Source organism: Pelatocladus sp., assembly GCF_059505505.1.
The window spans coordinates 1-47455 of sequence record NZ_JCACKS010000215.1; the positions used below are offsets into that span (position 1 = coordinate 1).

Genomic DNA, 47455 nt, shown 5'->3' on the forward strand with positions numbered 1-47455 from the left:
TGGTTCGCAAATAATTTACGCGAACCATCCTTCTTGTCCAAAGTCCAATTATAAGCCAAAATCCTGAAATAATGCTTATTTGAACCGTATTCAAAGCTAGGGTGAAAGGAATGGAACTTTTCTTTCACCCCAATATGGTTAGGTTAAGAATTTTTCGTGATGATTTTGGGTATGTAGAGACGCAAGATTTCGCGTCTCTACTTTTGCAACATGTTTAATCTCTCACCTACACAACACCTGTGGCTGTATCCTTTCCTGGAATTTGGATACCATTCATATTAATCAGCAAATCATTATTTGCGTCAAAGGGTTTATTTTGGTTATTGATTGCCAAGTAGGTACTACCTTGCCATTGGAATAATACACCCTCGTTTTCGTTTAATATCTGATCACCCTGGGTTTGTGGATCTTTATCGTTATAAGCTGCTTCAATCGCAACAGACAGATTGTTCCCTTTCACTAGACCTGCATCGTATAGATATATTGTTTGGGTTCCTTCTTTTGTGGATGTGGATAATGTGCCATCATTGTTGAACCAGATGCGATCGCCTTCATTTGGGTTAAAGTTGGTGATGGGATCAACCGCATTCACCTGTGATTGGGAAAATCCCTGTTGTTGATTATTACTGACATAGATAGAGCCATCTTTGCTAGGTTCACCAGTGAGAATATCGGTTTCCAAATCGCCAGAAACCTGATTATCTGATCCTTGAGGGAGGATTTGATCGCTATTTGCATCTGAAGTAGTAACAACAGTGTTATTACCTGTCTCCTCAATGATGGGAGTATTGCTATTAGTGACACCCATAACCTCGCTACTTTGAGGAGAAGCTGAATTTGTCCCTACTTCTAAAGCACCAATATCGGCGATCGCACTACCGTTACCATCGCCATCCTGTGGACGGTTATTACCGCGTTGATCTGTTTTGAGAATGCTGACCTCATTAAAGATGTCAGAACCAATATCAATCGCTGGACTTGTAGATTTGAGTGTAAAATCACCCCTGCCAGGATCTACAAATTGTGGATCATAATCTAAAATATTTTGCAGATCTCCTGCATTTGGATCATTTGAACTCACGAATTCAGAAGAGTTATAAGCGAGATTGTGATCAAATGTCACATTTTCGGAATTATGGATGTGATTGGCACGACGATCAGACCTCGCGTACATGATATTGTTGTAGCCACCCACATTTTTTGAATTTATTACCGCAATCTCTCCACTCATGTCAGGATTGCGAGAATTTTGGTAAGTAGTGTTATTGATGATATCTGCATTTAAGTAGTGGTAAGCTTGAATACCAAAACCACCGTTGTCGTAGACAGTATTATTAGCAACTAATGTCTTTCCTTGATAGGCTTCATGACCCTGATCTTTCCCGTCTCCTGTGTCCAGCATGATACCATGCCCTTCAGTTATTTCCCCTGCCACATTCCACGGAATCAGACTTTGGTTATCAAAGACGATGTTGTCTTTAATAACCATCTTATAATCACTAGTGTTATTGTCTGAATTTCTGTTCCAAATCACACCAATTCCACTTACACCTTTGGGTGTATACCAAGCATTTCCGGAGACGACGTTTTTCTCAATCGTGATGTAGTCCGCATCGTGAGCTCCAATACCTCCACCCGTAAAATTACGGACTTTGTTACCTTTAATGACAATGTGGTCAGAATAGCCCATGTCAGAGCGACCATGAATTACAACACCAAAACTATTAGTAATAGGGTTGTTTGGATTGTATTGCTCTTGTTGGGCATAATCTAATGTAACTTCATCCTTGCTACCTTCTATGTCGAGTCCTTCAATTTGCAAATAAGATGAGCCAGCGATGTTAATCCCAAAAGCTCCTTTTACTTTCAACTTAGGCGTGTGTCCTGGGTAGGCTTTGATAGTTGTCCACTTGTCTTCTGAACCATTTTTATTCCAAACTGACAGTAAGTCTTTACTGGGATCACTCTGGGTGTAAGTCCCATTCATTATGTAGAGTGTATCACCTGCTTCTAACTGATCTGCTCCTGTTTGTAGGCTTTTAAACGCAGCTTTTTCACTTAAGCCATCGTTACTATCATTACCTGTCTCAGCAGAAACATAGTACGTTTTACCCATTTTTTAATACTCCTAAGCTGTGTAAGAGGATATGGTAGTGTCCCTTCTGTAAAAACCCTGAAGTTAAGTTTTATCCGTCACGTCCATAAATTGAGTTCAGGTTCAGTGTAAATTTTTGTCAAGTATTCTTAATTGGATAAAATAGTTACATTTTTCCAGACAAAAACTATTCATTTCGCTAGGTTTATAGCCGATTACATCGTACCTGCATCTGTGTGCAGTAGCGATCGCAACCTTATTACACCCCTAAACCACTATCTTCTGTGGTTATCGAAATGAATTTTTGTCGAAACTTGGTAGACTTTACACCTTTAACTTCAGGTAACTGTAACTAAAGCTGAAAATTTAATTGAGGTAACTCAAACTGATGTAACAGAGCATAAAATATTACATTTGCAATTAAGCAACTCAACCTGGTAGATGCTCAAATTCCAGCTGAGATTGCAAATAATATTCAAATATTTGAATCTCTAGAGAATATTACACTGACATTTGACTTATTTTCAAGCTATTTGTTAATTTCTTAAGCTGCATAGTGAATCCATAAAGTCAGGAACACAAACTAAATAAAACACACAACCTAACTTTCTTGCCTTTTTGAACTCGTACAGAAGTGAGAAGCTTAGGTTATATAAATTAACTGCATGTTATTGCATTCCATAATCCTAAATGTTTATGTCTTAGGTCTTGATTGATTTAACAACCCCTATAAGCTATCTTGCTTAAGATAGAATATAAGTAAGTTCGTATATGTATTTAGGTATAAATTCTTCTCAGAGGTTACATGTATTAAAAAAAACTCAAATGATGTCAATATATTTGAGATAGAAATTTAGCTAAACATCTTGTTCATATCAAGATTGAAATACATTCTTGCTTATTTCATTTTACACATCATAATTATTTGACTTATTCATGTCAAAACATACTCTAATCTAATTCGATTTGAGCAGGAGCTTGTCGTAAGAGAGCATATATCATATCTACTGTTAGTTTAAGTTATCGCTTACTAGGATGTTCGTCATAATTTCCATCCGCGATCTTATAGGCATGAATATATCTAGAGACATAAATGATACTGTTTTTAAATCATATAGTTATAATTTAAGTCCGCGATTTTGTAAGCATGAATATACCTAGAGGCATAAATTGTACTGGTTTTAAATAATTCTGTACAAAGTCTTTATTTTTTGGTATACATATGCTGTATACTCCAATATGGAAAACAACAACCATAGAAATTAATGAATTATGGGATCACTAGATGCTTAAAAAGTAATGTAAATTACATTTGCTAATGTAATTATAAAAACTTAAGGAAGTGAAATAGAAATTATATTGCTTTGTAAATATTTGGATAGCATTGAGAAATAATTCTAGTAAACCTGTTTGATGAGGACTGCAATATTACATATATAATAACTGAATCTAAGTATCAATTGCTACCTAAGATTTTTACTTATTGAGGATCACAAGTCATGCCTAACTAAAAAATTTATTGGTTGAGCAACGTACCGACAAAAGTATGTTCATTATAATTTCTGACTATTGAAATTGATTGTGAGATTTTTAGTTGGATAATCTTCTGGAATTATTACGATTGTCATTCCTAGAAGGAAGAGTAAGAAGAATATAGAATAAATGATTTTGAATTCATGGAGTAGGGCTTCGATGGTCAAGCAAGATCTCAGTCCTTCCAAGACAGCCATCTTTCTAGATTTAGATGTTGATAAATCGAAGGATGGTCGAATTGCCAGAGAAGTTGTAACTAAAATTTAATTACCCTGCATAAGCTTCCTGTTGTCTAGCGATCGCGTATATTTTTTGATGGAATTTGAGGGCTGAAGAAATAATTATTATGTGTCTATCTTGTGTAATTGAAAATCATCCTTTGCAGAATCTTTATAAAAAAATGAATAAAAAATTGGTTAACTAAAGTAAATTTAAACTAAATAATTAACTTCAAAGTAGAGATGAACTTAGATGGTCTAATTTAGATCTCAGTTCATCTAGCGCAAACTTCTTGCTCTACTGTACATTTACCCAACAAGGGAGGTCAAAGTGCAAAGAAGATGTGATCGAAATCGCAAACGCTCAAAACGACGGGCTATCTATTGTCCAATTCATGGATGCTATCTAGATAGTGTAAGTCAGAAGTATCCATTGTTTGCTGATCGCCCAGGACAACTCCAGCAGAGGGGAATAGGACGACAAACAGCACTGTTTTTAGTAGCAAAGAAAACCGCAGTACCTTTGGAAGGAGAATGGTTAGAAGCATTCTGGTGTGATCAATGTCAAGAAAAAAGGTGGTATCACGTCAAAAAGCGCGATCGCATCTATGAAGTATCTATTGCAGCTCCAGAACTTTGGCAGCAAGCAATGGGAGTAATTTACCCTGAAGGAAATCCTTCTGTAGGAGAATTCACTCGCAGACATGCAAGAATGGTTGGTTGTAAAAGCAGCAAGGATTTCGGATTCATTAGTTAGTACCAATTATTTTGAACCTGTACAGAATTGAATTTTAATAATATATGCAGCTTTTTTATAGATAATTGGTATTGACTAGCAGATTTTTAATTGTAATTTATGATTAATAAGGCCAATATCTGCCATGAAAGAATCTGAATATCAACTTGAAGAGATAGATGTTCAAAAATACTTGCTTGTTCTACAACGACGTTGGATGACCGCAGTAGGAGTATTTGGAGCAGTTGTCACCCTTGCATTGTTGTACGCATTTTCATTAAAACCTACATATACAGCACAAGCGAGTCTGTTAATTAAGACAAATCGAGCATCTTCACTAACAGGATTGGGAGAAGACATAGGAAGACTAGAATCCTTAGTGCGTGAGAACAGTCCTGTAGACACGCAGGCGAAAATTGTTATATCTGTTCCTGTAATTCAGGAAACCATCACATCCCTTAGCCTCAAAAATGATGAAGGTGAACCTCTAACAGTTGAGGAACTTTTGGAAAATTTGAAGGTAGAGGGTGTCAAAGGCACAGATGTCCTAGAAATATCTTATACAAATGAAAATCCTCAATTAGCTGCAAAAGTAATCAACAAGGTAGTTGATACTTATATTAAGCAAAACATACAAGCCAATAGAGAAGAAGCAACCTCAGCAGGCAGATTTATATTGCAGCAATTACCTAAAACTGAGGAAGCTGTCCAAAAAGCAGAGTTAGCCTTACGTAGATTCAAAGAGAAAAATAAGGTAATCGTTCTGCAAGAAGAAGCAACAGCAGCCGTTAACACCATTTCAAAATTAGAAGATGAAATTGCCCAAGCGCAAGCTCAACTTGTTGATGCTAATGCTCGTCTGGAAAAATTACAAAATCAGGCTAGGGTGAACTCACAAGAAGCTGTATCAGCAGTTGATTTAAGTCAAGTAGCTGGAACTCAGCAAGTACTAAAAGAACTCCAAGAAGCACAAACCGAGTTGACGGTAGCGCGAACCCGTTATCTACCTGGACATCCCACAGTCTCTAATTTAGAAGAAAAAGTTTCTGCTCTCAAGAACTTACTACAACAGCGAGTCGAGCAAGTAGGTGGTAATAACCCACAAATTTCCACAGCAAATTTACAGATGGGAGAGGTACGACAAAAGCTAATTGAAGATTTAGCAAACACAGATAAAGAACGTGCAGGTTTGGAGAAAAGACTTGCTGATCTAAGAAATACATGGTCGCTGTATAAACAGCGAGCCAATATTATGCCTCGATTAGAACAAACCCAACGGGAACTAGAGCGAAAGCTAAAAGCCGCGCAAACAACTTACGAAACACTTTTGACGAGATTACAAGAAATTAACGTAGCCGAAAACCAAAATATTGGTAATGCTCGAATCATTTCCCCTGCATTAGTACCAGATGAGCCAAGTGGTACGAGAAAAGCTCTAATTGTTTTGGGTGGAGGAGTTTTAGGTATACTGCTGGGAATAATTGCTGCTCTGACTTCTGATTTAATAGACCGATCTATTAAGACTGTTAGAGAAGCTAGAGAACTTTTCCAGTATACATTGCTAGGAGTCATTCCTAGTGTCAGTAGAAGTGATAAAAGCAGCTATTCGGTAGAAGGATTAGATAGACCAGTTCCCAGAGTAGTTGGTAGAGATATCCCCCATTTCCCTGTTGGTGATGCATACCAAATGCTGCAAGCAAACTTGAAATTTCTTTCAGATAAGCAGCTAAAAGCAATTACAGTTACTAGTTCCATACCTAAAGAAGGAAAATCAGAGGTTTCTGCAAACTTAGCTGTAGCAATGGCTGAAGTTGAGCGTCGAGTGCTGTTAGTAGATGCTGATATGCGTCATCCCATCCAGCATCATATTTGGCAACTAAGCAATAAGAAGGGCTTAAGTAATATCATTGTTGATCAAGTTCCCCTAGAGAGTGTAGTCCACGAAGTAATGCCTAATTTACACGTTCTCACCTCTGGGGTCATACCTCCTAATCCAGTAGCTCTACTAGATTCTGATCGTATGGCAACCTTAGTTGCTAACTTTACCAAAGATTATGATTGTGTAATTTTTGATGCTCCACCTTTAGCGGGAACAGCAGATGCAGCAGTTCTGGGTAAATTAGCTGACGGTATTTTGTTAGTTGTGCGTCCAGAAGTGGTTGACTTTGCAAGTGCTAGTGCAGCTAAAGAGTTTTTAACTCAATCGGGTCAAAAAGTACTAGGTATGGTAATTAACGCTGTCAGTGTAAAACGCGAACGTGACAGCTATTTCTACTATGGCAAAAATTCAGTGGAGTCAACTAGTGTGTCTAAAAAATCTATTTTGGTGAAAAATCGTTGAGCAAAAATTTGATGAGAAGTGCGATCGCTTTTGAGGTAGTTGCTTACGGTATTAGAAAAGCATAATAATGCTCAAAAAAATAAAAAGAATTACTCATAAACTCAGTCCTAACCTACAAAAGATTATTAGTAATACAGGTTGGCTGTTAGCTGATAGAGTTTTGCGAATGGGTACAGGACTATTAGTAGGAGTTTGGGTAGCTCGCTACCTTGGACCAGAAAATTTTGGTATTTTCAATTATGCGATCGCTTTTACTGCCATATTCAACACAGTTGCGAATCTGGGACTTGATAGCATTGTTGTTCGTAACATTGTCCGTCAACCCAACAATAAAGATGAAATCTTAGGTACAGCCTTCTTGATGAAGGTCTTAGCCCAAGTTGTGATCATAGTTCTCTCAGTTGCAGCAATTATCATTATCCGTCCCGGTGAGATTCTTACCCACCAGTTGGTTGGAATCTTGACTGTGGGAATGTTTTTTGAATCTTATTACGTAATTGATTATTGGTTCCAATCCCAAGTTCAGTCCAAATATACAGTTTGGTTTAAAAATATAGGTTTGGTCTTAGCTAGTTGTATGCGGGTTGTATTAATCCAAATACAAGCTCCATTAATTCTTTTTGCTTGGGCTTATTCTGCTGAAACTGCTCTGAGTGCTTTGGGAATTGTAGTGGCGTACAAGATTAAAGGTTATTTTATACAAGCATGGAGTTTTAGCTGGAAGTGTGCAATAGAGTTACTTAAAGATAGTTGGACACTCATTCTTACAAGTTTTGTCATCATGATTTATATGCGAACTGATCAGTTAATGCTAGGCCAGATGATTGGTGACAAATCAGTGGGAATATACTCGGCAGCAATCAAGATATCAGAAATTTGGTATTTCATACCAACTTCCATAACAAGTTCAGTTTTTCCATCCATTTTGAAAGCCAAACAAGTAAGTCAACACCTGTACTATGAACAGATACAGAAAGTTTTAGATTTACTCACAATCGTGTCTTTTGCAGTTGGTATAACCATTTCCTTATCATCATATCAAATTATCAATTTGATGTATGGCAAAGAATATGCAGAAGCAGGTACCATACTTATAATCCATATTTGGACTGGATTATTCGTCTCATTAGGCTTGGTATGTGGTCTATGGACAACAGCAGAGAATTTAATGCAGTTTACATTTATAGCAACTGCCAATGGTGCAATCATAAATGTCATTTTGAATTACTTTTTAATTAAGAATTATGGAGGTACAGGAGCAGCAATTTCTTCACTAATTGCTCAATGTGTTGCTTCATATTTATCTTATATATTTTTGCCACGAACTAGAAAGATTTTCGTTATGCAAACTAAAGCAATTTTATTACCAGGTTTATTAAATAGATTATTTAAATACGGCAAAACTATGGCTAACCAAGAATCATAATTTATGAAAAACGTAAGTAAATAACTACATGAATTATATATAGCTTATAGTCATTTACACCTAAAAATTATTACGTAACTTTTCATGTTTGAATTTAGCTTGCAAACCCCAGTAGCTTTTATTATCTTCAAGCGACCCCACACAACAGAGCTTGTTTTTGAAGCAATTCGTCAAGCCAAACCAGCAAAACTTTTTGTCATCGCAGATGGTCCCCGACACGATCGCGCTGATGAGCCAGAAAAGTGTGAAGCTACTCGTGCAATTATTAATCGCGTTGACTGGGATTGTGATGTTCTTACCAACTACTCAGATGTTAATTTAGGGTGTGCAAAACGCGTTTCTAGTGGTCTGGATTGGGTCTTCAATAATGTTGAAGAAGCGATTATTTTAGAAGATGATTGTGTACCTCATCCGACATTTTTTCGTTTTTGTGAAGAATTACTAGAGAAATATAGGTACGATACCCGTATATCTTCAATTTCTGGACAAAATGTTCAATTTGGACGCAAACGGACTAATTACAGTTATTACTTTTCTATCTACAACCACTGCTGGGGTTGGGCAAGCTGGAGACGTGCTTGGCAATATTATGATTTATACATGAAGCTTTGGCCCGAAATTAAAGCTGGAGGTTTTCTCAATAATATCCTTATGGATTCTAGGTATGTTGAATATTGGAGCAAGATATTTGAGTCTGTTTACAACAATCCTCTTAGCATTACTTGGGATTATCAATGGACGTTTGCTTGTTGGGTACAGAGTAGCTTAGGTATTATCTCAAATGGAAACTTAATTTCTAATATAGGCTTCGGTTCGGATTCTACTCATTTCATTGGAAATCAAGAAAATCCCTACAACAATATGGCTACAGAGGAAATTAAATTTCCTTTAAAACACCCACCTTTTACTTTTAAAGACGTGCAAGCAGATACTTTTACACAAAAGACTTTATTTAGAGAAGATCCACTGCAATCTCTTAAACTCAGTATCAAAAAGATACTTAATAAAAGTTGATACTTTAACATTAATTAAATTTTCTAAAGAAGAATTTGCTCACATGAAGATTTTGCTCCTTAGTACTCAAGATATGTTAGGTGGTGCAGCTCGTGCTTCATATCGTTTGCACAAGGGGTTACAAAATATTGGTATCAACTCACAAATGCTAGTACAAGAAAAAAATAGTGATGATAAAACAGTATTAGCACCAAGAATTAGGATGTTTCAAGGCATAGCACGTTCAAAATTGACATTTGATGCTTTGCCATTAAAGTTTTATCGTCAACGAAGTGAAAATATATTTTCTCTTCAATGGTTACCAGATAGAGTAATTCCCAAAATTGCTGCTATTAATCCAGATATTATTAATTTACACTGGATTAGTGGAGCATTTGTGCATATAGAAACACTTGCCAAGGTGAAACGACCTTTACTTTGGACACTTCATGATATGTGGGCATTTACTGGAGGATGTCACTACAGTGGAGATTGCGATCGCTACACTCAATCTTGTGGAACTTGTCCTCAGCTTGGTAGCAAAAAGGACTGGGATTTGTCTCGTTGGGTATGGAAACGCAAAATTAGTGCTTGGAAAAAACTTAACCTCACAATAGTTACACCTAGCTCTTGGTTAGCTAAATGTGCCAGAGCTAGTTCCCTTTTTCAAGATTTACGCATTGAAGTCATTCCTAATGGAGTGGATATTCAAACATATCGGCCTATTGAGCGTCGCGTCGCCAGAAAACTACTAAACTTACCAGAAGATAAGCAACTTGTTTTGTTCGGTTCACTACGAGCAACCAGTGACAACAGAAAAGGATTTCATCTGTTACAACCTGCTTTGCAAGAGTTAAGCAAATCTGGTTGGAAAGACAGGTTAGAAGTAGTCATTTTTGGAGCATCTCAACCTGAAGATCCGCCTGATTTTGGTTTTCAGGCTCACTACGTCGGTACACTTAATGATGATTTGTCATTAAGTGTAGTATATTCAGCAGCAGATGTATTTGTTTTACCTTCAATTGAAGAAAATTTGGCTAACACAGTCATGGAAGCGATCGCTTGTGGAACACCTTGTGTCGCATTTAACATTGGTGGTATGCCAGATATGATTGACCATCAGAAAAATGGTTACTTAGCTCAAGCTTATAGAATAGAAGACTTGGCTCAAGGTATAAACTGGGTACTAGAAAATCAGGAAAGGCATCATAAACTTTCATATTATGCTCGTGAAAAGGCAGTACAAGAATTTACCTTAGAAATTCAAGCAAGTCACTACAGTTCTCTTTTTCAAGAGTTATGTTGATATTTTCATAAACATTCTTAAAATATTATGCTATTTAAAATCATAAGCTCCTGACTATAACAAATGACAAAAATATCGCTTATAGCTTTGAGAAAAAAGCTAGAGATTATCACTACAATTGCTTTACTTTTGCTGACTGAGTATTTCCCTTTCCCATCCCTAATATTAAATCTCGTCAGCATAATAATCTATTTATTTTTATTTTTTGTCATTTTTGGACGGGGAAAAAGATTTCTTTATGTTGTGACACGAGATATATCTTTACTTTTATTGTTCAGTTTAGCGATCGCCTCACTTTTTTGGTCTAACAATCCAGAAATTACTGCTTCTCAATTGAGATTTTTGTTCCGATCAAGTCTCTTAGGAGTGTACCTTGCTATGCAATACAGTCCTAGAGAACAGATGAGCTTGCTGTCTTGGACAGCTGGTATATCAATAATTCTATCTTTAGGTAGTATTTTTTTATTTCCAACGTTTGGTACTGCTTTAGTTGAGGGTCAATTATCTTGGGTAGGTATCTACTCACACAAGCAGATATTTGGTCGTCAATTGGGACTTTTTGCATTAATATTTGTAGTAGGATATTTAGATAAAAGAAGTAATAATCTCTCCGTTATTATTGGCTTTCTAGTAGTGTTGCTACTTGCATTAAATTCTAACAGTAAAACTGCATGGCTAATGATAATATTTTCGTTACTTATTGTTTTTTTATACAAAATAAATAAGCAACGTAGGATTAGGCTATTAATGTTTTTGTTTTTTTCATTATTAGCTATTGTCACTGTATTTCTCGTAACTGCTAATTTAAAGTTTATAGTAGTTGATTTATTAGGGAAAAATCTTGAATTTAACGGTCGCATTCCTATTTGGAATCTTTCTATTGAAAGAGGATTAGAGCAACCATGGCTGGGCTATGGTTATGCAGGTTTTTGGGGTTCATCAGTTGCTGATTATGTCATAAAAAATAGCTGGGCAGCCACAGATGAGGCATTCTCCCGTAGCGCTACCTCATTCCATGCTCACAATGGTTATATAGATATTTTTCTTCAACTTGGTTTCATTGGTTTACTAATATTTTCCGTTAATTTATTTATTACTCTAAAAAGAGTAATAATATTATTTATTTACACTAGATCCATAGAATATGCTTGGATGATGCAATTTATTGCACTTTTTTGTCTTCTGAATTTTAGTGACAGTTGTATTTTATTAGTAAATACATTTTGGGTTGTATATGTGTCCATAGCATTTTCATCTGCAATTGAATTTAAAAGAAAATTTTCGCCTCCCCATCGCTTAACTACATAGCTTGAAGAATGGTGTGAGGGTGTAGGAGGAGTTATCTTTTTCATTTTCAATCGATAAAAATAGAGAAATCTATTTCATAGAAGTTACAGTTGCTCTGAGTTGTTGTAAGTTTCATAAATTTTATGCAGGTTCAAAATACAGTCACCAATCATAGCCAAAAAGCCGTGAGTAAAACCTTGCGTCTCGCTGTAATTATGACTTGTCACAATCGTTTAGCGAAGACTTTAGGTTGTTTAGAGGCTTTGTACAAGCAAGAATTGTCATCAAATCTTGAGATACAAGTTTACTTAGTAGATGATGGCAGTACTGATGGTACAGGAGAAGTAGTACGTAGTAATTACCCTGCGGTAAATGTTCTCTTGGGAAGTGGAGAACTGTTTTGGAATGGAGGGATGAGATTAGCTTTTGCTGAGGCTATCAAGTACGATTATGACTACTATCTCTGGCTCAATGATGACACTATTCTTTATCCAGAAGCTATAAATAATTTGTTGACATCTTCCCATACTTTAACTAAGCAAGGTTATGTGAAAACAGTTGTGGTAGGGTCAACTCAAGATGCAAAAACTGGTTTACTCTCCTATGGAGGTATGATTGCCAGTAGTTGGTGGCATCCTCTGAAGTTTAATTTAATCAAACCAGATAATAATCAAGTAAAACCCTGTTCAACTATTAATGGTAACTGTGTCCTCTTATCCAGAGAGGTCGTTCAAGCAGTAGGAAATCTTGACCCAGCCTTTCGTCATAGCACCGGAGATTTTGATTACGGGCTACGAGTTCACAAACAGGGTGGTTCAGTTTGGCTAGCACCAAGATACGTAGGGACCTGTGAATATAATCCCTTAAGACATCAAGCTTGGGATGAACCAAATTTAACTTTGCGTCAGCGATGGGAAAAAATTAACCAGCCTAGAGGACTACCAATTAGAGAATGGAAAGTATTTGCCCGTAGACATGCAGGTTCATTCTGGATCTTCTACTGGCTACTTCCTTATGCAAGATTGGTTTTAAAGTCAGTGTTATCTCAGAAACTAGTAGCTTGAATTCTAGAGTCAAATGAAAACTTAGCAAGCAAAGTTCCAGTTTTAGCATCAAAAAAGCAACAAATAATGAAGAAAATAGATAAACCTCGTATAGCTTTGCTTCTTCCAACTGTAGAGCTAGGTGCTTACTGGCAACCAGTTTTGGAGGAATTGACAAACTTATCTGATCAAACTATTCTCTACACGGGTCGTCCTTGGCCTGGTTTTGATTTACAGGCTGGGAATAATTATACCGTTAAGGTAGTCGGAAAAACGATGCGACTAACAGCGAATAAGGAAAAAACCGACTATAGCGGTGGTTTTATGTACCTATCTCCAGATATTATCCGTTATTTATTCCAATTTAAACCTCATGTAGTTTTTACGAGCGGGTTCTCTGCTTGGACGGTATTAGCATTGCTTTTCAAACCTTTCGGTAAATGGCGACTTGTTCTTGCTTGGGAGGGTAGTTCACCAAACGTAGACTTTCGACATTCAAAAGTCCGTTCATTCCTCAGAAGCATGATGGCTTGGTTTGCAGATGCATTAATTACAAATAGTCATGGTGGAGAGGAATATCTGATCCAATTTTTAGGAGTCCAGAAAGATAAAGTCCGAAGAAGACCGTACATGGTACCGGATGTAAAAACTTTATTGCAAATACCTAAAAGTTTTGATGCTAAAAACATTGTTCGACAGCAACAACATCCAGTTTTTTTATACGTAGGGCGGATAGAGCAACGAAAAGGACTCTATAGTCTGCTTCAAGCATGTGCTATTCTCAAGAAACAAAATTATTGTAACTACACTTTGCTAGTTGTAGGTAGAGGACCGCAAAAGCAAGAGCTTGAGAGTTTTTGTACCCGTGAGAATATACAAGATTGCGTGAACTGGGTAGGTTGGGTTGACTATAGCAGTCTAGGAGTATATTTTCAGAATGCCGACATTTTTATTTTTCCGACCTTAGAAGACACTTGGGGAATGGTTGTGTTAGAAGCAATGGCTTTTAGTAAGCCTATCCTTTGTTCGAAATGGGCAGGAGCATCTGAGATGGTTATTGACGGGAAAAACGGTTATATTTTTGACCCCCATAATCCAGAGACTCTTGCTGAAGTAATGAAGCACTTTATAGATAATCCAAATCTTATTTCTTCAATGGGACAAAATTCGCAACAATTAATATCTCAGCATACTCCTGTAGCAGCAGCCAATTTCTTTGCACAGACAGCTTCTTTTGTTCTACAAAAATAGCTGTAACAAGTAAACATAACTTACTTGATAATTAAAATTTTTCATAGGATAAACCTAATATTAAGGTAAAAATGAGCGTAGCAATCATTACAGGTTCGGCTGGTTTAATTGGTTCAGAAGCAGTCAGATACTTTGCCAATCTTGGACTACATATTGTCGGTATTGACAATGACATGCGTAAATACTTCTTTGGAGAAGATGCTTCAACGGAGTGGAATCGCAAGCGTTTAGAATCAGAATTCAAGGAATATGAACACTACAACGTGGATATACGAGACTGCCCTAAAATAGCAGATATTTTTAAACATTTTGGCAAAAACATATCATTAATTATTCATACGGCTGCCCAACCTTCCCACGACTGGGCAGCTAGTGATCCATTCTCGGATTTTTCCGTGAATGCTAATGGTACACTCAACATGTTGCAGGCAACTCGTGAGTATTGTCCAGAAGCTGTATTTATTTTTACGTCTACCAATAAAGTCTATGGAGATTTACCGAATTACTTACCCTTAGTGGAGCAAGAAAAGCGATGGGAAATTGAAGCATCTCATAAATACTATCCGGGCATTTCCGAAGATATGAGCATCGATCAAAGTAAGCATTCCTTGTTTGGAGCTTCCAAAGTTGCAGCAGATGTTCTTGTCCAGGAATATGGTCGCTACTTTGATATGAAAACCGTGTCTTTTCGAGGGGGATGTCTAACTGGACCCAATCATTCAGGAACCCAACTGCACGGATTTTTGGCTTATCTGATGAAATGTGCGATTACTAGCAAGCCATATACCATATTTGGTTACAAAGGTAAACAGGTACGTGACAATATTCATTCATCTGATTTGATTTCTGCATTCTATGAATTTTATAAAAACCCTAGTGTGGGTGCAGTCTACAACATTGGAGGTGGTCGTGAAAGCAATTGTTCAATGCTAGAAGCTATCGATATTTGCCAAGAAATTACGCTTAAGGAGATGAACTATTCATACTCCGACAATAATCGGATCGGAGACCATATTTGGTATATCAGTGATCTATCAAAATTTAAAGCACATTACCCAGATTGGTCTATTAAATATGATGTGACGCAAATTCTGCGTGAAATTTACGAATATAACGTCGAAAGGTGGATATAAGTAATGATTGATGAGGGCAAATACCCCATTTTAGGTGTGAATGTACACGCTGTAGACTATGAATTTGCGGTTGCAAAAATTGTGTCAGCAGCCGAAAAAAAACACTCTTGTTCTGTGAGTGCTTTAGCAGTTCATGGAGTAATGACTGGTTTTTTAGATCCAGTACATGCGAGACGTTTGAATGGAATGGATCTGATTGTGCCAGATGGTCAACCTGTGCGCTGGGCTTTGTGGTGGTTATATCAAAAGAAATTGCCTGACCGCGTCTATGGTCCCAATCTCACATTGCGCGTTGCTCAAGCGTTTGCCGAACATGGATTATCAATTTATCTATACGGAAGTAAGACAGAAACATTGAGCAGATTTGCACAAAATCTGAAGCAATCTTTTCCTGATCTAATTATCGCTGGTATGGAACCTTCCAAATTCCGCAGACTAAGTGAAGGAGAGCGTATAGAACTAGCAGATCGCATTAAAGCTTCTGATGCAAACGCTGTTTTTCTGGGTTTAGGTTGTCCGAGACAAGAAGTCTGGGCTTTTGAATACCGCAATCTTTTAAATATTCCAATTCTAGCAGTTGGTGCGGCTTTTGATTTTCATGCAGGTACCTTACCGCAAGCGCCGCAAGTTCTACAAGATTTAGGTTTAGAGTGGTTCTATCGCTTGGTTCAAGAACCTAAACGTTTATGGCGGCGCTATGTTTTGCTCAATCCTCTATATGTGTGGAATGTATTTCTACAGTATGTAGGCTTGAGAAAGTTTATCCCAGCAAGACCAGATGGTAGTGAAAAGATAGAATCATATGGATGATTTGATGACCCTAGATAGAACATTTCTAAATAGAATTTGAATATCAATAAACTTCCTAAACATTTAGAGATGTTACGTTACATATTTAATGTGTTTTTAAATATCCACATTCTGTATCTGTGAGTTTATCTTTACTATGATCAAAAAACGGAAACTCTTTAGACGGCGAAACTTTATACTAGGTCTGGGAGCTTTGGCAACCACTGTCTACTTTGCGGATAACAGATTTAGAAACAACAATCAACTTCAAGCTCGATCTAATCCCAGCAGAAATTTCTCTGTCAGAGGTAAAGCTTCCTTACGCGATCGCGCCGCAGCTAAAGGGTTAATCTATGGAGCATTTTCGGAAGGTGGTTACAATAAATTGTTGCAAACTCCAAAACTGCGGTCTGCTTTGATTCAGGAGTGCGGGCTTATAGTAGGAGGGTTTTATTGGGGTTTGACTCAGCCTAGTGCCAGTACTTTCAATTTTACTGAAAATGACTCTTTTGCCAAATTTGCCTCTGATCATGGGATGCTTTTTCGCGGGCATCCTTTAGTTTGGCATGACGTAATACCTAATTGGTTAATTAATAAGTTCAAAGATCCTAGAACTAACTCTAAAGAAATTGAGAATATCTTAATTAACCATGTGTCAACGATTGTTAAACGTTATGCTGGACGAATTCATTCTTGGGATGTAGTCAATGAAGCAACCAAACCAGATGATAAATGCTCTGACGGCTTGCGAAACTCTCCTTGGTTAAAGTTTCTTGGTCCAGATTACATAGAGCTTGCTTTTAGGATTGCTGCTGAAAAAGATCCAAAAGCCTTGCTCGTCTACAACGATACTGGACTAGAATATGACATTCCCGAACATGAGGCAAGAAGAAGTGCTATTCTGAAACTGCTAGAGCGCTTGAAGTCCAGAGGAACGCCAATTCATGCTTTTGGTATTCAATCACATCTATGGGGTCACGAAACTCGTTTTAATCCGAAAAAACTACGGAACTTTTTAGCCGATGTTGCTAGCCTCGGTTTAAAAATTCTGGTTACTGAACTAGATGTCACAGATGAAAATTTGCCAAAAGACTTAAAGATTCGCGATCGCATGATTGCTGCTGCATATGAAGACTATCTTTCAGTGGTACTAGATGAAAAAGCTGTCATAGCAGTTATAACTTGGGGATTAAGCGATCGCTATACCTGGCTTACAAATTTTGCTCCTCGACCAGATAAATTACCAGTACGTCCTTTGCCACTGGATTCAAATTTGCAACGCAAGTTGGCGTGGAATGCAATAGCAAGAGCATTTGACAATGCACCAAAACGTTAAATGAGGGATAAAAATGATTAAATCTTTTAAACAATTAAAAAACACAAAAAAGTATTTTTACACTTAAAAAGCAAGCTGAAAATTATTAAAATATTTATAAATTTTAGTAAAATATATATAAAAGACTTACCTAATGCGTCGGTCAAGCATTTGCCCTTGACAAAATTCACTATTTATGAATATTTAATTTTTTAGAGAAGCAGACAGACTACAAAAGCCGTAATCTGGTTGAGTGAAACTGCGATCGCCTTGGACGCAAATTGTGTCTATATTGTCAATCATCATTTATTGATAGACACTCTAGCAGTTCTTAATAATCTGGCAAATATATTGATTTCAAATTAGTATCTTAACCTTGCTCTGAAGGCAAAAATATTTGTTTGAGCGCTGTGCAAAGCCAGATTAGACAGCTTTGCAAATATAGATATTAAGACAAGTTATAGTGAGGAGAAATAGCAGTTATGACTACAAAATATCTACCAATAGTTAGCTTTAAACCAGATTTACGTTGTGCAAAGGGTACGAGAATACAAAGAGGATTAGCTCTTAGGTTTTTCCGAGTATTAACACTTGTATCTCTAGATGCGTTGGCTCTAATCTTAGCATGGAGTTTAGCCATACTGTATGGAACTCCATTAGATTCTCCTTGGACACAAAAAGCTCCTTTTATAATATTAACTCTGGCTTTAGAAATAGGCATAATTTCCACAAAAGGTCTATACAAAGCCGGTATTCAACGTCGCAACTATCCTGGAATCATTAAAGCCGTATCTCTATCACAGGTATTACTTTTATTCATTGCTTTTCTTTACGAACCAAATCACTACGTTTCCCGCTCAACTTTTTTGATTTTTTGGTTATCATCTCTGCTATTTATTTGTATTGGTCGCTATTTATTTGACGTGGGTACTAAATTATTACGTAGAAAAGGAGCAATTCGTCATCCCATCTTTTTAATTACAGAAATAGAAGACAAAGAAAATCATACCAGAATTATAGAAAAAGAAAATTGCTATATAATCCAAGGTATTGCTGACTCTAGATGCTTGGATTTATGTAATCGAGAATCAACTTTTGAATATCTTCGTCAGCAGGGAATAGTAGAAGCATTTGTTTCTTGGAGTGCAATTAAAAATCGTCTATACGTTTGCTGGAATTTCCATACAGCTGGTATTACTTTGCGAATCCTACCAACAGACAGCGAAATTCGTCCTGCTAAATCTACTTTTTTGATGATTGGTGAAGTTCCTTGTATGACAATTCCAGCACCAATTATTGCAGGTAGTGATTTTTGGATAAAGCGGTGTTTCGACCTTTGTTGTTCTGTAATTTTACTAGTACTGCTCTTTCCGGTTTATTTATCAATTGCAATATTAATTAAGTTGGATTCTCCTGGTCCAGTCTTCTTTAGACAAGAACGCATTGGTTTACATAGTCGGAAATTTAAAATTTGGAAATTTCGCACTATGGTTACTAATGCAGAGAAGCTACAAGCAAATTTAGAAGCAAAGAATGAAATAAAAGATGGCGTTCTCTTCAAAATGAAAGATGACCCACGCATTACTCAGGTTGGTAAATTCTTGCGCCGTTATAGTTTAGATGAGTTACCACAGCTGTTTAATGTTTTTCTCGGAGAAATGAGTCTTGTTGGACCTCGTCCTCTACCCATTAGAGATGTAGAAAAGTTCCAAACAAAACACTTTATCCGACAAGAAGTTCTTCCTGGTATAACTGGGTTATGGCAGGTTTCTGGGCGTTCCGATATAGAGAAATTTGAAGATGCCGTAAAATTAGACTTAACTTACATTGAAAATTGGTCACTTTGGCTTGATTTAAAGATTTTACTACAAACTGTAAAGGTTGTTATGCAAAAAACAGGTGCGTACTGAAAACTTCACGCATCCGTATAAGTTAATTTTTACGGAATTATAGAACTACATTTTGTCCTGTTCTCAACCAAAAACATCTCAAGATAGCATTCTGACGTTAAACGAGCGTTCTCTTATCATGCGATCGCCTTAGATGCAAATCATGTCTATATTGTCAAGTCAACCATTCTTTCATGGGTCTTTTGCTCTCATAGTGAACACAGCAAAGCATCTCAGTACATGGTTGAAACCTTGATTTTCGTTGAAGTTGACCGAAGTCAGAACAGTAAAATTATACCTTTCGGGACTTTTACAACATCTCGGGGCTTTTAAAACATCCTCTAAGATAATATAAGATTATTCATGCTCGCTCACTGAGTATGATCTGAAAGAAAGCATTCTGTAATTTTATTAAGAGGCTTGCTTAACATAACTATAAAACACAAATATTAATGAAAAATCGTAATAATTTTCAGAGGAACTATATTATAGATACGGTTTCCACCTTACGCTCTCAGCTTAAATATCAATTGAAAGTCAATCTTTTATCACAACCTTTCGCAAGAGGAGTTATACAACTCTGCATTGACAATGTTGATAGATATTTTGGTAATGACAAAGAGATAAAAATTTATAAGTTAGTTAATCAAGAAAAGATTTCTATTCAAGAGGCTAAATTTATAGAAGGTGATTTTTTAAGAGTTATTACTCCTTTTCAAGATGAAATTGAAGCAGTAGTAATAGACACTAGTAAAAACGGATTTTGTTTTTGTAACAATCACATATTTGATGAGAATCTAAATGTAATATATGAGAAAGATATCCATTTTTATGAACTCCCGATATATGGATGTGAATTGTCTGCAAATTTTACTAAGCTACAGGGAACGGTCGCATATTTATCAAATGCAACTCCTAAAAATTATGGACACTGGTTTATATACACTCTACCTATGCTTGAGGTGTATTGGAGGTTTATTGATAAACAAGAAATTGATTATTACTATGTGGGTGAAATCACAAATTTCAAAATAGAAACCCTAGCAGCACTTGGTATAAATAAAGAAAAAATAGTTGATTTTCCCTGTAAGGCTGATAGAGCAATAACTTGTGTAATTAACAGAAAAGTACAAAACGGTGGTCATCAATATCCAACTAGTTTAGCCTATTGGTTAGCAAGAAATATCTTTTTACCTAAAAAAAATTATTCAAATAATAAATATCCAAAACGTTTATATGTAAAACGTGGTCAGGTAGATCATCGGGAAGTAATCAATGATCATGAAGTTATAGAATACCTAGAAAGTATAGGCTTTGAAGCATTGACCATGGATGGTAGAACAACAAAGGAAGAGGCGGAAATTTTTTACAGTGCGGACGTTATAATTTCGGTCTGTGGTTCTGCTTTAACAAATCTGCTATTTATTAGAGAAGGTATAACAGTTATTGAAATTTTTCCTTTTGGTTATTTAGATGGACATTTCTATGCTTTAGCAAATTATTCTCAGGCTAACTACTTTTACATAATAGGTGAGAAAATCGCACACAATTCTACGATTCCGCATTTATCAAATTTGAAAGTTAATATTAATAAGTTAAAAAAAATATGTAAGTTAGCAAATTTAGTGTAATTCAGTGTCAGAGACTGAAGCAATTAAGATATGAGGAGAGATGCAGAACAAAAAGAAGGGGGAGGGAAAATCTCTTTTTGCTACTGCTGCTTCCACTATTAGTGAAGCTTTCTCTCCTCACTGCGCGACACAGGTAGCACGGTTATAGGGATAAACAGATACTAAATCAGTACATACGTGTTACAAATACCTCTTGTGACACTAGTTATAGCGAACACTAACACTGAATAGTACTAGAACATTTGTTCTTCTTCGTAAAAGAAAAACTCTGCCAAAAGCGTAAAGCCAATAATCCAAAGAAAGCACAATATAGAAAAGCCAATAATTGCCATCATTTTTATCACCTCTGTTTTTTATTGGTATTCACTTAAGTTTTCTAGATAAAAAAGTTAGTCTTCAAAAATCAGCAATCACGATTAATTGTGCTTTTGCAACAATTTATCTATCAGAGACGCCTACCTGTAACTCTAATCCATCGTTACCGTTAATATTAGACTGGGCAGGTTGTAAAGTCAGTTCTGGAGTGCTTGTCTGTGACTGTGGTTTAAGAATTCTCCGTAGTTGCACAGGATTATTGATTTGTTGTCGAAGACTCTGATCGGGAACTAGTCTATTTTTGCCAGTATTATTATCAGTTGTGCCAGCTAAATTTTGTGTTGGATCAAAAAATATTGCAAAGTCATTCTCAGCTGTTCTATCATTAATTCCACTGAGTGAATCACCAGATAAAGTATATTGTTGTTGGCTCGAAATGCTTGATTGAGCTTGAACCTTGCTAGATAAGCCAGTCACCGTTGCAGCAATCACCAAAACAGCAAAAATAATTTTATTCATTGTGTTTATCCAAACTCTACATGTATTCACAATGCAGTCGTATTAGATATTGCCTGATCTTAATAGATGATTTTTAGTTCTATTTTAGTACAACATAAATAGAAAACCGTATTCCTAAATACTTATTTAATCAATTAGTAACTGTTTGTAATAAATTTATTATTATTAGAGAATGCGCTAATCTTAGAAAGTAGATGCAGCTTTTGAAACCTGCCCCTTGAAATTTGTCGAGAAGAAATAATGAGGTCGTAGGCAAGCTCAAATGTAGGAATTTGCCATGTATGAACTAATTCAAACTGTTCTAAGCAGTGACGAAAAAACGATCCTACGTCAACTAATTTCTAAGTTAAGCTCCTCGGATAAACGTTACTTTCTGAGAAATGAGATTTTGCAGGCTTTTGCTGAGTACTGTCACCAATTCCAAAAGCCTGCCTACTTTTTTCATTCTTCTTCTTTAGGAACGCTGATTCATTATACTCATGAAATCATCTTGGAAGGAGATGATATTTGGTTGCTGTTGCGACCCAGAATAGGTAGTCAAGAAGTTTGGCGATTGTTATCAGCAGATACGAGTAAGTTTGAACTACAAACACCACAAGCATTGCTTGATGTGCGCGATCGCTTTGTTAATCGCTACCAGTCTCAAATTCTCGAAATCAACTTTCACCCCTTTGATAGAGGTATTCCATCCATTGATGATCCCAGAAATATTGGTCAAGGTCTAGCATTCCTCAACCGTTATCTATGTAGTCAGGTGTTGAGCGATCGCAATTATTGGTTAGATGTATTATTTGATGCTTTACACCGTCTTGAATACGATCATAAACAATTACTGATTGGCGATCGCATCAAAACAGGTTTACAACTATACAAACAAATTAAACAAGCCATCAAAATCATCAGCGAACGACCACCTGAAGAACCCTACGAAAAGTTTAGCGAACAACTACAAACCCTTGGCTTAGAACCAGGTTGGGGTAACACCGCATCGCGAGTACGTGAAACTCTAGAACTATTTGACCGACTGATTGAAACTCCAGAACCAGCTATCCTCGAAGCTTTTGTTGATCGGGTTCCCGCAGTTTTTCGCGTCGTCCTCGTTTCCATCCACGGTTGGATCACTCAAGAAGATGCTGTGGGTAGACCCGAAACCCTCGGTCAAGTCGTTTATGTGCTAGAACAAGCTCAGAGTTTAGAAAATAAACTACGAGAAGAAATTAAACTAGCAGGACTCGACTCACTAGGTATTCAACCTCAAGTAGTTATTCTCACTCGCCTTATTCCCAACTGTGAAGGAACTCAGTGTAACTTGCGCTTAGAAAAAATAGAGGGAACCGAAAACGCTTGGATATTACGTGTTCCTTTTCGGGAATTCAATCCGCAAGTCACGCAAAACTGGATTTCTAAATATGAGATTTGGCCATATCTAGAAACATTTGCTATTGATGCAGAAAAACAACTTTTAGCTCAACTAAGAGGAAATCCAGATTTAATTATTGGTAACTACAGTGATGGTAATTTAGTTGCTTTTTTACTGGCACGTAGCTTGAAAGTTACTCAATGTAATATTGCTCACTCTTTAGAAAAACCTAAACATTTATTTAGTAACCTTTATTGGCAAGATTTAGAAGAACACTATCACTTTTCGGCACAATATACTGCCGATCTGATCAGCATGAATGCTGCTGACTTTATTCTGACCTCGTCTTATCAAGAAATAGTTGGCACACCAGATTCTCTTGGTCAGTACGAGTCATATAAAATGTTTTCCATGCCTGAGCTATATCATGTAGTTGATGGCATTAATTTGCTAAGTTCCAAGTTTAATTTGGTTCCGCCGGGAGTAGACGAAAATATATTTTTCCCCTACAACCAAAAAGACAAGCGTGACGACAATCTAGGTCAAAAAATTAACGATTTACTTTTTGAGCTTTTAGATACTTACATTTTTGGTCATTTAGATGACCCCAACAAAAGACCAATTTGTGCGATCGCTCATATCACCCCAGTCAAGAATCTTTCTGGTTTGGTAAAATGCTTTGGTCAAAGTCAGGAATTGCAGAAACAATGCAACTTAATTCTCGTTACCAATAAATTGCATTTATCTGAAGCTACAAACTCAGAAGAAACAGCAGAACTGGAAAAAATCTACAACTTAATTAATCAGTACAATCTCCATAGTCAAATTCGCTGGATAGGAATACGCCTTCCCAAACGTGAACTCGGCGAAATTTACCGAGCGATCGCAGGTCGTCAGGGTATTTTTGTCCATTTTGCCAGCTTTGAAGCCTTTGGAAGACCGATCCTAGAAGCAATGAGTTCTGGTTTACCAACATTTGCTACTCAATTTGGTGGTGCAGCAGAACTAATTGATGATGGAGAGTGTAACTTTCATATCAATCCAACAGATTTAGAAGGTACTGCAAATAAAATTCTACAATTTATTGACCAGTGCAATACCAACCCCCAATACTGGTACGAAATTTCAGAACGGGTCATCCAGCGAGTACGTAATAGATACAATTGGCAAATGCATACCAAACAGTTGCTATTACTAGCTAAAATTTATAGATTCTGGGACTTTATCAATAAAGAAAACCGCGAAGCATTACTACGCTACGTGGACACTTTATACCATCTGGTTTTTAAACCCAGAACTGAAAAAATCCTGGAAGAGCATATGCAACGGTAGGGATTGGGCATGAATCAGTTAACAGCTAACAGTTAACAGTTAACATTGACCAGTTTAATTTGATAACTGATAACTGATAACTCCCCCTTGTCCCCAATCCCCGATCCCTGATTCCTTTTCCCCAATCCCCTCAGTCTCCTAAACAATAGCCACGATGGATACAAAAGGACGTTATCAGCATCTTACCTACACAGATTGGACTGTCAGGGAAACCCAGTTTGAACCCGATCAGTTTCGCTACCGAGAAACAGTTTTTACCATCGGAAATGGTTATTTGGGAACACGGGGTAGCTTTGAAGAAGGCTATTCTCAAGCTTCACCAGCTACCTTTATCCACGGTGTTTACGATGAAGTTCCAATTGTCTATACCGAACTTGCTAACTGTCCAGATTGGTTGCCATTTACAATTAACATTGATGGCGATCGCTTTCGTTTGGAAAAAGGTGAAATATTAAGTTATGAACGAAAGTTAGACTTACGCCAAGGTATTCTCAGTCGCAGTGTGCGTTGGCGCAGTCCCAACAATCAGATAATAGATATCCACTTTGAAAGGTTCGCCAACCTTGCAGATGAACAGGTTCTGGCGCTGCGTTGTCAACTCACACCAGTTGATTTTGCAGGGGCGATCGAAATCCAAGCTAGTATTAACGGCTACCCCGAAAATCAGGGTTTTAACCACTGGGAATTATTGGATCAAGGAAAAACAGAAGCAGGAGTATGGTTAAACCTTCGTACCCGCTCCTCTCGTATCCAATTGGGTATAGCTACTAGTATAAAAATATCAGGTGCAGAGGCTTCGCTCCAAGTCACGAGTCCACCCGGTTATCCTACCTTGATCGCATCCTTCCTCGCTTCTCCTGGACAAACCGTGACAGTAGATAAGCTGGTGACTGTTTTTACTTCCAAACATGTAGAAAACCCAGTTGCAACCGCTTGTGAAAAACTTGTCCAGTTGCCTGAATATTCGTTCATAATTAAAACTCATAGCCAAGCTTGGGAAGAAGTTTGGCAAAAAAGTGACATTGTGATCGAGGGAGATGTTACAGCCCAGTTAGCTGTGCGTTACAACCTCTTTCAGTTACTAATCGCTGCCTCACGCAATAATGATCAAGTTAGTATCCCAGCTAAAACACTTTCGGGGTTTGGTTATCGCGGTCATATTTTTTGGGACACAGAAATTTTTATACTTCCTTTATTTATCTACACCCAACCAGAAATAGCACGTAATTTACTCACTTATCGCTATCACACCTTACCTGGAGCGCGGCGTAAGGCAGTACATTACGGGTATAAAGGAGCAATGTATGCCTGGGAAAGTGCGGATACTGGCGATGAAGTCACGCCTCGGTGGTTGCCTCCTAATGATCCTTATGGCGAAGATATTAGGATTTGGTGTCGCGATCGCGAAATTCATATTAGCACCGATGTGGTCTATGCTGTATGGTACTACTGGCAAGCTACCAACGATGACGAGTGGATGCGGGACTACGGCGCTGAGATTTTTCTCGATACTGCCGTATTCTGGAGTAGTCGGGTAGAGTACAACACCAAACATGAACGGTATGAAATTCGAGAAGTGATTGGTGCTGATGAATATCATGAATTCGTCCATAACAACGCCTTTACTAACCGACTGGTGCAATGGCATTTCGAAAAAGCACTTTATATATATGACTGGTTGTACAAAACTTTTCCCGACAAAGCCATAGAACTAGAAGATAAACTGCTACTAAGTATCGGCAGGCGATCGCGTTGGAGTGATATTATTACCAACATTTGGATTCCCTACGACGAGTCAACCGGACTGATTGAGCAATTCGAGGGATTTTTCCAATTGCAAGACATCAATCTTGAAGAGTACGAACCACGTACCAAATCTATCCAAGCTATCTTAGGTATCGAAGAAGGCAATAAACGCCAGGTACTTAAGCAACCAGATGCGTTGATGTTGTTATACCTGATGCGACAGTCACAGGAACCTCCTTACAATCCCCACACTTTGCAAGCTAATTGGGATTATTACGCACCCCGCACCGATATTAGTTATGGTTCCTCCCTCGGCCCAGCAATACACGCCATCCTCGCCTCGGATTTGGGCAAAACAGCACAAGCCTACGAAAGATTTATGCAAGCAGCATTAGTTGATCTAGAAAATGTCCGAGGTAATGCGCCAGAAGGTATTCATGGAGCGAGTGCAGGTGGTATTTGGCAAGCAGTGGTTTTAGGTTTTGGCGGTATTCAAATGGGAGACAGTGAACCCATTGCTCATCCTCACCTACCCCCTGGATGGACACGGCTGAAGTTCAAGTTGATCTGGCGTGGTAAATGGCATGAGTTTGATTTGGGGAATGGGGAGTGGGGACAAGGGGATCAGGGAGCAGGGAGCAGGGACAGGGGGAATAGTTAACAATCAACAACTAACAACTAATAACTAACAACTATGTCACCAGACATCCGAGGCTTTATCTTTGATTTAGACGGCGTATTGACAGATACAGCCGAATATCATTATCTTGCTTGGCACAAACTGGCAGATGAAGAAGAATTACCTTTCAATCGTGAGGCGAATGAAGCTTTGCGGGGTGTATCGCGTCGGGAATCACTTCTGCATATAGTCGGTGACAGACAGTATTCTGAAGCACAACTACAAGAGATGATGGATCGTAAGAATCGTTATTATGTAGAATCTATCCAAAACATCTCGCCCCATGATTTATTGCCTGGTGTAGTCACTTTACTGGATGAATTAAAGCAAGCAGGAATTAAGATTGCTCTTGGTTCAGCTAGTAAAAATGCCCAGACTGTAATTGAGAAGTTGGGTATTACCAATCGTATAGACGCGATCACCGACGGTTATAGTGTCCAACGCCCCAAACCTGCCCCTGATCTATTTTTGTATGCTGCCAACCAGTTAGGACTTGAACCAAGCCAGGTGATAGTTGTGGAAGATGCTGAAGCAGGTATTGAAGCGGCTTTAGCTGGTCAGATGTGGACAATTGGACTTGGCCCTCCTGCACGAGTTGGTGCTGCTCACATTGTCCTACCAAGTTTAGCAGGTGTTCATTGGACAGATTTACGTGCCAAGTTGAATGAGTTGAGGATCGGGGACAAGGAGGACAAGGGGGACAAGGGAGAATAATCAATGCCCCATGCCCAATTCCGGCTACCCAATTCTGCCCCAACGCACTAATATAAAATAGTGCTTGTGTCTGTAGCAGTAGTAACTGTTTGGTTGGGGCAAAAACTATGAGTCAAGCAGCAGAGGCTAAGGCAGATATTCCACTGCTTCTTACAAGAGATAGCAGATACTGGTATCGACAGGGTAAACGGCTTGATAACCAAGAACAATATGCGGAAGCAGTAGCATGTTATGACAGAGCATTAGAAAATAGCCCTAATGCTTACTGGATATGGTATAATAGAGGCTGTGCTTTACGAGAATTAGGTGAGTATGAAACCGCAGTAGCCAGTTTGAAAGAGGCATCAGCACTGCGTCCTAATGATTATTGGGCTTGCTACAATCGAGCTTGCATATTAATAGAAGATTTAGATCAATTTGAAGAAGCGATCGCAACTCTCAATCAAGCTTTGACAATTCGCCCAAATGATTACTGGGCTTATTTTCGGCGTGGAGATGCTAAAAGGCAGTTAAAACGCTACGAAGATGCTATTTTTGACTATGATCAGGCTTTGTTAATTCGCTCAAATGATTATTGGGCATGGTTGCGTCGTGGAGATGCTTGCAGGCATTTAAAACATTACGAAGAGGCAATTAAGGATTATGAACAAGCCCAAGCCATTAATTCCCACGATTTTTGGTCTTATTATAAGCTAGCAGATACTTTTAGATACACAGAAAACTTTGGAGCAGCGCTGAAGAACTATCAAAAAGCCATCGAAATCAAACCTAATGATGAGTATGCTTGGTATAACTGCGCGTGTTGTGCAGCCCGGATGGGGGATACTTCACTGGCTATGGAATACCTAGAGTCAGCTTTGCTCATAAATTCCAAGTTTCAAGAATTACTAAAGAATGATCCTGATTTAGTTTTGATTCGCGATCGCGGACTATTAGGAGATTTGTTACGAGAAATCAATTGTTTAAATTGATTAATGCAATCCCCAAAAAACTAAATTTTGTCAATAAAAAAGGTAGAGGAGTTACAGCCTCTACCTTTTCAACTTTCTAAGATTCAACCCAAAATCTTACTCAACTCCAGGCGTCATCAATTCTCGGCGCTGTTCGCCTCTTACCGTGACATTACCGCTTTCATCAACATCAACAATGGCGGTGTCGCCTTCTTTGATGCGACCAGACAGGATCTCTTCTGCGAGACTGTCTTCTAGTAAGCGCATAATGGCTCGACGTAAGGGTCTTGCACCGTAACTGGGGTTATAACCTTCTTGCAACAAGCGCTCTTTGAAGCGATCGCTCACTTCGAGATTAATTCCTTTCTCGGTGAGACGACCAAATACTTCTGTGAGCATAATGTCGGCAATTTGCATTACCTCTTCCTTGTTCAATTGACGGAAGACGATAATTTCATCCAGACGGTTGAGGAATTCTGGACGGAAATAGTTCTTCAGTTCTTCGTTGACTAAGAACTTGATGCGGTTGTACTGCGATTCGCTTTGGTCTTCAGCAAACTCGAAGCCGATACCACCGCCACCTTTTTCAATTACCTTAGAACCAATGTTGGAAGTCAAAATCAGCAAGGTATTCTTGAAGTCTACGGTGCGACCTTTAGCATCAGTTAAACGACCGTCTTCCAAAATTTGCAGCAGCATGTTGAAGACATCGGGATGGGCTTTTTCGATTTCATCGAATAGCACCACGGTGTAAGGACGACGGCGTACTGCTTCGGTGAGCTGACCACCTTCGTTGTAACCAACATAGCCTGGAGGCGAACCAATTAACTTGGATACGGTGTGACGCTCCATGTATTCGGACATATCCAGACGGATCATTGCTTCTTCTGAACCGAAGAAGTAAGATGCCAATGATTTTGCTAACTCGGTTTTACCGACTCCAGTAGGCCCGGAGAAGACAAAGCTAGCAATGGGTCGGTTGGGGTTTTTCAAGCCGACACGAGCGCGACGAATTGCCCGCGAAACAGCCTTCACAGCTTCTTCTTGACCAATTAAGCGCTGATGCAAGGTGTCTTCCATGTGCAGCAGCTTTTCGGACTCGGACTCAGTGAGTTTGTTGACTGGTACACCCGTCCAGGAAGCGACAATGTGGGCAATGTCTTCTTCTGTAACTACTGGTTCTTCGCCTTCTGCACGGCCAGTACCAGTTTTGCTTTGAGCGATCGCGCGAATTTCGGCTTTAATTTCCATTTCGCGATCGCGCAGCTCTCCGGCTCGGTCGAAGTCTTGGGCGCGAACTGCATCATCTTTTTCTTTTAATAATTGGCGCAGTTCTCGATCTAACTCTTTGGCTGCGGGTGGTAGTTGGGAGTTAATTAGACGGACGCGAGATCCAGCTTCATCGATTAAGTCGATGGCTTTATCTGGCAGATAGCGATCGCTAATGTAACGGTCAGATAATTTTGCCGCCGCAATCAAAGCTTCGTCAGAAATCTTGAGCTTGTGGTGTTGTTCGTAGCGATCGCGCAGACCATGCAAAATTTCAATTGTTTCATCAACCGACGGTTCACCGACCATCACTGGTTGGAAACGGCGTTCTAAGGCTGCGTCTCGCTCTATGTGCTTGCGGTATTCATCTAGGGTTGTAGCACCAATGCACTGTAATTCTCCTCTAGCCAAGGCTGGTTTGAGGATATTTGCTGCATCAATTGCCCCTTCTGCCGCACCTGCACCAATTAGGGTGTGTACTTCGTCAATGACTAAAATGACATTGCCAGCCTGCCGAATCTCATCCATGATCTTCTTCAGGCGCTCTTCAAATTCACCCCGGTACTTTGTACCTGCTACGAGTAAACCGATATCCAGAGTGACTACGCGCTTGTCTTCCAGGATGTCCGGGACATCTTTGTTGGCAATACGCTGTGCCAAACCTTCGGCGATCGCGGTTTTACCAACTCCTGGTTCCCCAATTAAAACTGGATTATTTTTTGTGCGGCGACCCAATATTTGAATCACTCGCTCAATTTCCTTGGCGCGTCCCACCACTGGATCGAGCTTGCCGTCAACTGCCATTTGGGTCAAATTCGAGCCAAACTCATCCAAGGTCGGGGTTTTGTTGCCGCGTGATGGACCACCTTGTGTAACCTCGGCGGTCTCTCCCAGCATCCGGATAACTTGAGTTCTTACCTTTGAAAGATCTACACCCAGATTTTCTAGCACTCTGGCTGCTACACCTTCCCCTTCTCGGATCAGGCCCAACAGCAGATGCTCGGTGCCAATGTAGTTATGCCCTAATTGGCGCGCTTCTTCCAAGGATAGTTCCAGAACTCGCTTTGCCCGTGGCGTAAACGGAATTTCCACGGCGACAAAGCCCGAACCCCGGCCTATGATTTTTTCTACTTCAATCCGAGCGTCTTTGAGATTGACACCCATGGATTTCAGCACCTTAGCCGCCACTCCGGTACCTTCTCCAATCAGACCCAGGAGGATCTGTTCGGTACCAACGAAATTGTGTCCCAGGCGGCGTGCCTCTTCCTGGGCCAACATGATTACCTTAATGGCTTTTTCTGTGAAGCGTTCAAACATGGCATTTTTCCCATCACCTGCGTCGTGCCGGTACGCTGATTTTAGCACAGGCAAATAGATTGAATGTCTGTATAAAGAAATAGACATTCAATCGGGATCACCCAGATTTGATGGGAAATTGCTAACTTTTTATTACTTTTTATTGACTGTGTATTGAGGAGCCTGAATTTACCGTCTTTGTAGAGATTGACAAGCAAATAAAAATTGGGTTTGCAAGTTTTTAATGCCAATCCCAAGCAAAAATATTTATCACGTTTTTTTGTAACTGTCAACTTGGTATTGAACAGTATGAAAATTTTTTATAGGTAGTAAAATTATCAAATCTTTAAACTTCTGTAATAAAAATTTCAATAAAATTCATGAAAGGTTAGTAGTTAGTGGTAGTTAATAACCATTGACCAGTGACCAATCAAATTGACTGAGGCGATCGCTCATTTTGATACGCAATTTTTCCAAATTATCTTGAAATTCTGGATATTGAATATTTCCTAACCACATAATTAGAGCATCTTCATCATTATCTGTGTAGTAACGCTTTCGCTGTCCTGCCGTTTTAAAACCAAATTTTTGATATAGAGAAATTGCAGCTTTGTTAGAAACTCGGACTTCCAAAGTTGCTCGTTCTAAGCAAAGGTAGTAAGCATTTCTAAGCAAAAAATAAAGAATAGCCTGTCCTAACCCTTGGCCTTGATATTTCGGATGAACCGCCAAAATGGTAATGTGGGCTTCTTCTAAAATTGACCAAAAGCAACCCATTGCCAGCAATTTTACGGGAGATAAAGGTGTAAATAAACCGATTAAAACGCTGTTAGGACTATCTAACTCTCGTTTATAGCCATCCAATGTCCAAAGACCACCAAAACACACCTGGTCTAGTTCTAAGACCAGACTTAAATCATCTACTGTTATTAGTTTTAGTTCTAATTTGTCATTGGTCATTGGTCATTGGTCATTGGGAATAGGGGACAGGGGACAGGGAAGAGACTTGTTAAATAATTCTCCCGTATCCCCCGATCCCCGATCCCCTGTCCCTTTTCCCTTTCCTCTTGCAAAAGACAGGGGCGAACAAGCACGTTATTCGGTAAACTGGGAATCGGCATATCCGCTCGTAGCTTGTAATTAGTATTAAGGACAACTCTGAATATTTATGGTATCGACTCACCCTGCTGGGGTTCAACTTTCTGGTAGACAGTATTTACCACAAACTGTTAATAATAACATCAATCTTTCACCCAATCAAGAACTTTTACCACTGAGTGCCAAAGTTAATAACGAAGATCACTTAGAAATAGGGGGTTGTGATGTGACAACTCTTGTGCAGCAGTTTGGTTCACCTTTGTATATTTTGGATGAAGAAACTCTGCGAACAGCTTGCCGTCAGTATCGGGAAAGTTTCCAGCACTATTACAAGGGTGAATCTCAAGTATTATATGCCTCCAAAGCCTGGAGTTGTTTGGCCGTTTGTGCGATCGCCGCTTCCGAAGGCTTGGGAATTGATGTTGTCTCAGGAGGCGAACTTTATACAGCCTTAAGTGCAGGTGTGAGTCCCGACAAAATTTACTTCCACGGAAATAATAAGTCGCCAGAAGAATTAACTCTGGCAATTCAGTCTGGTTGCACTATTGTTGTGGACAACTGGTATGAGTTGCGGACTTTGGTGGAAATTGCTGAGGACAAGGGGGACAAGGGAAACAAGGGAGACAAGAGGGAATTTGCTTTCTTGTTTTCCTCCTCTGACTTATCTACAACTCCCATCCGGATCATGCTCCGCCTGACACCAGGTATCGAATGCCACACACACGAATATATTCGTACGGGACACCTGGATAGTAAGTTTGGCTTTGATCCCAATGATTTAGATGAATTATTTGCTTTTGTCAGTAAGCAATCTGTATTAAACTGTATTGGTTTACATGCTCATATTGGTTCTCAAATCTTTGAACGCCAGCCACATCAGGATTTAGCATCTGTGATGGTGCAGTGGATGAGTAAAGCTGCTGGTTATGGCTTAAGCGTGACAGAGTTAAATGTTGGTGGAGGCTTGGGAATCAAGTATACAGAATCGGATGATCCCCCTAGTATAGAAGAGTGGGTAAAGCCAATTTGTGAAGTAATTCAACAAGCTTGTACCAAGCAAAACTTACCACTACCAAAATTATTGTCTGAACCAGGGCGATCGCTAATTGCTACAGCTTGCGTCACGGCTTACACTATAGGTTCTTCTAAAGTTATTCCTGATATTCGCACCTACATAGCAGTTGATGGTGGCATGTCTGATAATCCTCGTCCGATTACTTATCAGTCAGTGTATCGTACTGTAGTTGCTAACCATATGTCTGAGCCTTTGACACAAACGGCAACCATTGCTGGAAAGCATTGTGAATCCGGGGATATTCTGATCAAGAATGCTCAGTTATCGAAAACTGAATCTGGAGATATTCTCGTAGTGATGGCAACAGGTGCTTACAATTACAGTATGGCATCTAACTACAACCGCTTGCCTAGACCAGCTGCTGTTGTAGTAGCGAATGGCGAAGCAAATTTGATTTTGCAACGCGAAACTTATCAGGATTTGATTCGACAGGATTGCTTACCAGAAAGACTTAAAAAAGATGAAGAATAAAGGTTGAAGTGATGAAGAAAGGATGAAGAATAAAGAATGAAAAATTCATACTTTATACTTAATATTCCAAGACTTCATACTTCATACTTCATCCTTCATATTTCACACTTCATACTTTCACGCCAGATGTCATGGGAGATTGGTGGAAGCAATGGCTGATAAACCAAGGATGGTCTCAGCCTTTGCTGCTTGAGACACTGGATATTGTTTTAGTACTGGCGCTGACCTATATGATACTAGTTATTATTAGTGAGCGCCGGACACTTTGGATGGTGCGAGGCTTTATTATTCTGATGCTGGCATCAGCCATCAGTGGGAAATTACAGCTTCAGTTGTTAAATTTTGTACTGGAAAAGTTAGTCATTGGCTGTGCTGTCGCCATGGCGGTTGCTCTCCAATCCGAGTTTCGACGATTTTTAGAACAATTGGGACGTGGCGAATTCTGGCAATTATTTCAACCGTCCCGTTTGGCAGTTCCTAAATCTGATAGTGTAATTGATGAAATAGTCGAAGCAGTCAGAGAACTGTCGAAAAATCGGATAGGTGCGCTACTAATTTTGGAAACGACTGGCCCTATTGATGAACGAGATTTTTCTGTACCAGGAGTAAAACTGAACGCTGAAGTGTCCAAAGAGCTAATACAAACAATTTTTCAACCGAAGACTCTTTTACACGATGGTGCTACATTGATACGGGGTTCTCGGATTGTGTCATCGGGTATAATATTACCACTTTCGGGACGTACGGCTTCGCGCCAGTTAGGAACACGCCACCGGGCAGCAATGGGAATAACTGAGCGGGTCGAGAATTGCATTTGTGTCGTTGTATCTGAAGAAACAGGTTCTATTTCTTTGGCAGAAAAGGGAACTCTAAATAGACCACTGACGATCACGAAGTTGAAAGAATCATTAGAAATGAGATTTTCACCAACTGTGGATCGGGAAGCTGTTGCTCCTGGTTTAATCAGTTTGGGTCGTCAGATTCGTAGTCAGGCCTTAGCACTAGTTTCACGTTTACTCGGATTACCATCGACCGCATCGCGAGACAAAAAATGACAGCACAACAAACTGAACTGCAATATTTGCCCTCTGACTTGAAACGAGAACTACTGCCCAAGCACGTTGCAGTGATTATGGATGGCAATGGTCGATGGGCAAAGCATCAAGGACTACCCAGAATTATGGGTCATAAAGCTGGTGTTGATGCCTTAAAAAGTTTGCTTCGTTGTTGTAAAGATTGGGGAGTCGAAGCACTGACGGCTTATGCTTTTTCTACAGAAAACTGGGGAAGACCCCACGAAGAAGTAGATTTTTTGATGACCTTATTTCAGCGAGTTTTGCGTCAAGAACTGCGGGAAATGGTTGAAGAGAACGTGCAAATTCAGTTTGTGGGTAACTTAAGTAGCTTACCGCGATCGCTACAAGCAGAGATTAGCCGTTCAGTAGAAGCAACGAAAGATAATCCCGGGATCAAGTTTACGATCGCCACAAATTATGGCGGTAGACAAGAAATTATCCAAGCTTGTCGGGCGATCGCCAAAAAAGTCCAACAAGGTTTACTCCAGCCAGATGAAATTGATGAAGCGACGTTTGAACGTCATCTTTATACCATCGGCATTTGTGATCCCGATTTATTAATTCGTACCAGTGGAGAAATGCGAGTTTCAAATTTTCTTCTCTGGCAAATAGCCTATTCAGAAATATATATAACTGACACTCTCTGGCCTGATTTTGATCGCCATGAATTCCACCGCGCTTTGTGTGCGTATCAACAACGGGAAAGGAGGTTTGGGAAGGTGTAGTCTTGGGGATTGGGGATTGGGAATTGGGAATTGGGAAGAGACTTGTTAAATAATTCTCCCCACACTCCCTCTTGTCCGCGATCCCCGATCCCCAATCTCCAATCTCCAATCTCCAATTAAGGCCCGGAAAACACGGCTTGTTCTACATCTCGCCGACTCAAGGAATATTTGAAGGCGCGTTGGATATCTTGTCCATTATCTCCAGCATTAACATACCGAACTATAATTTGCTCAATGTCTAGCCAAAGTTCTGCTTGCCAACTAGGACGCTGGACGCGCCAACAATGTAGCTGTTTTTCATCTTGTTCACAGCCTTGTTGTATTAACCACTGCTCAATTTGAGGAAGAGGGTGATTATATAGTGGTGTTTCAGAAGAGGGAAGAGACATAACAATTAAAAATTAAAAATTAAAAATTAAGAGTTGTAATATTAATCCTACAGGTTGGAAAGCGGCTTCGCCACGAGTTAAGCCAATGGCGATCGCTAATACTAAGCAACCTAAAAATGTTAAACCCAGGATAAACAAAGCGAAAATTTCTCCTGGGGAGAGGGGGCGATCGCTAGCATCAAGATAAGCTGATTTAGACCAGTCGTAGGAACGGGAAACGGCACGGTTTAAATCGGGTGGTGCTTGAATTACTCCAAATCGAGAATAGCCAATTTTTAGGTCATAACTTAGCCGTCGTTCTGGATTACTTAGAGTAGCGTAGGCTTCGTTGAGTTGCTGAAATTTAGCAGTGGCGGCAACTGTAGGTAAGCTTGTCGTATCAGGATGATAGCGTTTGCTCAATTCTCGATAAGCACGACGGATTTCAATTGGCGATGCACTCGGATGCAGTCCTAGCAGGGTATAGTAGGTGTTTTCGCTGCTTTGTGACATTGCACCATTCTGATTCACGGCTGTTTGATTCACTAAGCAATAAACTTTTTTCTAATATTGTGACATACTCCCACACCATAATCTTTGATTTGGTGTGAGCTTCTTAGACAATTGTGTTCATCACCTCCTTCGGATTAAGCTAAGAAAACAAATCAGCGCGGGGTTTAAAAGTTTCCATCTGTCGAATTTTTTCGTATAACTCTCGTTCTTCTTTAGTAATATTTTTAGGAGTAACTATTTGAATTTCTACTAATTGATCGCCGCGTTTACCTTTGTCGGTGGGATAACCTTTACCAGCCAAACGTAATCTTTGTCCAGACCTAACTCCTGGAGGAATAGTCATTTTTACCAAACCATCAAGGGTAGGTGCTTCGACTTGACCTCCTAATACTGCTTCACTGGGAGTAATTGGGATTTGGCAGTAAATATCTGTACCTTCTATTTTAAAAAGTGGATGAGGAACAACAGTTATTTTTAAATATAAATCGCCGCCGTTAATGCCTTGATTACGCAGACGGATTGTTTGACCTGTTATCATACCAGCAGGCATTTCTACTTCCAGCGATCGCCCATCTTCTAAGCGAATTCTTTCTACACCACCACGATAGGCTTTTTCTAGGGGTAAAGACAATCTTGCTTCGATATCTCGACGTGTAGGGCGTTGGTTTGGTGTATATGCAACTTTTGTTCTGGGGCTACGAAATGGATCGGTATTATTATTATTGGTAGCGGTAGATGTGCCATTTTTACCTGTTTTTACACCAATAACTTCGTTAATAAAGGTAGTAAAATCGGAATAGTTACCTGGATTTACATCCTGATTACCCCGACCATTAGCACGGTTATCACCACCCCAAGCTTTCTTCTGTGCTTGTTTATCGAAGCCTTTTTGTTGCCAGTAGCGGCTAAATTGATCATACTGCGCTCGCTTCGCTGGATCGGAGAGAATTTCATAAGCTTCCCCGATATCTTTAAATTTATCCTCTGCTGCTTTGTTCCCTGGATTTAGATCTGGATGATACTGCCTAGCTAAACGTCGATAATTTTTTTTAATATCTTCATTGGTAGCATCTTTGGATACTCCCAAAATTTCGTAGTAATCGCGAAAATTCCGCAAATTCTGCATAATCGTTTGTTTATTTGAAATTTAGTTTTTAATTTCTTAAGATAGTTGATAGTTGGTGGTTGGTTATTAATAGTTAATTGTTAGCGGTTAGTTAAGTTGTTGGGAAAAAACAAATAACCACTAACCACTAACCACTAACCACTAACTATTACTCATTACTTATGAATGATGACTAAATCCGAATTTCAGATAAATTTCATTACCTTATTTCTAATTAATACCAGTATTTTGCAGCAGTAGTACATCAGATAGTGAGGTGTGTAATCTTCGTACTTAGCAGGCTTGATTACCAATCATCTTCATCATCCCAGTTATCTTGATAGCTGGGGCGAGAACGGCGTGAAGAACCACCACTGTCAAAAGCAGAGGAACGGTTGTCTCGACCATAGCTTCGGTCGTAGTCTCGGCTGGAGTTTCGGTCATAGTCTCGATTGGGGGCGCGTTCATAATCTTTGCCATAGCTTCGGTCATAATCTTTGCCATAGCTTCGGTCATAATCTTTGCCATAACCTCGGTCATAATCTTTACCATAGCCTCGATCATAATCTTTGCCATAGTAATCGCGATCGCGCAAAGAATCTCTAGGATTATCCCGTTCTTTATCACCGCCACCTGTGAAGATGTCTTTGATTGCACCCAACAAATCATCATCTTCTTCTTCAGCGTAGTATTCGCGAACTTCACGGTTGAGATCGTACAAAGCATCTTGCAAGTCGGCGTAGGCTTGATCAATACCGCGATCGTCATTTTGTTTTAAACTTTCGCGCAGTTCCCGACAGATATTATCGATTTGTTGACGACGGTTCCGGGCAAATGCCATACCAAAATCTAGTGCCACTTCCCGCAGTTGTCTTTCGGACTGTAAAATTAAAGCCTCGGACTTGGTACGTTTTTCTACTTTTTCTTTACGCTGTCGGTCTACGTCAGCAAATTTCTCGGCTTCTCGAATCGCTTGTTGAACTTCGCTCTCAGTTAAGGTAGAAGCACCTTGAATAGTAATACTTTGTTCTCTACCTGTAGTTCTATCTAAAGCTGTTACTTGTAAAATACCGTTAGCATCAATATCAAATGCTACTTGAATTTGAGGAATACCGCGAGGCGCTGGAGGGATGCCATACAGCTTGAAACGTCCCAAAGACTTGTTATCTGCTGCCATTTCCCGTTCGCCCTGAACTACGTGAATTTCCACAGTATTTTGGTTATTTTCTGATGTGGAAAAGATATCAGAACGGCGCACAGGAATAGTAGTGTTGCGAGGAATTAATGCTTTTTTGACACCGCCAATAGTTTCTAATCCCAAAGACAAAGGCGTCACATCTAATAACAGTACATCCTTGAGTTCACCTGCGAGAATACCTGCCTGAATCGCTGCACCCACCGCGACAACTTCATCTGGGTTGACGTTTTGGTTTGGTTCTATACCAATCATTGCCCGGACTAATTGCTGTACCATAGGCATTCGGGTAGAACCACCTACTAGTACAACTTCGTCAATATCATTAGGGGTGAGTCCGGCGTCTTTTAACGCCCGTTTGACAGGGACACGCAATCGCCCTAGTAAGTCGTCGCACAAGCTTTCAAGCTGGGAACGAGTTAGGCGAGTTTCTAAGTGTACAGGCCCTTCTTGTGTTGCGGCGATGAAGGGTAAGTTAATTTCAGTAACACTAACAGCAGAAAGTTCGATTTTGGCTTTTTCCGCAGCTTCCATCAAACGTTGCAAAGATTGGCGTTCTCGTCTTAAATCTACTTTTTCTTGTTCGAGAAATTGTTCTGCTAACCAATCGACTATTTTTTTATCAAAGTCATTACCACCAAGTTGAGTATCACCACTGGTAGCTTTAACTTCAAAAACACCATCACCAACATCTAAAATTGACACGTCAAATGTGCCACCACCCAAGTCAAAGACTAAAATGGTTTCCATCTGGCCGCGATCCAAACCATAAGCCAAAGAAGCAGCTGTCGGTTCGTTGAGAATTCGCAAAACTTCCAAACCAGCAATTCTACCAGCATCCCGCGTTGCTTGCCGTTGAGAATCGTTAAAATAAGCTGGAACGGTAATTACAGCCCCGGTGACTGGTTCGCCCAAATATTTACTAGCATCTTCTGCTAGTTTTTTAAGAATCATTGCCGAAACTTCTTCTGGGGCAAAATCTTTACTCATGCGGGGACAGGCAACTTTGATATTACCAACTTCATCTTTACGAATGGTATAAGGTACGCGCTTTGATTCTGGACTCAGTTCGCTATACCTACGTCCCATGAAGCGTTTAATTGCAAAAAAGGTATTCTGAGGATTGAGGACTGTTTGACGTCGTGCCATTTGTCCTACTAAACGTTCGCCGTCTTTACTAAAGCCAACTACGGAGGGAGTTGTTCGCATTCCTTCTGCATTGGCAATAACCACCGGCTTACCACCCTCCATGACGGCGACAACAGAGTTCGTTGTACCCAAGTCGATGCCTACTACCTTGCCCATGCGTTACGTTTCTCCTACTATTTCTATATAAATTTTTTGTTTAGAACTAATGCTTGATTTATTGTATCTTGCTGTTGATAAATACACCTTCAACCAGGTTCGCTGCTAGAATCTTGTGAATTTAAAAAACCAACTGGAAACTCATCTAACTCAGATAGTCCGCGATCGCGATCCTTACATAGCAAGTGCTGGCCATTTTTTTGTTCAAGAATACATTCGCGCCTCATTTGCACAGTGGGGGAGTGTGGATATCCACACCTTTTATGTGCGTGGTAAAGCTTGCAAAAATTTGATATTAAATTTACCTGCTGCTGCGGGTTCACAAAAGGGAGACTTGCCACCAATTTTAATTGCTGCTCATTATGATGCTGTTCCTGGTTCACCAGGGGCTGATGATAATGCTACAGGTGTAGCAGTTTTACTAGAGTTAGCACGCATGTTTGCGACAGAACCAATTAAATATCCTCTGCGGCTAGTAGCTTTTGATATGGAGGAATATGGGTTATTAGGTAGCATTGAATATGCAGCTAAATTACAACGAGAACAGCAATCATTACGCTTAATGATTTCTCTGGAAATGTTAGGTTACTGTGACTCTAACCCTGGTTCCCAAATTTACCCATCACCTTTACAGCATATTTATCCTAGTCGTGGCGATTTTATTGGTTTAATTGGTAATTGGCGAACTTTAAGAGATTTAATTAGCATTAGCCGCAGTATTCGTAAAGTTGGTGTAGCAAGTCAGTGGCTACCAGTACCCAATAAAGGTCATATCATACGGCAAACTCGACAGAGTGATCATGCCCCTTTTTGGGATGCAGGTTATCCAGCCATGATGATTACAGATACGGCATTTTTACGAAATCCTCACTATCACAAACCTAGTGATACAATTGCAACTTTGAATTTAGATTTCTTAACTAGTGTTTGTCAGGGTTTGGAAAAAGGAATTCGGCGGTTATGAAAATTAGAGGGACAAGCGGGACAAGGAAAGAGAGACAAAGAAGAAGAATTTAGTTATGATAACAGACTTTTTCGGTGTGCGATCGCGTACTAGGACTCAAGCTAATTAAATCACCAATATTGGGTTTAATCGTGTTACAAATAGCATCCAATTGTAAATAATTGATGTCATAACCGAAAGGATTTTCGATTTCCAAACCAATGGCTTCAATACCAAACAAAGTAAAGCTGATTGAAGCGACAATCAAACCTGTCAACCAACCGAAACTCTCGACAATTTGAAAAGGTAATAACACGCAATACAGCAATAGTAATTGTTTGAGATGAATCACATAAGCTAAAGGAATTGGTGTTTTGAGAATTCGTTCACAAGCATCTAAATTATCCACCAATTGGGGGAGCATCCCAATTTTTTCAAAATACCATAAACCAAAGGGTTTAAACCCTTTGCTAATAGCGCAAGTCGTCTGAAGACGACTTCATAAAATCAAACAGTCTGCTTCAGCAGAGTTTCACTATGAGACTGCGATTGAAATCGCAGGCGTTTTTTGAACATTTGGGATGCTCCCCCAATTGGTTTAACATCGAAGCTATGGAAATTGACGTAGCGATCGCAGCAAAATTTGTCCAATTGGTACTCGACTGCATCAAGCAAGAGTATCCACATAATGCTATTTATTGGTTTAATAACGATGAAGATATTAAACCACCACGAAAATTAACACCTGCTTTCTATGGTTGCTTGGATTGGCATTCGGCTGTACATGGACACTGGTTACTCGCACGTCTAGCGCGTTATTTTCCTGAAGCGACCTTTCAGACAATAGTCAGAGAAGCCCTAACTCAAAGCTTTACACCTGAAAAAATTCAAGGAGAAATAGCGCATCTACATAAACATCCTTACTTTGAATGTCCTTACGGTTTTGCATGGCTGTTGCAACTGGCTGCGGAATTGAGGGAATGGAATGACAGCCAAGCTAAAGAATGGCTGACTGTGTTGGAACCGCTAGAAACTTTGGTAGCGAGTAATTTCCAGCGATGGCTACAAAGTCTGGAATTGCCTAACCGCACCGGAACCCATAGTCAAACGGCCTTTGCGCTGGGTTTAGTCATAGATTGGGCGCGAATTACCAAAAACGAGAACTTTGTGGATTTGATTGAAAACAAGATCCAAAAATTTTATTTGAGCGATCGCAGCTATCCGTTACATTTAGAACCACTCGGCTATGATTTTATCTCTCCCTGTCTTGCTGAAGCTGATTTGGTGCGGCGAATTCTTTCACCGATGAATTTTGCTAACTGGCTGACTGATTTTCTACCTCAATTACCTATTGATGAGTCAGTACAATGGCTGCAACCTGCAAAGGTAACTAATCCTCAAGACTATTTACAATCTCATTTTCATGGTTTAAATCTCAGTCGCGCTTGGATGCTTGAGGGGATAATTTTTGGCTTGCCAAATAACGATCCTCGAATAGGCACACTTCGTACTGCTGCTGTTGTACATCGTCAGAGTAGCATCATCGATGCTGTCAGTAAATATTATTCTAGTAGTCACTGGCTGGGGACTTTTGTCGTTTATTTGGTAACAGATCGTGGGTTCTGGAGTTTAGACTAAATTAGGTGACCTCAAAAAAAATAGAGGGTGTGATTGAACACAGTCCCCCTATTAGCAGAAGCTGAGAGAAGAACCACCTACTCTCACCTGCCAATATGAAACGTGCCAAATTAGAAGAATTTCGTCAAGCGGCGTACAAGCATTAGTAGCTTTTTAATAAGCTGTAATATATATACGTCTGAATAATGCAAAAGCTTTGCAAAGGTAGTTAGCTTGATAGCTAACCTACCATTGACAACGAAAACCGTATCAAGCTCAATGGTTCTCATTTTTTGTCTCTTAACTTTTTACTCCACTCTGGGACAGTATCTTTTTGTCCAAGTGGGAAGAACTGACAGAGCGTTGGAGTTACAGAAATTTCTTTGTAAGTTCTATTAGATTTAGTTGTTTCTGGTGGTTCAATGCCCTTTAAATAATCAGGGTCTACATATTGTTTTAAGGCATTTAAAACCCGTAAGCATTCGGTATCTGATTTGCACCAAACAATGATTTTGGAATTATCCTTTAGTACCTGAACGCCTCTATAACTTCCTTTTTCATAATCTGGAAATTTTGCTTGATGAGATTTTCCATATCTATAGTGTGGAATTATTAAAGTCCATCTAGATCTACCGATTTTCCCATTACCTAAATTTTCTGCATATTGAATCGCTAATTGAGGTTTTTGAGGACTGCGAGTCTGCCAGTAGTCTGGAACTGAAGCATAACAAGTTGTTTCATTGTTTTTAGCTAAACATAATTCGGTGTTAGCTTTAGCTAGTTCCTCAAAGTTTTTAATAACTTTTCTTGCTTCATTTCCTGTTGGTGTAGCTAAAACTTTTACAATTTGAGTTTGTTGTTTGGGAACATATTGATCATTTTCTCTTGAACAAACAATTACTGGAACTTCAACGTCTATCCAAAACACATCACAATCTTCTCCATCTTTGCCGTCTTTTCCTGGTTGACCATTAAGTCCGGGTTGCCCTTGTGGGCCTGGTTGACCATTAAGTCCGGGTTGTCCTTGTGGGCCTGGTTGACCATTAAGTCCGGGTTGTCCTTGTAGGCCTGGTTGACCATTAAGTCCGGGTTGCCCTTGTGGCCCTGGTTGACCGTTAAGTCCAGGTTGTCCTTGTGGCCCGGGTTGACCGTTAAGTCCGGGTTGTCCTTGTGGCTCTGGTTAACTACCGCTCCAATAGTAATAACTTGTACCGTTTTGGATAACTCCATCAACTACCAACCAAGCACCATTGTTTTGTAAACCTGGATCTGATTGATAATAAGCAGTAATACCACAAGCGAAATGCTCAAAAGTGACTACACCATTTGATAAGCCTTGGAAGCGATAACATTTTTTACCTGTGTTAGAGTTAATCGATTCCTTTTTGACACAAACTGGCGCGTTAGGAACCTCAAAAGTTTCTTTTTGATTATTAAAACTTACTGTAATTACAGCCGTGTTGCCTTCATCACAATAAGCTTGACCATCACAATTAAAAGTCATATTGCTAATGAGGGATAATTATTTTTAATTGCATTAATAACAGATTGATGAGTATTTGAAGTTTTATCTATATAGCTTGGATAGACCAACAGCAAGGACAAATCACCGTTAAAAGCTTTATCGTTGGTAACTATCCGAAATCTATCACCAGCGTCATAAGCAACTGATTGAATCCCTTTAGAATTATTATCTAAAAGCACTTCATAAGAAGTTGAATTACTATGAATTGAAACTAAATGACTACCGCTAGATGGCATGTTTGCCGGATAACCATTTATTCTAGAACTCAAAAAAGTACCAAAATAACCATTATAATCATTAGAAAATCTCCAATAATCATCTAAGTTTCTAGTACGTACAAGATTGTAGTTGTTAGTACTACTAACCGTAAAAACACAATATAAAGTAGCGCCAGATGTACCAGATAAAAATGGTGTAACTTGTAGTTCTTGTGTTCCACTACCATTAAATCTAAATACTTGGGGTAAATATCGGGAAGGTGTCACGAAGTGCAAACTAAACGGTTTAGTATAGACCGCATCCCTTGTATTATAAGACTTTCGGCATTGTAACAATTAAATTTTTGCATTTTGCATTCCGTCCAAGCTGAATGTACGCATACTGTCAAAAGCGATGTTTCAAAACGTGACTATTTCACCACAACAGAAGTAAACAGAAGTAATTGGTGATGAGTAGAGAGTTATACGTGCAAAAATTTTGATTACAGCTATTTTAACTCTTACTAAATCTAGGTTATAGCGATTTTTCTATTTTTAATTTATAAGGCTTACCACATACGGCGCAAAATTTATACCTGAATGACAATATCGGTTCGCCACAGTAAGCGCAACTAGCGCGTAGTTGTGTCCCGCAAAGATAACAGTATTTGGCTTTAAGGTTACTCCACATTTGGTCAGGATTACTTCCAGGATTCCAGCATTTCGGGCAGAATCTAACCCCAAGTATTGGTTTTGCTTCTTCACCCTTAATAAGGGCTTCTAAATACTCGATAGGTATCCCCAAACCAATGGCTAGTCCTTGCAGTGTCTTAGGGTTGAGTTTAGTTGTTAATCCTCGCTCAATCTTTCCCACAGACCGCCCGTTTATTGCAGCAGCGTTCGCCAACTCCAATTGAGTCAATTTGAGTTCTTTCCTCACTCTCAAAACGTAAGCAGCGAGGGTTTCTCCAAGTTTTGGGGTTTTAAAAGTATCCATGAAAAGTTGTTTAATATTTCTTAAAAAGATATATAATTTACTCATAAAAAACCTTGATATAAACACATAAATTTAAGTGAAAAAGGCTGTAACTTTAGCCACTGTAGCGACTGAATTTTTATCACGCCCTGGTTTAGCTCCAACGACCAGGCTCACTTACGAAATAGTACTCGCACCAATGCTTGCTGAGTATGGAAGTTGGTCAATAGAAATTATCAGTAAACAAATACTAGTTGAGTATTTAAATAATCTAGAACATTTAAAGTATACAACGCATCATAAGCATCAAGCGATACTACAAAGCCTGATGAATTTTGCAGTATCTCAAGGCTATATAAAATTTAACCCTATTAGCGGTTTAAAACAACGTCCCCCTGACCGAGAGAAGGGAGAACATTTAAGCGATGATAAAATAAAATATTTAACACCAGAACAGTTAGAAATACTATACTCTGCTGTAAAATCAGACCGACGTATGAATGCAATAGTTTATTTACTACATCGTACAGGATGTAGAATCAGCGAGCTTTTAGCGCTAAATTTATCAGATGTAGATGTTAAAAATCAGAAATTTCAAGTATTAGGTAAAGGAAACAAACAACGTTGGTGTTTTTACAGTTCGGATGCAGCGTCAGCACTTAACAAATACCTGAAGTATTCTAGGCATAAAAACTCAAATGCTTTGTTCACAGCACAACATCCTACTACCCTGAAAGTAAGTAGACTTAGCTACCATACATTACATGAATATTGGCTCAAAATAACGTCGAGTTATCCGGAATTAAACGGGGTACGTATTCATGACTTAAGGCACACCTTCGCCGGTGAGCGCGTAGGGATAGTGTCTCTAGAGGAATTACGTGCGTTGATGGGACATGAAAGCATTCAGACAACTCTACGCTACCAGAAAGTGACCTCACAAAAGGCTGAATCAGCCGCACGGCGTGCCTTTGATGCTCTGATGAGTACAGGCAATTAAGTGATACTATAAACAACCGGGAGTATCTAATCAAACCAGAGTACAAACGTTTGAGTATGTGCTTTTTTATTTTTATTTAAAATTGTGTACATAAAAGAATATAAAATACTTTTGGGTTAGAGACGTGACATAATGAAGAAAAATTGGTTGGCAGAAGAGCTAGTAGAGTACTGGACGCTGCTAGAAGGTGAATTTGCATTACTTACCCAAACAAGCGACGAAAATCGCTTGGGTTTTGCTTTAATGTTCAAATTCTTTCAGATAGAAGCCAGATTCCCAGAAAATCAGAAAGAGATTCCACCGGACGTTGTTAATTATGTTGCCAAACTTCTAGATATATCACCGAAAAAATACGATTACTATGATTGGCAAGGGCGTACTGTAAAATACCACCGCACGCAAATTAGAAAGTTTTTTGGGTTTAAAGAAGCAGGAGTTAGTGACGCCAAAGAATTAACTTTTTGGTTAACAGAACAAGCATTAATTTACGAGTTAAAATTTGAACAGCTAAAACTTGCTGCAATTGCAAGACTACGAGATTTAAAAATTGAACCACCTACAAATTTAAGATTAGAACGCATCATACGTTCCGCACTCAGTAATTTTGAATCCAAATTTTTTAGTGATATTAGCTCGCAATTATCTGATGAATCGAAAAAGCAAATAGATGACTTGCTAAACACACAGGCTTTATTGGATAACTTTGATGATACTCAAAAACAATCAGGAAATCAACAAGTTCCAGAAACATTTACACCTAACTTTGAGTCAAAAGTATTAATTACCAAATGGGCAGAATTAAAAACAGACCCTGGTAGAATAGGTATTGAAAGTTTCCAAAAAGAAGTTGCGAAGTTAGAAGTATTTCAACAATTAGAATTACCAGCAGATTTATTTAAGAAGATACCAACTAAAGTTCTTCGCTCTTTTAAAAGTCGAATAGCTGTTGAACATCCCATTGATATACGTCGTCACCCAGAGTCTACACGCTATGCTCTGTTTGCAGCTTTTTGTTGGCTCAGAAGTCAAGAAGTTATAGACAATTTGGTTGAGCTACTTATTCTTTTAGTACATCGCATTAGCAAAAATGCAGAAACCCG

General features: G+C 39.1%; 35 protein-coding genes and 2 pseudogenes. 23 read left to right on the forward strand and 14 right to left on the reverse strand.

Annotation, left to right across the window (positions count from 1 at the left end):
* Window positions 1–226: 226 nt before the first annotated feature.
* On the reverse strand, window positions 227–2116 hold the full coding sequence (locus tag AC5JMK_RS18880; protein WP_495910791.1) for a bluetail domain-containing putative surface protein: 1890 nt from the start codon (window positions 2114–2116) through the stop codon (window positions 227–229).
* A 2061-nt stretch (window positions 2117–4177) separates the two neighbouring features.
* Between AC5JMK_RS18880 and AC5JMK_RS18885 the strand changes: the two genes are divergently transcribed.
* The 13 genes from AC5JMK_RS18885 (at window position 4178) to AC5JMK_RS18945 (ending at window position 20986) form a co-directional block, all read left to right on the forward strand.
* On the forward strand, window positions 4178–4603 hold the full coding sequence (locus tag AC5JMK_RS18885; RefSeq protein WP_495910792.1) for a hypothetical protein: 426 nt from the start codon (window positions 4178–4180) through the stop codon (window positions 4601–4603).
* Between the two features lie 124 nt (window positions 4604–4727).
* Window positions 4728–6923 carry a GumC family protein gene (locus AC5JMK_RS18890; RefSeq protein ID WP_495910793.1) on the forward strand — a complete coding sequence of 732 codons (2196 nt, stop codon included), beginning with the start codon at window positions 4728–4730 and terminating at the stop codon, window positions 6921–6923.
* A 67-nt stretch (window positions 6924–6990) separates the two neighbouring features.
* The gene (locus tag AC5JMK_RS18895; protein ID WP_096677141.1) at window positions 6991–8349 is read left to right on the forward strand and encodes a flippase; all 1359 of its coding nucleotides are present in this window, start codon (window positions 6991–6993) and stop codon (window positions 8347–8349) included.
* 84 nt (window positions 8350–8433) lie between these two features.
* Window positions 8434–9363 (forward strand): glycosyltransferase family 2 protein, encoded by a 930-nt coding sequence (locus tag AC5JMK_RS18900; RefSeq protein ID WP_495910794.1) that lies wholly within the window; start codon window positions 8434–8436, stop codon window positions 9361–9363.
* A 43-nt stretch (window positions 9364–9406) separates the two neighbouring features.
* The gene (locus AC5JMK_RS18905; protein WP_096677142.1) at window positions 9407–10648 is read left to right on the forward strand and encodes a glycosyltransferase family 4 protein; all 1242 of its coding nucleotides are present in this window, start codon (window positions 9407–9409) and stop codon (window positions 10646–10648) included.
* A 63-nt stretch (window positions 10649–10711) separates the two neighbouring features.
* On the forward strand, window positions 10712–11956 hold the full coding sequence (locus AC5JMK_RS18910; RefSeq protein ID WP_096677143.1) for an O-antigen ligase family protein: 1245 nt from the start codon (window positions 10712–10714) through the stop codon (window positions 11954–11956).
* Between the two features lie 122 nt (window positions 11957–12078).
* Window positions 12079–12999 carry a glycosyltransferase family 2 protein gene (locus AC5JMK_RS18915; RefSeq protein WP_096677144.1) on the forward strand — a complete coding sequence of 307 codons (921 nt, stop codon included), beginning with the start codon at window positions 12079–12081 and terminating at the stop codon, window positions 12997–12999.
* Window positions 13000–13065: 66 nt separating this feature from the next.
* The gene (locus AC5JMK_RS18920; protein WP_096677145.1) at window positions 13066–14229 is read left to right on the forward strand and encodes a glycosyltransferase family 4 protein; all 1164 of its coding nucleotides are present in this window, start codon (window positions 13066–13068) and stop codon (window positions 14227–14229) included.
* A gap of 71 nt (window positions 14230–14300) precedes the next feature.
* Window positions 14301–15362, forward strand: coding sequence for an NAD-dependent epimerase/dehydratase family protein (locus tag AC5JMK_RS18925; RefSeq protein WP_495910795.1), 1062 nt, complete (start codon window positions 14301–14303; stop codon window positions 15360–15362).
* Window positions 15363–15365: 3 nt separating this feature from the next.
* Window positions 15366–16172, forward strand: a complete 807-nt coding sequence (locus tag AC5JMK_RS18930; RefSeq protein ID WP_096677147.1) for a WecB/TagA/CpsF family glycosyltransferase — start codon at window positions 15366–15368, stop codon at window positions 16170–16172.
* Between the two features lie 136 nt (window positions 16173–16308).
* Window positions 16309–17487 (forward strand): endo-1,4-beta-xylanase, encoded by a 1179-nt coding sequence (locus AC5JMK_RS18935; protein WP_495910796.1) that lies wholly within the window; start codon window positions 16309–16311, stop codon window positions 17485–17487.
* 461 nt (window positions 17488–17948) lie between these two features.
* Complete coding sequence (locus tag AC5JMK_RS18940; protein WP_096677149.1) at window positions 17949–19376, forward strand: sugar transferase; 1428 nt, start codon at window positions 17949–17951, stop codon at window positions 19374–19376.
* Window positions 19377–19807: 431 nt separating this feature from the next.
* Window positions 19808–20986 carry a glycosyltransferase family 61 protein gene (locus tag AC5JMK_RS18945; RefSeq protein WP_096677150.1) on the forward strand — a complete coding sequence of 393 codons (1179 nt, stop codon included), beginning with the start codon at window positions 19808–19810 and terminating at the stop codon, window positions 20984–20986.
* A 438-nt stretch (window positions 20987–21424) separates the two neighbouring features.
* On the opposite strand, the gene AC5JMK_RS18950 is transcribed toward AC5JMK_RS18945, so the two are convergent.
* Window positions 21425–21820 (reverse strand): hypothetical protein, encoded by a 396-nt coding sequence (locus AC5JMK_RS18950; RefSeq protein WP_495910797.1) that lies wholly within the window; start codon window positions 21818–21820, stop codon window positions 21425–21427.
* Window positions 21821–22097: 277 nt separating this feature from the next.
* Here AC5JMK_RS18950 and AC5JMK_RS18955 point away from each other — a divergent pair, with 277 nt between their 5' ends.
* From AC5JMK_RS18955 to AC5JMK_RS18965, 3 genes and pseudogenes are all read left to right on the forward strand, one after another.
* Window positions 22098–24512 carry a sucrose synthase gene (locus AC5JMK_RS18955; RefSeq protein WP_096677152.1) on the forward strand — a complete coding sequence of 805 codons (2415 nt, stop codon included), beginning with the start codon at window positions 22098–22100 and terminating at the stop codon, window positions 24510–24512.
* 154 nt (window positions 24513–24666) lie between these two features.
* Window positions 24667–27651: pseudogene (pgmB, locus tag AC5JMK_RS18960) on the forward strand (beta-phosphoglucomutase).
* 107 nt (window positions 27652–27758) lie between these two features.
* On the forward strand, window positions 27759–28622 hold the full coding sequence (locus AC5JMK_RS18965; protein ID WP_495910798.1) for a tetratricopeptide repeat protein: 864 nt from the start codon (window positions 27759–27761) through the stop codon (window positions 28620–28622).
* 96 nt (window positions 28623–28718) lie between these two features.
* Here the strand turns inward: AC5JMK_RS18965 and AC5JMK_RS18970 are convergent, their stop codons facing one another.
* Both AC5JMK_RS18970 and rimI read right to left on the reverse strand, forming a co-directional pair.
* Window positions 28719–31187 (reverse strand): ATP-dependent Clp protease ATP-binding subunit, encoded by a 2469-nt coding sequence (locus tag AC5JMK_RS18970; protein ID WP_096677154.1) that lies wholly within the window; start codon window positions 31185–31187, stop codon window positions 28719–28721.
* A 384-nt stretch (window positions 31188–31571) separates the two neighbouring features.
* Window positions 31572–32126, reverse strand: a complete 555-nt coding sequence (gene rimI, locus AC5JMK_RS18975) for a ribosomal protein S18-alanine N-acetyltransferase (RefSeq protein WP_096677155.1) — start codon at window positions 32124–32126, stop codon at window positions 31572–31574.
* 208 nt (window positions 32127–32334) lie between these two features.
* Between rimI and lysA the strand changes: the two genes are divergently transcribed.
* The 3 genes from lysA (at window position 32335) to uppS (ending at window position 35611) form a co-directional block, all read left to right on the forward strand.
* A complete protein-coding gene (gene lysA / locus AC5JMK_RS18980) occupies window positions 32335–33810 on the forward strand; it encodes a diaminopimelate decarboxylase (RefSeq protein ID WP_495910799.1) in 1476 nt (491 codons plus the stop codon).
* 131 nt (window positions 33811–33941) lie between these two features.
* Window positions 33942–34865, forward strand: a complete 924-nt coding sequence (gene cdaA / locus AC5JMK_RS18985; protein ID WP_026722981.1) for a diadenylate cyclase CdaA — start codon at window positions 33942–33944, stop codon at window positions 34863–34865.
* A complete protein-coding gene (gene uppS, locus AC5JMK_RS18990; protein ID WP_096677157.1) occupies window positions 34862–35611 on the forward strand; it encodes an undecaprenyl pyrophosphate synthase in 750 nt (249 codons plus the stop codon). Before cdaA ends, uppS begins: the two co-directional genes overlap by 4 nt.
* A 116-nt stretch (window positions 35612–35727) precedes the next feature.
* Here the strand turns inward: uppS and AC5JMK_RS18995 are convergent, their stop codons facing one another.
* From AC5JMK_RS18995 to dnaK, 4 genes are all read right to left on the reverse strand, one after another.
* A complete protein-coding gene (locus AC5JMK_RS18995) occupies window positions 35728–36000 on the reverse strand; it encodes a DUF3143 domain-containing protein (protein ID WP_096677158.1) in 273 nt (90 codons plus the stop codon).
* Between the two features lie 12 nt (window positions 36001–36012).
* Complete coding sequence (locus AC5JMK_RS19000) at window positions 36013–36492, reverse strand: J domain-containing protein (RefSeq protein ID WP_495910800.1); 480 nt, start codon at window positions 36490–36492, stop codon at window positions 36013–36015.
* A 139-nt stretch (window positions 36493–36631) separates the two neighbouring features.
* Window positions 36632–37618 (reverse strand): DnaJ C-terminal domain-containing protein, encoded by a 987-nt coding sequence (locus AC5JMK_RS19005; RefSeq protein WP_096677159.1) that lies wholly within the window; start codon window positions 37616–37618, stop codon window positions 36632–36634.
* 286 nt (window positions 37619–37904) lie between these two features.
* A complete protein-coding gene (gene dnaK / locus AC5JMK_RS19010) occupies window positions 37905–40097 on the reverse strand; it encodes a molecular chaperone DnaK (RefSeq protein ID WP_096677160.1) in 2193 nt (730 codons plus the stop codon).
* Window positions 40098–40212: 115 nt separating this feature from the next.
* On the opposite strand from dnaK, the gene AC5JMK_RS19015 reads away from it, so the two are divergent.
* Window positions 40213–41061, forward strand: a complete 849-nt coding sequence (locus tag AC5JMK_RS19015; RefSeq protein ID WP_096677161.1) for a M28 family peptidase — start codon at window positions 40213–40215, stop codon at window positions 41059–41061.
* A gap of 49 nt (window positions 41062–41110) precedes the next feature.
* Here the strand turns inward: AC5JMK_RS19015 and AC5JMK_RS19020 are convergent.
* Window positions 41111–41464 (reverse strand): annotated as a pseudogene (locus tag AC5JMK_RS19020) (hypothetical protein); the annotation flags it as partial.
* A 188-nt stretch (window positions 41465–41652) separates the two neighbouring features.
* Between AC5JMK_RS19020 and AC5JMK_RS19025 the strand changes: the two are divergent.
* Entirely contained in the window at window positions 41653–42678 is a 1026-nt protein-coding gene (locus tag AC5JMK_RS19025; protein ID WP_096679144.1) for a DUF2891 domain-containing protein, read from the forward strand.
* A 265-nt stretch (window positions 42679–42943) separates the two neighbouring features.
* On the opposite strand, the gene AC5JMK_RS19030 is transcribed toward AC5JMK_RS19025, so the two are convergent.
* From AC5JMK_RS19030 to AC5JMK_RS19050, 5 genes are all read right to left on the reverse strand, one after another.
* Window positions 42944–43585, reverse strand: coding sequence for a hypothetical protein (locus tag AC5JMK_RS19030; RefSeq protein WP_495910801.1), 642 nt, complete (start codon window positions 43583–43585; stop codon window positions 42944–42946).
* Window positions 43573–43887, reverse strand: a complete 315-nt coding sequence (locus AC5JMK_RS19035) for a hypothetical protein (RefSeq protein WP_495910802.1) — start codon at window positions 43885–43887, stop codon at window positions 43573–43575. Before AC5JMK_RS19035 ends, AC5JMK_RS19030 begins: the two co-directional genes overlap by 13 nt.
* On the reverse strand, window positions 43838–44161 hold the full coding sequence (locus AC5JMK_RS19040; RefSeq protein ID WP_096677166.1) for a hypothetical protein: 324 nt from the start codon (window positions 44159–44161) through the stop codon (window positions 43838–43840). Before AC5JMK_RS19040 ends, AC5JMK_RS19035 begins: the two co-directional genes overlap by 50 nt.
* Window positions 44158–44667 carry a hypothetical protein gene (locus AC5JMK_RS19045; RefSeq protein ID WP_495910803.1) on the reverse strand — a complete coding sequence of 170 codons (510 nt, stop codon included), beginning with the start codon at window positions 44665–44667 and terminating at the stop codon, window positions 44158–44160. Before AC5JMK_RS19045 ends, AC5JMK_RS19040 begins: the two co-directional genes overlap by 4 nt.
* 247 nt (window positions 44668–44914) lie before the next feature.
* Window positions 44915–45376 (reverse strand): double zinc ribbon domain-containing protein, encoded by a 462-nt coding sequence (locus AC5JMK_RS19050; protein ID WP_096680283.1) that lies wholly within the window; start codon window positions 45374–45376, stop codon window positions 44915–44917.
* A gap of 76 nt (window positions 45377–45452) precedes the next feature.
* Between AC5JMK_RS19050 and AC5JMK_RS19055 the strand changes: the two genes are divergently transcribed.
* Together AC5JMK_RS19055 and AC5JMK_RS19060 are read left to right on the forward strand one after the other, a co-directional pair.
* The gene (locus AC5JMK_RS19055; RefSeq protein ID WP_096680064.1) at window positions 45453–46355 is read left to right on the forward strand and encodes a tyrosine-type recombinase/integrase; all 903 of its coding nucleotides are present in this window, start codon (window positions 45453–45455) and stop codon (window positions 46353–46355) included.
* Window positions 46356–46487: 132 nt separating this feature from the next.
* The coding region (locus AC5JMK_RS19060) for a DUF4158 domain-containing protein (protein ID WP_495910804.1) at window positions 46488–47455 on the forward strand (968 nt) is incomplete at its 3' end.

Bases quoted from the DNA above. Each gene is read 5' to 3' on its own strand.
- AC5JMK_RS18880 (WP_495910791.1), bottom strand. From the start codon at position 2,116: ATGGGTAAAACGTACTATGTTTCTGCTGAGACAGGTAATGATAGTAAC.
- AC5JMK_RS18890 (WP_495910793.1), top strand. From the start codon at position 4,728: ATGAAAGAATCTGAATATCAACTTGAAGAGATAGATGTTCAAAAATAC.
- AC5JMK_RS18895 (WP_096677141.1), top strand. From the start codon at position 6,991: ATGCTCAAAAAAATAAAAAGAATTACTCATAAACTCAGTCCTAACCTA.
- AC5JMK_RS18900 (WP_495910794.1), top strand. From the start codon at position 8,434: ATGTTTGAATTTAGCTTGCAAACCCCAGTAGCTTTTATTATCTTCAAG.
- AC5JMK_RS18905 (WP_096677142.1), top strand. From the start codon at position 9,407: ATGAAGATTTTGCTCCTTAGTACTCAAGATATGTTAGGTGGTGCAGCT.
- AC5JMK_RS18910 (WP_096677143.1), top strand. From the start codon at position 10,712: ATGACAAAAATATCGCTTATAGCTTTGAGAAAAAAGCTAGAGATTATC.
- AC5JMK_RS18915 (WP_096677144.1), top strand. From the start codon at position 12,079: ATGCAGGTTCAAAATACAGTCACCAATCATAGCCAAAAAGCCGTGAGT.
- AC5JMK_RS18920 (WP_096677145.1), top strand. From the start codon at position 13,066: ATGAAGAAAATAGATAAACCTCGTATAGCTTTGCTTCTTCCAACTGTA.
- AC5JMK_RS18925 (WP_495910795.1), top strand. From the start codon at position 14,301: ATGAGCGTAGCAATCATTACAGGTTCGGCTGGTTTAATTGGTTCAGAA.
- AC5JMK_RS18930 (WP_096677147.1), top strand. From the start codon at position 15,366: ATGATTGATGAGGGCAAATACCCCATTTTAGGTGTGAATGTACACGCT.
- AC5JMK_RS18935 (WP_495910796.1), top strand. From the start codon at position 16,309: ATGATCAAAAAACGGAAACTCTTTAGACGGCGAAACTTTATACTAGGT.
- AC5JMK_RS18940 (WP_096677149.1), top strand. From the start codon at position 17,949: ATGACTACAAAATATCTACCAATAGTTAGCTTTAAACCAGATTTACGT.
- AC5JMK_RS18945 (WP_096677150.1), top strand. From the start codon at position 19,808: ATGAAAAATCGTAATAATTTTCAGAGGAACTATATTATAGATACGGTT.
- AC5JMK_RS18950 (WP_495910797.1), bottom strand. From the start codon at position 21,820: ATGAATAAAATTATTTTTGCTGTTTTGGTGATTGCTGCAACGGTGACT.
- AC5JMK_RS18955 (WP_096677152.1), top strand. From the start codon at position 22,098: ATGTATGAACTAATTCAAACTGTTCTAAGCAGTGACGAAAAAACGATC.
- AC5JMK_RS18965 (WP_495910798.1), top strand. From the start codon at position 27,759: ATGAGTCAAGCAGCAGAGGCTAAGGCAGATATTCCACTGCTTCTTACA.
- AC5JMK_RS18970 (WP_096677154.1), bottom strand. From the start codon at position 31,187: ATGTTTGAACGCTTCACAGAAAAAGCCATTAAGGTAATCATGTTGGCC.
- rimI (WP_096677155.1), bottom strand. From the start codon at position 32,126: ATGACCAATGACAAATTAGAACTAAAACTAATAACAGTAGATGATTTA.
- lysA (WP_495910799.1), top strand. From the start codon at position 32,335: ATGGTATCGACTCACCCTGCTGGGGTTCAACTTTCTGGTAGACAGTAT.
- cdaA (WP_026722981.1), top strand. From the start codon at position 33,942: ATGGGAGATTGGTGGAAGCAATGGCTGATAAACCAAGGATGGTCTCAG.
- uppS (WP_096677157.1), top strand. From the start codon at position 34,862: ATGACAGCACAACAAACTGAACTGCAATATTTGCCCTCTGACTTGAAA.
- AC5JMK_RS18995 (WP_096677158.1), bottom strand. From the start codon at position 36,000: ATGTCTCTTCCCTCTTCTGAAACACCACTATATAATCACCCTCTTCCT.
- AC5JMK_RS19000 (WP_495910800.1), bottom strand. From the start codon at position 36,492: ATGTCACAAAGCAGCGAAAACACCTACTATACCCTGCTAGGACTGCAT.
- AC5JMK_RS19005 (WP_096677159.1), bottom strand. From the start codon at position 37,618: ATGCAGAATTTGCGGAATTTTCGCGATTACTACGAAATTTTGGGAGTA.
- dnaK (WP_096677160.1), bottom strand. From the start codon at position 40,097: ATGGGCAAGGTAGTAGGCATCGACTTGGGTACAACGAACTCTGTTGTC.
- AC5JMK_RS19025 (WP_096679144.1), top strand. From the start codon at position 41,653: ATGGAAATTGACGTAGCGATCGCAGCAAAATTTGTCCAATTGGTACTC.
- AC5JMK_RS19035 (WP_495910802.1), bottom strand. From the start codon at position 43,887: ATGGAGTTATCCAAAACGGTACAAGTTATTACTATTGGAGCGGTAGTT.
- AC5JMK_RS19040 (WP_096677166.1), bottom strand. From the start codon at position 44,161: ATGACTTTTAATTGTGATGGTCAAGCTTATTGTGATGAAGGCAACACG.
- AC5JMK_RS19050 (WP_096680283.1), bottom strand. From the start codon at position 45,376: ATGGATACTTTTAAAACCCCAAAACTTGGAGAAACCCTCGCTGCTTAC.